This window comes from Blastococcus sp. DSM 46786 (genome assembly GCF_900109665.1).
Taxonomy (GTDB): Bacteria; Actinomycetota; Actinomycetes; order Mycobacteriales; family Geodermatophilaceae; genus Blastococcus; species Blastococcus carthaginiensis.
This window is the reverse complement of sequence record NZ_FOAO01000023.1, coordinates 1-57026: the sequence shown is the minus strand read 5'-3', so window position 1 is coordinate 57026 and position 57026 is coordinate 1. Positions and strand designations below refer to the sequence as shown.

52 protein-coding genes and 1 pseudogene (1 of these 53 running past the window's edge) are annotated in these 57026 nt (G+C 74.6%); 23 read left to right on the top strand and 30 right to left on the bottom strand.

The features are described from left to right. Positions 1-25: the 5' portion of an NAD(P)/FAD-dependent oxidoreductase gene (locus BMW62_RS18780; protein ID WP_091934283.1), read on the bottom strand. It extends 923 nt beyond the left edge of the window; only the first 25 of its 948 coding nucleotides appear in the window; it begins with the start codon at positions 23-25; its stop codon lies beyond the left edge, outside the window. 68 nt (positions 26-93) lie between these two features. On the opposite strand from BMW62_RS18780, the gene BMW62_RS18775 reads away from it, so the two are divergent. Further along, positions 94-669 carry a helix-turn-helix domain-containing protein gene (locus tag BMW62_RS18775; protein ID WP_091934190.1) on the top strand — a complete coding sequence of 192 codons (576 nt, stop codon included), beginning with the start codon at positions 94-96 and terminating at the stop codon, positions 667-669. 178 nt (positions 670-847) lie between these two features. Continuing rightward, positions 848-1474 carry a LysE family translocator gene (locus BMW62_RS18770; protein WP_091934188.1) on the top strand — a complete coding sequence of 209 codons (627 nt, stop codon included), beginning with the start codon at positions 848-850 and terminating at the stop codon, positions 1472-1474. A 295-nt stretch (positions 1475-1769) separates the two neighbouring features. On the opposite strand, the gene BMW62_RS18765 is transcribed toward BMW62_RS18770, so the two are convergent. After that, positions 1770-2204, bottom strand: a complete 435-nt coding sequence (locus tag BMW62_RS18765; RefSeq protein ID WP_139206307.1) for a nuclear transport factor 2 family protein — start codon at positions 2202-2204, stop codon at positions 1770-1772. A 112-nt stretch (positions 2205-2316) separates the two neighbouring features. On the opposite strand from BMW62_RS18765, the gene BMW62_RS18760 reads away from it, so the two are divergent. Further along, on the top strand, positions 2317-2979 hold the full coding sequence (locus tag BMW62_RS18760) for a GNAT family N-acetyltransferase (protein ID WP_091934182.1): 663 nt from the start codon (positions 2317-2319) through the stop codon (positions 2977-2979). A 33-nt stretch (positions 2980-3012) separates the two neighbouring features. Further along, entirely contained in the window at positions 3013-3912 is a 900-nt protein-coding gene (locus BMW62_RS18755) for an alpha/beta hydrolase fold domain-containing protein (RefSeq protein ID WP_091934179.1), read from the top strand. A gap of 16 nt (positions 3913-3928) precedes the next feature. Here BMW62_RS18755 and arfB read toward each other — a convergent pair whose 3' ends face one another. Both arfB and yidD read right to left on the bottom strand, forming a co-directional pair. Further along, complete coding sequence (arfB, locus tag BMW62_RS18750; RefSeq protein ID WP_091934280.1) at positions 3929-4369, bottom strand: alternative ribosome rescue aminoacyl-tRNA hydrolase ArfB; 441 nt, start codon at positions 4367-4369, stop codon at positions 3929-3931. A 62-nt stretch (positions 4370-4431) separates the two neighbouring features. Continuing rightward, positions 4432-4908 (bottom strand): membrane protein insertion efficiency factor YidD, encoded by a 477-nt coding sequence (gene yidD / locus BMW62_RS18745; RefSeq protein WP_091934176.1) that lies wholly within the window; start codon positions 4906-4908, stop codon positions 4432-4434. Positions 4909-4940: 32 nt separating this feature from the next. On the opposite strand from yidD, the gene mmuM reads away from it, so the two are divergent. Continuing rightward, complete coding sequence (gene mmuM / locus BMW62_RS18740) at positions 4941-5837, top strand: homocysteine S-methyltransferase (protein WP_091934277.1); 897 nt, start codon at positions 4941-4943, stop codon at positions 5835-5837. Positions 5838-6248: 411 nt separating this feature from the next. Here the strand turns inward: mmuM and BMW62_RS18730 are convergent, their stop codons facing one another. Next, positions 6249-7106 (bottom strand): glucose 1-dehydrogenase, encoded by an 858-nt coding sequence (locus tag BMW62_RS18730; protein WP_170852464.1) that lies wholly within the window; start codon positions 7104-7106, stop codon positions 6249-6251. A 482-nt stretch (positions 7107-7588) separates the two neighbouring features. On the opposite strand from BMW62_RS18730, the gene BMW62_RS18725 reads away from it, so the two are divergent. Beyond that, the gene (locus tag BMW62_RS18725; RefSeq protein ID WP_091934272.1) at positions 7589-10138 is read left to right on the top strand and encodes a DEAD/DEAH box helicase; all 2550 of its coding nucleotides are present in this window, start codon (positions 7589-7591) and stop codon (positions 10136-10138) included. A 20-nt stretch (positions 10139-10158) separates the two neighbouring features. On the opposite strand, the gene BMW62_RS18720 is transcribed toward BMW62_RS18725, so the two are convergent. The 9 genes from BMW62_RS18720 to BMW62_RS18680 form a co-directional block, all read right to left on the bottom strand. Continuing rightward, entirely contained in the window at positions 10159-10899 is a 741-nt protein-coding gene (locus tag BMW62_RS18720; protein ID WP_170852463.1) for an arginase family protein, read from the bottom strand. A gap of 187 nt (positions 10900-11086) precedes the next feature. After that, the gene (locus BMW62_RS18715) at positions 11087-12505 is read right to left on the bottom strand and encodes an FAD-binding oxidoreductase (protein ID WP_091934170.1); all 1419 of its coding nucleotides are present in this window, start codon (positions 12503-12505) and stop codon (positions 11087-11089) included. Further along, complete coding sequence (gene mqo / locus BMW62_RS18710) at positions 12502-14013, bottom strand: malate dehydrogenase (quinone) (RefSeq protein WP_091934167.1); 1512 nt, start codon at positions 14011-14013, stop codon at positions 12502-12504. Before mqo ends, BMW62_RS18715 begins: the two co-directional genes overlap by 4 nt. Next, positions 14010-14939, bottom strand: a complete 930-nt coding sequence (locus BMW62_RS18705) for an AEC family transporter (protein ID WP_091934164.1) — start codon at positions 14937-14939, stop codon at positions 14010-14012. The genes mqo and BMW62_RS18705 overlap by 4 nt, the downstream gene beginning before the upstream one ends. Before the next feature lie 69 nt (positions 14940-15008). Continuing rightward, positions 15009-16529, bottom strand: coding sequence for an aldehyde dehydrogenase (NADP(+)) (locus BMW62_RS18700; protein ID WP_091934161.1), 1521 nt, complete (start codon positions 16527-16529; stop codon positions 15009-15011). Positions 16530-16551: 22 nt separating this feature from the next. Beyond that, a complete protein-coding gene (locus BMW62_RS18695) occupies positions 16552-17724 on the bottom strand; it encodes an L-talarate/galactarate dehydratase (RefSeq protein WP_091934158.1) in 1173 nt (390 codons plus the stop codon). A 17-nt stretch (positions 17725-17741) separates the two neighbouring features. Next, the gene (locus BMW62_RS18690) at positions 17742-19073 is read right to left on the bottom strand and encodes an enolase C-terminal domain-like protein (RefSeq protein ID WP_091934155.1); all 1332 of its coding nucleotides are present in this window, start codon (positions 19071-19073) and stop codon (positions 17742-17744) included. A gap of 25 nt (positions 19074-19098) precedes the next feature. Then, on the bottom strand, positions 19099-20013 hold the full coding sequence (gene kdgD / locus BMW62_RS18685) for a 5-dehydro-4-deoxyglucarate dehydratase (RefSeq protein WP_091934153.1): 915 nt from the start codon (positions 20011-20013) through the stop codon (positions 19099-19101). A gap of 146 nt (positions 20014-20159) precedes the next feature. After that, complete coding sequence (locus BMW62_RS18680) at positions 20160-21053, bottom strand: LysR substrate-binding domain-containing protein (protein ID WP_091934150.1); 894 nt, start codon at positions 21051-21053, stop codon at positions 20160-20162. A gap of 131 nt (positions 21054-21184) precedes the next feature. On the opposite strand from BMW62_RS18680, the gene BMW62_RS18675 reads away from it, so the two are divergent. The 6 genes from BMW62_RS18675 to BMW62_RS18650 all read left to right on the top strand — a co-directional run bounded on the left by BMW62_RS18675 (position 21185) and on the right by BMW62_RS18650 (position 26329). Next, complete coding sequence (locus tag BMW62_RS18675; RefSeq protein WP_091934147.1) at positions 21185-22195, top strand: Bug family tripartite tricarboxylate transporter substrate binding protein; 1011 nt, start codon at positions 21185-21187, stop codon at positions 22193-22195. Next, positions 22192-22791, top strand: a complete 600-nt coding sequence (locus BMW62_RS18670; protein WP_091934145.1) for a tripartite tricarboxylate transporter TctB family protein — start codon at positions 22192-22194, stop codon at positions 22789-22791. Before BMW62_RS18675 ends, BMW62_RS18670 begins: the two co-directional genes overlap by 4 nt. A 10-nt stretch (positions 22792-22801) precedes the next feature. Further along, the gene (locus tag BMW62_RS18665) at positions 22802-24316 is read left to right on the top strand and encodes a tripartite tricarboxylate transporter permease (protein WP_091934142.1); all 1515 of its coding nucleotides are present in this window, start codon (positions 22802-22804) and stop codon (positions 24314-24316) included. Continuing rightward, positions 24313-24702 carry a universal stress protein gene (locus BMW62_RS18660; RefSeq protein ID WP_091934139.1) on the top strand — a complete coding sequence of 130 codons (390 nt, stop codon included), beginning with the start codon at positions 24313-24315 and terminating at the stop codon, positions 24700-24702. Before BMW62_RS18665 ends, BMW62_RS18660 begins: the two co-directional genes overlap by 4 nt. 83 nt (positions 24703-24785) lie before the next feature. After that, complete coding sequence (locus BMW62_RS18655) at positions 24786-25565, top strand: sulfite exporter TauE/SafE family protein (protein WP_091934136.1); 780 nt, start codon at positions 24786-24788, stop codon at positions 25563-25565. Continuing rightward, positions 25562-26329, top strand: coding sequence for a sulfite exporter TauE/SafE family protein (locus BMW62_RS18650; protein WP_091934133.1), 768 nt, complete (start codon positions 25562-25564; stop codon positions 26327-26329). Before BMW62_RS18655 ends, BMW62_RS18650 begins: the two co-directional genes overlap by 4 nt. Positions 26330-26376: 47 nt before the next feature. Here the strand turns inward: BMW62_RS18650 and BMW62_RS23535 are convergent, their stop codons facing one another. The 4 genes from BMW62_RS23535 to BMW62_RS18630 form a co-directional block, all read right to left on the bottom strand. After that, positions 26377-26955 carry a hypothetical protein gene (locus BMW62_RS23535; protein ID WP_280138675.1) on the bottom strand — a complete coding sequence of 193 codons (579 nt, stop codon included), beginning with the start codon at positions 26953-26955 and terminating at the stop codon, positions 26377-26379. Between the two features lie 152 nt (positions 26956-27107). After that, a complete protein-coding gene (locus tag BMW62_RS18640; RefSeq protein ID WP_091934130.1) occupies positions 27108-28775 on the bottom strand; it encodes an alpha-amylase family protein in 1668 nt (555 codons plus the stop codon). Beyond that, entirely contained in the window at positions 28772-29815 is a 1044-nt protein-coding gene (locus BMW62_RS18635; RefSeq protein WP_091934128.1) for a TIGR03885 family FMN-dependent LLM class oxidoreductase, read from the bottom strand. Before BMW62_RS18635 ends, BMW62_RS18640 begins: the two co-directional genes overlap by 4 nt. Positions 29816-29865: 50 nt before the next feature. After that, positions 29866-32520 carry a putative bifunctional diguanylate cyclase/phosphodiesterase gene (locus BMW62_RS18630; protein WP_139206306.1) on the bottom strand — a complete coding sequence of 885 codons (2655 nt, stop codon included), beginning with the start codon at positions 32518-32520 and terminating at the stop codon, positions 29866-29868. A gap of 169 nt (positions 32521-32689) precedes the next feature. Between BMW62_RS18630 and malQ the strand changes: the two genes are divergently transcribed. Next, positions 32690-34519, top strand: coding sequence for a 4-alpha-glucanotransferase (gene malQ / locus BMW62_RS18625; protein ID WP_091934122.1), 1830 nt, complete (start codon positions 32690-32692; stop codon positions 34517-34519). Positions 34520-34591: 72 nt separating this feature from the next. Here malQ and BMW62_RS18620 read toward each other — a convergent pair whose 3' ends face one another. After that, complete coding sequence (locus BMW62_RS18620; protein WP_091934119.1) at positions 34592-37216, bottom strand: ExeM/NucH family extracellular endonuclease; 2625 nt, start codon at positions 37214-37216, stop codon at positions 34592-34594. A gap of 195 nt (positions 37217-37411) precedes the next feature. Here BMW62_RS18620 and BMW62_RS18615 point away from each other — a divergent pair, with 195 nt between their 5' ends. From BMW62_RS18615 to BMW62_RS18600, 4 genes are all read left to right on the top strand, one after another. Next, positions 37412-39199 carry a bifunctional metallophosphatase/5'-nucleotidase gene (locus BMW62_RS18615; RefSeq protein ID WP_091934116.1) on the top strand — a complete coding sequence of 596 codons (1788 nt, stop codon included), beginning with the start codon at positions 37412-37414 and terminating at the stop codon, positions 39197-39199. Positions 39200-39311: 112 nt separating this feature from the next. Next, positions 39312-39647, top strand: coding sequence for a hypothetical protein (locus BMW62_RS18610; RefSeq protein WP_244524154.1), 336 nt, complete (start codon positions 39312-39314; stop codon positions 39645-39647). A gap of 79 nt (positions 39648-39726) precedes the next feature. Further along, complete coding sequence (locus tag BMW62_RS18605) at positions 39727-39927, top strand: hypothetical protein (RefSeq protein WP_091934113.1); 201 nt, start codon at positions 39727-39729, stop codon at positions 39925-39927. 100 nt (positions 39928-40027) lie between these two features. Further along, positions 40028-40858 carry a DUF998 domain-containing protein gene (locus BMW62_RS18600; RefSeq protein ID WP_244524153.1) on the top strand — a complete coding sequence of 277 codons (831 nt, stop codon included), beginning with the start codon at positions 40028-40030 and terminating at the stop codon, positions 40856-40858. 153 nt (positions 40859-41011) lie between these two features. Here BMW62_RS18600 and BMW62_RS18595 read toward each other — a convergent pair whose 3' ends face one another. Together BMW62_RS18595 and BMW62_RS18590 are read right to left on the bottom strand one after the other, a co-directional pair. Next, complete coding sequence (locus BMW62_RS18595; RefSeq protein ID WP_091934107.1) at positions 41012-41947, bottom strand: DMT family transporter; 936 nt, start codon at positions 41945-41947, stop codon at positions 41012-41014. 118 nt (positions 41948-42065) lie between these two features. Beyond that, a complete protein-coding gene (locus BMW62_RS18590; RefSeq protein ID WP_091934104.1) occupies positions 42066-42812 on the bottom strand; it encodes an SDR family oxidoreductase in 747 nt (248 codons plus the stop codon). Between the two features lie 76 nt (positions 42813-42888). On the opposite strand from BMW62_RS18590, the gene BMW62_RS18585 reads away from it, so the two are divergent. Next, positions 42889-44433 (top strand): UDP-N-acetylglucosamine 1-carboxyvinyltransferase, encoded by a 1545-nt coding sequence (locus BMW62_RS18585; RefSeq protein WP_091934101.1) that lies wholly within the window; start codon positions 42889-42891, stop codon positions 44431-44433. A 163-nt stretch (positions 44434-44596) separates the two neighbouring features. Here BMW62_RS18585 and BMW62_RS18580 read toward each other — a convergent pair whose 3' ends face one another. Then, a complete protein-coding gene (locus BMW62_RS18580; RefSeq protein WP_091934098.1) occupies positions 44597-46402 on the bottom strand; it encodes a PucR family transcriptional regulator in 1806 nt (601 codons plus the stop codon). Between the two features lie 392 nt (positions 46403-46794). Here BMW62_RS18580 and BMW62_RS18575 point away from each other — a divergent pair, with 392 nt between their 5' ends. Next, positions 46795-47802, top strand: coding sequence for an oxamate carbamoyltransferase subunit AllH family protein (locus BMW62_RS18575; RefSeq protein ID WP_091934095.1), 1008 nt, complete (start codon positions 46795-46797; stop codon positions 47800-47802). A 30-nt stretch (positions 47803-47832) separates the two neighbouring features. On the opposite strand, the gene BMW62_RS18570 is transcribed toward BMW62_RS18575, so the two are convergent. The 8 genes from BMW62_RS18570 to rpe form a co-directional block, all read right to left on the bottom strand. Next, positions 47833-48294 (bottom strand): SSI family serine proteinase inhibitor, encoded by a 462-nt coding sequence (locus BMW62_RS18570; RefSeq protein WP_091934093.1) that lies wholly within the window; start codon positions 48292-48294, stop codon positions 47833-47835. Beyond that, complete coding sequence (hisG, locus tag BMW62_RS18565; RefSeq protein ID WP_091934090.1) at positions 48294-49160, bottom strand: ATP phosphoribosyltransferase; 867 nt, start codon at positions 49158-49160, stop codon at positions 48294-48296. Before hisG ends, BMW62_RS18570 begins: the two co-directional genes overlap by 1 nt. An 87-nt stretch (positions 49161-49247) precedes the next feature. Continuing rightward, positions 49248-49511 (bottom strand): phosphoribosyl-ATP diphosphatase, encoded by a 264-nt coding sequence (locus tag BMW62_RS18560; protein ID WP_091934088.1) that lies wholly within the window; start codon positions 49509-49511, stop codon positions 49248-49250. Beyond that, positions 49508-50035 (bottom strand): 6,7-dimethyl-8-ribityllumazine synthase, encoded by a 528-nt coding sequence (gene ribH, locus BMW62_RS18555; protein ID WP_091934085.1) that lies wholly within the window; start codon positions 50033-50035, stop codon positions 49508-49510. The genes BMW62_RS18560 and ribH overlap by 4 nt, the downstream gene beginning before the upstream one ends. Further along, entirely contained in the window at positions 50032-51351 is a 1320-nt protein-coding gene (locus BMW62_RS18550; RefSeq protein WP_091934082.1) for a bifunctional 3,4-dihydroxy-2-butanone-4-phosphate synthase/GTP cyclohydrolase II, read from the bottom strand. The genes ribH and BMW62_RS18550 overlap by 4 nt, the downstream gene beginning before the upstream one ends. Next, positions 51348-51983: a riboflavin synthase gene (locus tag BMW62_RS18545; RefSeq protein WP_091934079.1), complete on the bottom strand. Its 636-nt coding sequence runs from the start codon at positions 51981-51983 to the stop codon at positions 51348-51350. Before BMW62_RS18545 ends, BMW62_RS18550 begins: the two co-directional genes overlap by 4 nt. Beyond that, positions 51984-53141 (bottom strand): bifunctional diaminohydroxyphosphoribosylaminopyrimidine deaminase/5-amino-6-(5-phosphoribosylamino)uracil reductase RibD, encoded by a 1158-nt coding sequence (gene ribD / locus BMW62_RS18540; protein WP_244524152.1) that lies wholly within the window; start codon positions 53139-53141, stop codon positions 51984-51986. It abuts the gene before it with no gap. Next, positions 53138-53809 carry a ribulose-phosphate 3-epimerase gene (gene rpe / locus BMW62_RS18535; protein ID WP_091934077.1) on the bottom strand — a complete coding sequence of 224 codons (672 nt, stop codon included), beginning with the start codon at positions 53807-53809 and terminating at the stop codon, positions 53138-53140. Before rpe ends, ribD begins: the two co-directional genes overlap by 4 nt. A 97-nt stretch (positions 53810-53906) precedes the next feature. Between rpe and BMW62_RS18530 the strand changes: the two genes are divergently transcribed. From BMW62_RS18530 to BMW62_RS18515, 4 genes and pseudogenes are all read left to right on the top strand, one after another. Continuing rightward, positions 53907-55385 (top strand): aldehyde dehydrogenase family protein, encoded by a 1479-nt coding sequence (locus BMW62_RS18530; protein ID WP_091934074.1) that lies wholly within the window; start codon positions 53907-53909, stop codon positions 55383-55385. An 89-nt stretch (positions 55386-55474) separates the two neighbouring features. After that, entirely contained in the window at positions 55475-56008 is a 534-nt protein-coding gene (locus BMW62_RS18525; protein ID WP_139206305.1) for a hypothetical protein, read from the top strand. Next, complete coding sequence (locus BMW62_RS18520) at positions 56005-56649, top strand: hypothetical protein (protein WP_091934069.1); 645 nt, start codon at positions 56005-56007, stop codon at positions 56647-56649. Before BMW62_RS18525 ends, BMW62_RS18520 begins: the two co-directional genes overlap by 4 nt. Before the next feature lie 56 nt (positions 56650-56705). Further along, positions 56706-57026: pseudogene (locus tag BMW62_RS18515) on the top strand (hypothetical protein); the annotation flags it as partial.

The following is a 57026-nucleotide window of genomic DNA, read 5'->3' as shown; positions in this document are numbered from 1 at the left end:
CCACCACGTCGTACCGCTCGTCCATGGCGCCCACTGTCGCCCCGGCGCTCACCCGCTGGCAAACAGCGTTGCCGAAGTGGCAAACTCCTCGACATGACCGACGACGCCGTCCTGCAGAACGTCGGCACCCGCCTGCGGGCGCTGCGCACCGAACGCGGGCGCACCCTCACCGAGATCGCCGAGGACACCGGCATCTCGGTGAGCACGCTGTCGCGGCTGGAGTCCGGTGGCCGCCGGCCGACGCTCGAGCTCCTGCTGCCGCTGGCACGGACATACGGCGTCGCCCTGGACGACCTCGTCGACGCGCAGGCGCCGGCCGACCCGCGGGTGCACGGGCACCCCGTGGAGCGCGACGGCATGACGATGGTTCCGCTGACGCGGCAGCCCGGCACCGGGTTGCAGGCGTACAAGCAGCTGTTCCCGCCGCGGTGGCAGGTCGGCAACACCGACCAGAAGGTGCACGAGGGCTACGAGTGGCTCTACGTGCTGTCCGGGCGGATCCGGCTGCTGCTCGGGTCGCGCGACTTCGTGCTGGGCCCCGGCGAGGTCGTCGAGTTCGACACCCGCGTGCCGCACGCCTTCTCCAACCCGTTCGCCGAGCCGGCGGAGACCCTCATCCTGGTCGGCCCTCAGGGCGAGCGCATGCACGTCCGCGCCCGGCCGGCCTGAGGCGCCGCACCGCGGAACGCTGTGCGCGGATGCGCAGGGCGAGTGCGCTCTTGGAACTGCGCGTCTGCGCACACCGTCCGGGAACGGCGAGCGCTGAGGCCGATCGCGCGCAGGCGGCCGCTGCCCGGACGCCGTGGCCGCCGGGATCGGCACGCCCAGGTCTCCTACAGTCGCGCCCGTGGACTGGCCGGCGTATCTCTCCTTCCTGGGGCTGGCGACGCTCCTGGTGCTCGTGCCCGGCGCGGACTTCGCCGTCGTCGTGCGGAACGCACTGGTCGGCGGCCGGCGACGGGGCTGGTGGGCCGCCGTGGGCGTCACCACGTCCAACCTGGTCCAGGGCGCAGCCGCCGCCGCGGGGCTGGCCGCGGTGATCGTGCGGGTCGAACCGCTGTTCCAGGCGATCCGCTGGGCCGGGATCGCCTACCTGGCCTGGCTCGGGGTCCAGGCGCTGCGCTCCGCACTGCGCGGTGACTATCCCGCGGTCGAGGGCGGGCGGGCTGCGCCGGGGACAGCGGTGCGCGGCTGGCGGCAGGGCTTCCTGTCCAACATCACCAACCCCAAGGTGCTGGTGTTCTACCTGGCCGTGCTCCCCCAGTTCCTCGGGCCCGACGCCGCGACCGCACCGCTCGTGCTGTTCGCCGGCACCCATGCGGTCGTGGGGCTGGTGTGGCTGGTCGTTCTCGTGCTCGTCCTCGGCCGGGCACGGCGGTGGCTCGCGCGGCGCCGGGTGCGCCGCGCGCTGGACACGGCCACCGGCCTGGCCATGCTCGGGTTCTCCGTGCGCCTGGCCACCGAGCGCACCTAGACCTCGACCACCAGGGCGCCGTCCTCCTCGCGCACGGGGAGAGGCGGATCGGTGCCGCGCCGGTGGCCGGGCGGTCACGGCCATCCCGCACTGCGGCGAGCAGTAGGGGCAGTGGGTGCTCGCCGTCCGTGAGGACCGCACACCCGGGACGGCGGCGGGAGGCGAGGCGGGTGCGGACACGGGACGAGAGTGGGTCACCGTCGTTTCCCCGCGTCGACCCCGGCGTCAACGCTGGTTCCGTTCACCTCACGGCGCCCGCCGGGCCGGTGTGCGGCGGCGGGCGGGCGCGCTCCGGTCAGGTGCCGTCGGCGAGACCGGGCATGCGGGCCGGGTCGTCGACCGCGTGCACCTCCACCTGGTCCGGCGGGACGCGGAGCGCACCGGCGGCCGACAGCCCGGCGTCCTCCACCCGGTAGTGGATCGTCTGGGCGGTGACCCAGCCGTCCTCGACGAGGTAGGAGTCGATCCCGCACCGGATGTCGAACTGCGGGTTGCGCCCGGCCCACTCGAGCATCGCCATGCGCTCGTCGGCCAGCACGTAGCCGTAGGAACAGGTGCCCTCGGCGGCGGCCCGCCACAGCCGGTGGGCCGAGGCGCGCACGCCGTCATGGCCGCGGAACACCTCGCGGGCGGAGAGGACCACGACCTCGGGGTGGTAGTTCTCGGCGAGGTCGGCCTCGAGGTCGGCCTCGAGGTCGCCGGTGCGGCGGTGCTCGAGGTGGGAAGCCATGACCTCGCGTGTGGTGCGGCTGCGGAGATCGCGCACGGGTGGAGGCACGGTCCCGATCACGGCCCACCACGGCCGCCGTCGACGGTACGGGCGGCCGTGGTGGGATTCGGGGGTGACTCCCCCAGGCCCGATAGTCCGGCGGATCGACGACCCCGACGAACCCGGCCCCGACGTCCGGGTGGCCGAGCAGCGCGACGTCCCGGCGATCGCCGCTACCCTCACCGTCGCGCTGGCCGACTCCCGCTGGACCCGGTGGGCGCTGCCGGACGACGGCCGCATGCAGCGGCTCACCCGGCTCCACGAGCTCGACGCCGCGCACCGCGGGGTGGCCACCGGCACCGCCTGGGTGACCGAGGACCGCGACGCCGTCGCCGTCTGGGAGCCCCCGGCCGGCGCGCCCGGCACCCGCCCCCTGCCCGACGACGTGCGGGGCGCCCTGGCCCGCGAGCTGCCCTACCTGTCGGCCGGCCGGGCCCGGGTGGTCGCCGAGACCGAGGCGCTGGTCACCGCGGCGCTGCCCGACCGGCCGCACTGGCGGCTGCGGCACCTGGGTGTGCGGCCGTCGTCCCGGCGCAGGGGGCTGGCCGCCGCCGTGCTCGCGCCGGTGGTGGTGCGCTGCGACGCGGAGAGGACGCCGGCCGCAGCGGCGGTGTTCGGCTGGGCCAACGTGCGCTTCTTCCGCGGCTTCGGCTTCCAGGTCACCGAGACCACCCGCACCAGCGACGACGAGCTGCCGCTGTGGGTGCTCGTGCGCGAACCGCTGTCGCTCAGCTGACCGCTTCCCAGACCCCCCGATCCCGGAGGTCCCGTGCCCAGCCCTGCCGGCCGCCTGCTGCCCCCGCTGCTCCGCCTGCTCCGCTTCCGGCGGGAGTTCGAGCGCCCGGAGCTGCTGCTGCAGGGAGTGCAGGACCGCCTGCTGCGCCCGGTGCCGTACGGGCCACCCCGCGGGCTCGGCCCGGTGGAGGTCGAGGTGGACGTCCACCACGCCACCGGCTGGCCGGTCTACCACGTCCTGCCCCGGGACCGGACGCCGGACCGCGCCGCCGTCTACGTGCACGGGGGCGCCTGGGTGAACCAGATCCACCCCCTGCACTGGCGGCTGGTCGCCCGGCTCGCCGCCCGCAGCGGCACCGCGATCACCGTGCCCGTCTACCCGCTGGCGCCCGTGGGGACGGCGGCGACGGTGGTGCCCCAGGTGGCCGACCTGATCGCCGCGCTGGTCGACCGGCACGGCGCCGGGCGGGTCACCGCGATGGGCGACTCGGCCGGCGGCCAGATCGCGCTGTCCGCCGCGCTGCTGCTCCGCGAGCGGGGGGTGCCACCGTTGCACCGGACCGTGCTCGTCTCCCCCGCGCTGGACCTGACCCTGGCCAACCCCGAGATCGACGTCGTCGAGCCGACGGACCCCTGGCTGGCCCGCCCCGGCACCCGGGCGGCGATCGAGCTCTGGCGGGGCGACCTGCCGCTGACCGACCCGCTGGTCAGCCCGCTCTTCGGGGAGCCGGCCGGGCTCGGCCCGCTGACCGTGTTCAGCGGCACCCGCGACATCACCAGCCCGGACACCCGGCTGCTGGTCGAGCGCGCCCGCGCGGCCGGTGTGCCGGTCGACCACCACGAGGAGGAGGGCCTGGTGCACGTGCACCCGCTGCTGCCGGTGCCCGAGGGCCGGCGGGCCCGGCGGGTGATGGCCGAGGTCCTCGCCGGCTGACGCGGCGGGGCTCCCGTCAGTCCCAGTTCCGGCGCTGCTTCTTGAGCTGACCGCGCTGCTTCTTCGCCGAGATCCGGCGCTCCTGGGAGCCCCGCGTGGGCTTGGTGCGCCGCCGCGCCGGCGCCGGCGGGGCCAGCGCGGCCCGCAGCACCGCGGCCAGCCGCTCGCGGGCCGCCTGCCGGTTGCGCAACTGCTGGCGGTGCTCGCTGGCGGCGACGGTGAGGACGCCGTCGACCAGCCGGCTGCCGAGCCGGGACGCCAGCCGCGCCCGCTGCGGGTCTGTCAGCCCCGGCAGGTCGAGCGGGCGCACCGAGAGCTCGACCCGCGAGTCGGCGGTGTTGACGCCCTGCCCGCCCGGCCCCGAGCTGCGGGAGAACCGCCAGGACTGGGCGGCCGCGGGCACGACGAGGGACCCGGTGACCGGCAGGTCACCGGAGGCGTCGTCGGTCCCGGGCACCGGCACAGTCTGGCCGACGCGGTTCACCGGCCGACCGTAGGCGAGGGCGCGGCAGCGCGGGGTCAGGCCGGTACCGGGTCGGCACCACCGGCGGCGCCGGGCCGGCAGCGCACGAGCCGGCGGACCGCCAGCCAGGAGCCGCGCGGGGCGCCGTGGGCCTCCAGCGCCTCGATCGCGTACGCCGAGCAGGTGGGGGTGTACCGGCAGCACGGCCGGCGCCGCGGGCTGATCTCCCACTGGTAGTAGCGGACGCCCGCGACGAGCCGCGCCGCGGCGCCGCTTCCCCGCTGCCCCGCACGGATCGCCGGCAGCGAGCGGGGCGCGACCAGCAGCAGGTCCATCCCGCAGCCGATGGCGTTGGCCAGGCAGCAGCCGGTGTTGAGGAACAGCAGGTCGCGCAGGCACGAGTCGTCGCGCCGGCGGCGGCCGTGGCCGTAGCCGGGGCCGCGCCCGTAGTGCCCGGCGTAGTGCCCGCGGTAGCCGCCGGAACGCGGCCTGCGACGGCGGGGACCCCAGCCACTGCTCCAGATGAAGACCATGGGTGCGCAGGTACCGCGGGAGGATGGTCGCCATGCCCGATCTCGCCGCTGCGCTCGCTGCCGGACCGGTCGTTCTGGACGGCGGCCTGTCCACCGAGCTCGAGGCGCGAGGGCACGACGTCTCCTCCGCGCTGTGGTCCGCCCGGCTGCTGCGCGACGACCCGGCGGCGATCGTGGCCGCGCACGCCGCGTTCGCCGCGGCCGGCGCCCAGGTGGCGACGGCGGCGAGCTACCAGGCGACGGTCGAGGGGTTCGCCGCCGCGGGCGTGGGCGCAGCCGAGGCGCGGCGGCTGATCGCGTCGTCGGTCGCGCTGGCCCGGGAAGGGCAGGGCGAGGGCTGGGTCGCCGGCTCGGTCGGCCCCTACGGCGCGATGCTCGCCGACGGCTCGGAGTACACCGGGGCCTACGCGGCCACGGTCGGCGTCGCCGCGCTGCGCGCCTTCCACCGGCCGCGCATGGAGCTGCTCGCCGAGGCCGGGGCCGACGTGCTCGCCTGCGAGACGGTGCCCGCGGCCGCGGAGGCCGAGGCGCTGCTGCTGGAGGCGCAGGCGCTCGGCGTGCCGGTGTGGCTGTCGCTGACCACGGTGGTGGACGACGACGGCGTGGTCCGCACCCGGCGGGGCGAGCCGGCGTCCGAGGTGTTCGCGATGGCCGCGGACGTCGACGCCGTGATCGCGGTCGGCGTCAACTGCACGGCGCCGTCCGCCGTCGGCCCCGCGGTGACCCAGGCGTCCCGCACCGGGAAGCCGGTCGTCGCCTATCCGAACAGCGGCGAGGGCTGGGACGCCGTCGCGCGGGGGTGGACCGGCAGCCCGGGGATCGCCCCGGACGCCGTCCCCGGGTGGATCGCGGACGGCGCGCGGCTGATCGGTGGCTGCTGCCGGGTCCGGCCGCAGCACCTGGCCGGCCTCACCCGCGCACTGTCCTGATCGACGCGTGCGGTACCGCGGGAGCGGGAGGGACGTCCCCGGCGCGGAGCCGGTGGTAGACGTTGCCACCATGATCCTGCCGGCGGTCCGGGACCCTCGATTCGTGACCATCCGCCGTGGCGGAACCCTCACCGACGCCGATCACCACCTCCTCGCCCGGTGGGCGGCCTCGTGCGCGGAGCACGTCCTCGCGCTCTTCGAGGCGGTGCGTCCCGACGATCACCGGCCCCGCGCGGCGATCGAAGCCGCCCGCGCCTGGACCCGCGGCGAGACCGCGATGATGCGGGCCCGTGCAGCCGGCGGCCACGCACCGCTCCACGATCAGCCCCACCTGATCGTGGAGCGTCCTCCCTCGCGGTGGGCGGTGAGGGAGGACGCAGTTGGATCAGGTCAGCTGATCGTCGCCGGGGGTCACAGGATGGGGCGGCCGCCCGTGACGGCGACGCGGGCCCCGGAGACGTAGGACGCCGCGTCGCTGGCCAGCAGCACGTACACCGGCGCCAGTTCGGCCGGCTGCCCCGCCCGCCCGAGCGGGGTGTTGCCGCCGAAGCTCTCCACCTTCTCCTCGGGCATCGTCGAGGGGATCAGCGGCGTCCAGACCGGTCCGGGCGCGACGCTGTTGGCGCGGATGCCCTTCTCTCCGTACAGCTGCGCCAGCGACGCGGTGAAGTTGGCGATCGCCGCCTTGGTCATGGCGTAGGCGATGAGCTGCGGACTGGGGTTGTCGCTGTTCACCGACGACGAGTTGATGATCGAGGCACCCGACTGCATGTGCGGGATCGCGTCCTTGCAGAGGGTGAACATCGCCGAGAGGTTCGTCGCGAGCGTGTGGTCCCACTCCTCGTCGCTGATCTCCTCGAGCGAGTCGTGGCTCATCTGGAACGCGGCGTTGTTGACCAGGACGTCGATCCGGCCGAACTCCTCGACCGCCTTCGGGATGATCGTCTTGGCGTGCGCCCGGTCGGAGACGTCCCCCGGCACGAGCACGCACCTCCGACCGGCCCGCTCGACGTACTTGGCGGTGTCCTGCGCGTCCTCGTGCTCGTCGAGGTAGGAGATGAGGACGTCGGCGCCCTCGCGGGCGAAGGCGATCGCGACGGCGCGGCCGATCCCGCTGTCGCCACCGGTGATCACGGCGACCTTGCCGGTCAGCTTCCCGGAGCCCTGGTAGCTCTCCTCGCCGTGGTCCGGCTTCGGCGTCATCTCGCCGAGCGTGCCCGGGGTGCTCTGCTGCTGGGCGGGCTGGGAGTCGGGACGGGGTTCGGACACGGGGTCCACCTTCCTGGTCGGGATCGGCTCGCGGCGGGGGCGGCCTACCCGCCCTCCCACACCCGGAACCGCGACGGACCCGGACGCCGGACCCGCACAGCACACGACCCGGGCGGGAGGGGAGGCGCACGTCGGTGTGCACCTCTCCTCCCGCCCGGGTCGGGAGACCGTGGCCCTTCTCAGGCGGCGCGCGCCACCGGGCTGTGGGCCGCCGCGGCGCCGAGCGGCACCCAGCGCATCTCGAGCCGGCGACGGCCCGCGGGGTCGGTCACAACGGTCCACCGGCATTCCGGGCAGAAACGCTCACGCATGGTCTCAGCCACCTTCCGTTCACCTGTTGTTCACCTTCCTCTCCGGTTACGGCGCATGTCACACACATCCGGAGCTCTCGTTACCGGATCGTTATCGTCCGCCGGACACGGAAGGGACCCCGGCCCTGGGTCCGGGGAAGCGGGAGCCCGTCGGGCACGCTGGTGCACCTGATGACCACGACCGCCGCCCCTCCCCTGCTCGAGGACCCCGCCGACCTCTCCGCGCTGCGCGCGACCGGTGGCGATCCCGACGCGCTGTTCGCCGCCTTCGCCGCCTGGGCCGAGGCCCGCGGCACCGTGCTCTACCCGGCCCAGGAGGAGGCGCTGATCGAGCTGGTCAGCGGCGCCAACGTCGTCCTGGCCACGCCGACCGGTTCCGGCAAGTCGCTGGTCGCCACCGGCGCCCAGTACGCGGCCCTGGCCGCCGGCCGGCGCAGCTACTACACGGCGCCGATCAAGGCCCTGGTGAGCGAGAAGTTCTTCGCGCTCTGCGGGGTGTTCGGCGCGCAGAACGTCGGCATGCTGACCGGCGACGCCGCGGTCAACCGGGACGCCCCGATCATCGCCTGCACCGCCGAGGTGCTCGCCAACATCGCGCTGCGCGAGGGGCCGGAGGCCGACATCGGGCTCGTGGTCATGGACGAGTTCCACTTCTACGGCGACCCGGACCGCGGCTGGGCCTGGCAGGTGCCGCTGCTGGAGCTGCCGAGGGCGCAGTTCCTGCTGATGAGCGCCACGCTCGGCGACGTCACCTCCCTGCGGGAGGACCTGACCCGCCGCACCGGCCGGCCGACGGCGCTGGTCGCCAACGCCGTCCGCCCGGTGCCGCTGCACCACTACTACGCGACGACGCCGATGCACGAGACCATCCAGGAGCTGCTGGACACCAAGCAGGCGCCGGTCTACGTCGTCCACTTCACCCAGGCCTCCGCACTCGAACGCGCCCAGGCGCTGATGAGCGTGAACGTGTGCAGCAAGGAGGAGAAGGCCGCGATCGCGGACATGATCGGCGGGTTCCGCTTCTCGTCCGCCTTCGGGACGACGCTGTCGCGGCTGGTCCGCCACGGCATCGGCGTGCACCACGCCGGCATGCTGCCCAAGTACCGGCGGCTGGTGGAGCAGCTGGCGCAGGCCGGGCTGCTCAAGGTCATCTGCGGCACCGACACCCTGGGCGTGGGCATCAACGTGCCGATCCGGACCGTCGTCTTCTCCGCGCTCTCCAAGTACGACGGCACCCGCACCCGGCTGCTCCAGGTGCGCGAGTTCCACCAGATCGCCGGGCGGGCGGGCCGGGCCGGCTACGACACCGCCGGCACCGTCGTCATCCAGGCGCCGGAGCACGAGGTGGAGAACCTCAAGCAGTTCGCCAAGGTGGCCGACGACCCGAAGAAGCGCCGCAAGCTGGTGCGCAAGAAGGTGCCCGAGGGCATGGTGCCCTGGAGCGAGTCGTCGATGAACCGGCTGGTCGAGGGCGAGCCCGAGAAGCTGACCAGCCACATGCGGGTGACGACGGCGATGGTGCTCGACGTCGTCGACCGGCCGGGCGACCCGTTCGTGGCCATGCGCAGGCTGCTCACCGAGAACCACGAGCCGCGCACGAAGCAGCTGCGGCTGATCCGCGACGCCATCGGCATCGCCCGCTCGCTGCTGCAGGCCGGCGTCCTGGAGCGGCTGCCCGAGCCCGAGCCGGACGGCCGCCGCTACGACCTGACCCTCGACCTGCCGCCGGACTTCGCGCTGAACCAGCCGCTGTCCACCTTCGCGCTGGCCGCCATCGACCTGCTCGACCCGGCATCCGACACGTACGCCCTGGACGTCGTCAGCGTCATCGAGGCGACCCTCGACGACCCGCGCCAGATCCTGGCCGCCCAGCTGAACAAGGCCAAGGGCGAGGCCGTCGCCCAGATGAAGGCCGAGGGCATCGAGTACGACGAGCGGATGGAGCTGCTCGAGGAGATCAGCTACCCCAAACCGCTGGAGGAGCTCCTCGGGCACGCCTACGAGGTCTACCGGCAGAGCAACCCGTGGGCCGCGGACGCGCACCTGTCGCCGAAGTCGGTCGTGCGCGAGATGTGGGAGCGGGCGTTCACCTTCCGCGAGCTGGTCAACACCTACGGCCTCACCCGGGCCGAGGGCGCGGTGCTGCGCTACCTCTCCGACGCCTTCAAGGCGCTGCGCTCGGGCGTGCCCGCGGCGGCGCGCACGGAGGAGGTCACCGACCTGGTCGAGTGGCTCGGCGAGCTGGTGCGCCAGGTGGACTCCAGCCTGCTCGACGAGTGGGAGCAGCTCACGAACCCGGACGACGGCCCGGTGGCCGAGGTCGCCGTCCCCGCCCGGCCGCGGCCGCTGACGGGCAACGAGCGGGCCTTCACCGCGATGGTGCGCAACGCGCTGTTCCGCCGCGTCGAGCTCTGGGCCCGCCGCCGCTGGTACGACCTCGGCGAGCTCGACCAGGGCTCCGGCTGGGACGCCGACCGGTGGGGCGAGGTGGTGCAGGCCTACTTCGCCGAGCACGACGAGGTGCGCACCGGCGGCGACGCCCGCGGCCCGGCGCTGCTCATCTGGGACAAGACCGAGCCGGGGATCTGGCGGGTGCGGCAGATCGTCGACGACCCCGCGGGCGACCACGACTGGGGCTTCGACGTCGAGGTCGACCTCGAGGCCTCGGACGAGGAAGGTGCCGCGGTGATCCGCCTGGTCGACGCCGGCCGCAAGGACTGATCAGGCGTCGCTCGTGGCCGTCAGCGCAACGGCACCGCCGCCCCGGCGATCGCCTCGAGCAGGTCCAGCGCCGTGCCGAGCATCCGGCCCTCGACGTCGCAGCCCGGGTCCCAGGAGGCCAGCGCGCCGGAGACCACGGGGACGCGGGCTGCGGTGGCGGCCAGCACCGCGTGCACCTGGTCGGCGCTGAGCCCGTCGTCCGCGGCGTAGGTGTTCGCCGGGGCGACCGAGGGGTCGTGCACGTCCAGGTCGACGTGGAAGTGGACGGCGTCCACGCGGTCGCCCAGCGCGGCCACGGCGTCGGCCACGGCCCCGGCGTCGCGGGCGCGCCCGGGCGGCAGCCAGGTGAGCCCGGCGTCGCGCAGCACCGCCTGCTGGGCCTCGGTCAGGTCCCGGTCGCCGATCAGCAGCACGTCGGGCTCCGCGAGCGGGCGGAAGCCCGGGATGCCCGCCGCCAGCGCGCTCCAGCAGCGCCCCACGGCGAGCGCCAGGCCCTGGCCGTCGAGGAAGCCGGAAGTGTCGGTCTCGGAGGTGTTGAAGTCGCCGTGCGCGTCGAGCCACACGAGGCCGATCCGGCGGGAGGTGCCGGTCAGGGCCGCCAGCACGCCGAGGGTGGTGTTGCAGTTGCCGGCCAGCAAGAGGGGCACCTGCCCGGCGGCGAGGGCCTCGGCGGCCGCGGTGGCCACCAGCCGGTCCAGCTCGAAGGCGGTGCGCAGCTCGACATGCCACGACGAGGTGGGCTCGACGACCTGCTCGGTCACCTCGTGGCCGCCGCCGGCGCAGCCGTTCGGCCGCGCCGGCGGCGGCCAGGGCGGTGGGCCCGGCTCCCATGCGGCGGTCGCGCTGCCCGGAGTCGTACGGCACCCCGAGCAACCGGACCGGGGGCCGCACCGACGCCACCGAGCCAGTCTCCCGGGGGGCTCGGCACCCGTGCTGCCCGAACCCCCGTCAGCCGGGCAGCACCTTGCCCGGGTTCATCAGCCCGCGTGGGTCGAGCAGCTGCTTGACGCCGCGCATCAACTCCAGCTCGAGGTCGTCCTTGTAGTCGGCGATGACGTCGCGCTTGGACTGCCCGAGGCCGTGCTCGGCGCTGATGCTGCCCCCGAAGCTGCTCGTCGAGTCGTAGACGACGCGGGCGAGCTCGTCGGCCCGCTGCCGGAAGGCGTCGTCGTCGGAGTGCACCGGCTTGCTCAGGTTGTAGTGCAGGTTGCCGTCACCGACGTGGCCGTAGGCGACGATCCGGATGCCCGGCACGGCCGCCCGCAACGCCGCGTCGGTCCGCTCGACGAACGCCGGGATGCTGCTGACCGGCACCGTCACGTCGTGCTTGAGGCTGGGGCCCTCGAAGTTCTGGGCCTCCGAGATGCCCTCCCGCAGGGCCCTCAGCGCGGCGACCTGCGCCGAGCCGGACGCCACGACCGCGTCGTCCGCCACCCCCCGCTCGAACGCCCCGCCGAGGACGAATTCGAGCAGCCCGTCCAGGCCGGCGTCGGGCAGCGTGTCGCTCAGCTCCACGAGCACGTACCAGGGGTGGACGGCCCCGAAGAGGTCGCGCGCACCCGAGCCGTGCCGCAGCACGAACTCCACGCTCTGGCGGGACATGATCTCGAAGCCGGTCAGCCGGTCGCTGCAGAGCCCGCGCACGATGCCGAACAGGTCCACGGCCGCCTGCGCCGAGCCCACGGCCACCCACGCCGTCGCCCGGCTGCGGACGGCCGGGAACAGCTTGAGCACCGCCGCCGTCACCAGGCCGAGCGTGCCCTCGGCGCCGATGAACAGCTGCTTGAGGTCGTAGCCGGTGTTGTCCTTGCGCAGCCCGCGCAGGCCGTTCCAGACGCGGCCGTCGGGCAGCACCACCTCGAGTCCGAGCGTGAGGTCGCGCATGGTCCCGTACCGCAGCACCGCGGTGCCTCCGGCGTTCGTGGACAGGTTGCCGCCGATGGTGCAGCTGCCCTCCGACCCCAGGGAGAGCGGGAACAGGCAGCCCTCGGCAGCGGCCGCCTCCTGCACGGCCTGCAGCACGACGCCGGCCTCCACCGTGATCGTCTGGTCGACCGGGTCGACGGCGCGCACCCGCCGCATGCGGTCCAGCGAGACGACCACCTGCCGGCCGGACGCGTCGGGCACCGCGCCGCCGCACAGACCCGTGTTACCGCCCTGCGGGACGACGGCGACCCCCTCCTCGGCGCAGGCGCGCACGACCTCGGCCACCTCCTCGGTCGTCCCCGGTCGGACGACGGCCGCGGCGCTGCCCGAGTACGCGCCGCGCCAGTCGCTGAGGTAGCCGGCCAGCTGCCCCGGATCGGTGACCAGGCCGGCGTCCCCGACCAGCGCGCGGAGCCGTTCGAGGAGTGCGGAGGTGGTCATGCGGGGTCCTTCCGTCGGTCGTGGGCGGCTGGGTCCAGGTCCAGCACCCGGCGGGCCGCCTCGGCCCGCCCCAGCAGCTCGGCCGCGTCCGGCCGTCCCGGACCCGCGGCGGCGACCTCCTGCAGCCGCGGGGCCCACCGCGCCATGCGCCCGGGAAAGCTCGCCGCGAGCACGTCGACCATCGTCGCGGCCGCGGTGGAGGCCCCCGGGGACGCGCCGAGCAGGGCGGCGAGCGATCCCCCGGCCGAGGTGACGACCTCGGTGCCGAACCCCACCATCGCGCCACGTCCGCCGGACATCTTCAGCAGCTGCACCCGCTGCCCGGCGGGCACCAGCTCCCAGTCGCCGGCCTCCGCCGAGGGGACGAAGGCCCGCAGGGCGTCGAGCCGGCCGCGGGGCGTCTGGGCGAGCTGCCGCACCAGGTAGGCCATGAGCGACCGGTTGTCCCGGGCCGACGCGGCGAGCACCGGCAGGTTGCCCGGCCGGACCGAGCGGAGGAGGTCGCTGCGCCGTCCGGTGCGGAGGAACCGCGGGGAGAAGGCCGCGAAGGGACCGAACAGCAGGTGCTCGCGGCCGTCGACGGTGCGGTGGTCCAGGTGCGGGACCGAGATGCTCGGCGCCCCCGGCGCCGCGTGCCCGTAGACCTTGGCGCGGTGGGCTGCCACCAGGTCGGGGCGCGCGGTCCGCAGGAACAGCCCGCTGATCGGGAAGGCGCCGTACCGGCGCACCTCGGGGACGCGGGCGCGCTGCAGCAGCGGCAGCGTCGCACCGCCCGCCCCGACGAAGACCCAGGGGGCTCGCAGCCGGCGCGGCTCTCGCGTCGCCACCTCCCGGACGTCCACCGACCAGGCGCCGCCGGCCCGTGCCAGGCCGGTCACCTCGTGCCCCAGCGCGACGACGCCGCCGCGCGCCCGCAGCGCCGCGAGCAGCTGCCGGGTGAGGACGCCGAAATCGACGTCGGTGCCCTGTGCCGAGCGGGTGACGGCGACGGGGCCGTCGTCGGGGCGGTCCCCGAACACCAGCGGCAGCCAGTCCGCGAGCACCGCGCGGTCGTCGCTCCACTCCGTGCCGGCGAACAGCGGGTGCCCGCGCAGCGCCTCCCAGCGCGCCCGCAGGTGCGCCACGCCGTCCGGCCCGCGGCCGAGCCCGAGGTGGGGCAGAGGGCGGACGAAGTCCCGCGGCGGGCCGATCCGGCCGGCGGCGACCAGGTGCGCCCAGAACACCAGCGAGGCGGTGAACTGCTCCCCGATCTCCACGGCGCGCGTGACGTCGACCGAGCCGTCGGCCCGGCGCGGCGTGTAGTTGAACTCGCAGAGCCCGGCATGGCCCGTGCCGGCGTTGTTCCAGGCGCCGGAGCTCTCCAGCCCGGCCTCCGCCAGCCGTTCGACGACGGCGATCCGCCACCCCGGCTCCAGTTCGCCGAGCAGCGCCGCGAGGGTCGCGCTCATGACGCCCCCGCCGACGAGCACGGCGTCGAACTTCTCGCTCTCCACGGTGGCTCCCTTCATGCCAGCAGCACGGCGATGCCGACGAGGACGGGCACCGACAGCACGGTGCTGAGCAGGATCACGTCGCGGACCAGCAGCGTGCCGCGGTCGTAGGCGGCGGCGTAGACGAAGACGTTCTGCGCGGTGGGCAGCGCGGAGGTCACCGTGACCGCGAGCAGCGCCAGGCCCTCGAGCCCGGCGACCCAGCGGCCCAGGGCGTAGGCGACGGCCGGCATGACCAGGGTCTTCAGGGCGACGGCCAGCCAGACCTGACCGGCGAGCGCACCGACGGCCGGCCGGGGTGCACCGTGCAGCGTCATCCCGTAGGCCAGCAGCGCGGCGGGCACCGCCAGCGCCGCGATCAGCTCGACCGGTTGCATCACCACCGGGGGCAGGTCGAGACCGCTCACCGCGAGCAGCAGGCCGAGCGCGCACCCGATGACGACCGGCGTCTGCAGCGGGGCGAGGACCAGCTGCCACCAGGCCGGGGCCTGCTGCCGGTCGGACCGGGAGGCGGCCAGCACGGCGAGCCCCACGGGGGCCATGACCAGCACCTGGAAGAGCAGGACGGGCGCCACGTAGGAGGCATTCCCGACGACGTACACCGCCACCGGGACGCCGAGGTTGCCGGCGTTGACGTAGGAGGACGACAACGCGCCGGCGGTGAGCTGGGCGGCGGGCAGCCGCCACCGCCACCAGGCCAGGCCGGCGTACAGCAGCGCGGTCGCGACGGCGCCGCCCGCCGTGGCGACGAGCGCCAGCGAGGCGACCGTCCCCGTGTCGGCGCGGCCCAGGGTGAGGAAGAGCAGCGCCGGGGTGGCCACGAAGAACGACAGCCGGGACAGGATGCCCGGCGCGTCCCCGCCCAGGATCCCGGAACGCCCCACGGCCCAGCCCACGGCGATCACCGCGGCCAGGGCCGCGAAACCGCCCAGCACCCCGCTCACCGGTGCAGTTCCGCCTCCACCGCGCGGGCCAGGGCCGTGGCGCACCCGGAGGCGACGAGGGCGACCCGGTCAGCCACGGGGCAGCTGCAGCTGCCCGTCGACCCGCCGCGGGATGCGGTCGTAGCCGTCGGTGAGCTCCTCGGGCAGCACCTCCGCCGGGGCACCCTGCCAGGTCACCGGGCGCAGGAAGCGGCGGATGGCCGTCGTCCCCACCGAGGTGTGCTGTGAGTTCGTCGACGGCCACGGGCCGCCGTGGTGCTGGGCCCAGGAGACGGCGACGCCGGTCGGGTAGGCGTCGTAGATGATGCGGCCGGCCCGGGTGCGCAGCTGCTGGGAGACCGCCAGCGGCAGGTCGGTCTCCCCCTCGCCGCGCAGGACCGTGGCGGTGAGCGAGGAGGGCAGCGCGTCGAAGGCGGCGAACAGCTCCGCCTCGCCGTCGTAGCGGGCCACCACGCTCACCGGGCCGAAGCACTCCTCGGTGACCTCGGCCGGCAGCTCGCGCGCCGACGTGGTGAGCAGCATCGGGGTGGCCGCGAAGCCGGCACCCGACGGCTGCTCACCGCGGGCGACCTCCTCGACGCCCGGCGCGGCCGCCAGGCCGTCGGAGATGCGGCCGTAGGAGCCGGCGATGCCCTCGTTGAGCAGCACCGGCGCCGCCGCGGTCCGCACCGCATCGGCCATCGCCTCGACCACGCGGTCGCCCTCGGGGCCGGCGGGCACGAAGGCGAGCCCCGGCTTGGTGCAGAACTGGCCGCCGCCCAGGGTGAAGGAGCCGACCAGCTCGCGGCCGATCGTCTCGCCGCGCTCGCCGGCGGCCTGCGGGGTGACGACCAGCGGGTTGAGGCTGGACAGCTCCCCGAAGAACGGCACCGGGTCGGGACGCCGCTCGATGATCTCCAGCAGCGCGCGCCCGCCGTTGACCGAGCCGGTGAAGCCGACGGCGCGGATCGCGGGGTGGGCGACGAGGTCGGCGCCGGCCTGCAGGCCGTGCACGATGCCGAGGGTGCCGTCGGGGGCGCCGGCCGTGCCCGCGGCCTCCGCCAGCACCTCGAACACCAGCTGCGACGTCGCCGGGTGCGAGCCGTGCGCCTTGATGACGACGGGACAGCCCGCGGCCAGCGCCGACGCCGTGTCGCCACCGGGCACGGAGAAGGCGAGCGGGAAGTTGCTGGCACCGAAGACGGCGACCGGGCCGATCGGCACGAGCATCCGCCGGAGGTCCGGCCGCGGGCCCATCGGGCTGTCACCGGCGTGGTCGACGGCGGCCTCCAGGTAGCTGCCCTCCTCCAGCACCTCGGCGAACAGCCGCAGCTGGTAGCAAGTGCGGGTGAGCTCGCCGTTCAGCCGGGTGGTGCCGAGGGCGGTCTCCCGGTCGGCGACGGCGACGACGTCGTCCCGCCGGGCCTCCAGCGCGTCGGCCAGCTCACGCAGCAGGGCGGCGCGGCCGACCCGGCCGAGCTCGTCGAGGGCCGGCGCGGCGTCCAGCGCCGCCGCGCAGAGGCGGTCCACCTCGGCCGGGGTGGTCTCCTGCGCGACCACCTCGACGGCCTCGCCGGTGCGGGGGTCGGTGCTGACGACGTCAACGGGCATGGGTTCCTCCACGGGGTGCGGGTCAGCGGGCCGCGTCGACGACGACGCGGTCGACGGTCCAGGCGCGGGCCTGCTCGGTCAGCGTGATGCCGAGGCCCGGCCGGTCGGAGATGTGCATCCGGCCGTCGCGGGTCTCCAGCCGCTCGTTGAACAGCGGGTGCAGCCAGTCGAAGTGCTCCACCCACGGCTCGCGCGGGTAGGCGGCGGCCAGGTGGGCGTGGATCTCCATGGCGAAGTGCGGCGCGAGCTGCAGGTTCGCCTGGTCGGCGAGGGTGGCGAGCTTCAGGAACTGCGTGATGCCGCCGATCCGCGGCGCGTCGGGCTGGAGGATGTCCACCGCCCCGGCCCGGATCAGCTCGGCGTGCTCGGCCACGCTGGTGAGCATCTCCCCGGTGGCAATCGCGGTGTCCAGCGAACGGGCCAGCTCCGCGTGGCCCTCGGCATCGTAGGCGTCCAGCGGCTCCTCGATCCAGACGAGGTCGAACTCCTCGAGCCGGCGGCTCACCCGCATCGCCGTCGGCCGATCCCACTGCTGGTTGGCGTCCACCATGAAGGGCACGCCGTCGCCGAGGTGCTCGCGCACGGCACGCACCCGACGCAGGTCCTCGGCCGAGTCCGGCAGCCCGACCTTGATCTTGATCCCGCCGACGCCGCTCTCCAGCGTCCGCGTGGCGTTGTCCTTGACCTGCTCGACCGACTCGTGCAGGAAGCCGCCGGAGGTGTTGTAGCAGCGGACCGAGTCGCGGTGGGCGCCCAGCAGCTTGGCCAGCGGCAGGCCGGCGCGCTTGGCCTTGAGGTCCCACAGGGCGACGTCGATCGCGGCGATCGCCTGGGTGGAGGCGCCGCTGCGGCCCACCGAGGCGCCGGCCCACACGAGCTTGGTCCACAGCCGGCCGATGTCGCTGGGGTCCTCACCGATCAGGTCGGGGGCGACCTCGCGGGCGTGGGCGAACTGGGCCGGGCCACCGGCGCGCTTGGAGTAGCTGAAGCCCACCCCCTCGAACCCGGCCTCGGTGCGGATCTCGGCGAACAGGAACGCGACCTCGGTCATCGGACGCTGTCGGCCGGTGAAGACCTTCGCGTCGCTGATCGGGTCGGCCAGCGGCAGCGTCACCGAGGAGAGCGCGACCGACTCGATGCGGTCGAGGACCGCCGGTGCGCTGCTGGGTCGCAGGACGGGCACGGTGGTGGTCACGGGTTCCTCCGGAGCGGTCAGCGGACGAGGCAGGGGCGCTTGGGGTCGAACGCCCAGCCGGGGACGAGGTACTGCATGGCGACGGCGTCATCGCGGGCCCCGAGGCCGTGCTCGAGGTAGAGCTGGTGCGCCGCCGCGAGCGCGTCGCGGTCGAGCTCGACGCCGAGGCCCGGGGCCGCGGGCACCCGGATGGCTCCGTCGCGGATCTGCAGCGGCTGCCGGGTGAGCGCCTGGCCGTCCTGCCAGATCCAGTGCGTGTCCAGCGCGGTGATCTCCCCCGGCGCCGCGGCCCCGACGTGGGTGAACATCGCCAGCGACACGTCGAAGTGGTTGTTCGAGTGCGAGCCCCAGGTGAGCCCGAACTCGTGGCACAGCTGGGCGACCCGGACCGAGCCGCGCATGGTCCAGAAGTGCGGGTCGGCCAGCGGGATGTCGACGGCGTTCGACCGGATCGCATGGGCCATCTGCCGCCAGTCGGTGGCGATCATGTTGGTCGCCGTGGGCAGCCCGGTGGCGCGGCGGAACTCGGCCATGGTCTCCCGGCCGGAGTAGACGCCCTCGGCGCCGACCGGGTCTTCGGCGTACGCCAGCACCCCGTGCAGGTCGCGGCACAGCTCGATCGCCTCGGCGAGCAGCCAGCCGCCGTTCGGGTCCAGGGTGACCCGGGCCTCGGGGAAACGCTCGGCCAGCGCCCGCACGGCGGCGACCTCCTCGCTCCCGGCCAGCACGCCGCCCTTGAGCTTGAAGTCGGTGAACCCGTACCGGGCCTGGGCCGCCTCGGCCAGGGCGACGACTGCCTCGGGCGTCAGGGCCGGCTCCCGGCGCAGCTTCTCCCAGTCGTCGGCCGGATCGGCCTCGGCCAGGTAGGGCAGGTCGGTCGCCGTGCGGTCCCCGACGTAGAAGAGGTAGCCGAGCATCGGCACGGCGTCGCGCTGCTGCCCCTCCCCCAGCAGCTCGGCGACGGGCACCCCGAGGTGCTGGCCCAGCAGGTCCAGCAGCGCCGACTCGAGCGCGGTCACGGCGTGGATCGTCGTCCGCAGGTCGAAGGTCTGCAGCCCCCGGCCGCCGGCGTCCCGGTCGGCGAACGTGGCCGCCAACTGGCGCAGCAGCCGGCCGTGGTGGGCCACCGGCCGGCCGGTGAGGAGCCTGCCTGCGTCCTCGATCGTCCGCCGGATGGCCTCGCCGCCGGGCACCTCGCCGACACCGGTCCGGCCCTCGCTGTCGGTGACGATCGCGATGTTGCGGGTGAAGAACGGGCCGTGCGCGCCGCTGAGGTTGAGCAGCATGCTGTCGTGCCCCGCGACGGGGACCACCTCGACGGCGGCGACCGTGGGCGTGCGACCGGTCATCGGTCCTCCTCCTCCGTCCGTGGTCTCAGGAGACCTTGGAGACGAGAGTCGTCAGCTCGGCGAGCTCGGTCTCGGACAGGTCGGTGAGCGGCGGGCGGACCCGTCCGCCGTCGCGGCCGACGGCGGTCAGCCCCGCCTTGACGATCGACACCGCGTACCCCTTCGAGCGGTCGCGGATGTCGATGTAGGGGAGCACGAAGTCGTTGAGCATGCCGTACACGGCGGCCCGGTCCTGGGCGCGCACGGCGGCGTAGAACTTCAGGGCGAACTCCGGCAGGAAGTTGTACAGCGCCGAGGAGTACGTGGTCACGCCCAGCTCCAGCAGCGGCAGGGCGAAGGTCTCGGCGGTGGGCAGGCCGCCGACGTAGATGAGCCGGTCGCCGACGCGGGCGTAGGTGCGGGTCATCTGCTCGATGTCGCCGATGCCGTCCTTGAGCCCGATCAGGTTGGGGTTGCGCTCGGCCACCTCGGCGACCGTGACGTCGCTGAGCACGGCGTTGGCCCGGCTGTACACGATGACGCCCAGCTCGGTGGCCCGGCAGACGGCGCTGATGTGCTCGACGAGCCCGCGCTGGCTGGCCTCGGTCAGGTACGGGGGGAAGAGCAGCAGGCCCGAGGCGCCGGCGGCCTCCGCCGCGCGGGCCTGGGCCACCGACACGGCGGTCCCGCCGGTGGCCGGCGCGATGACCGGGACCGCACCGGCGACCTCGTCGACCGCGGCGCGCACGACCCGGTCCATCTCCTCGGATGTGAGCGAGAACCCCTCGCCGGTGCCGCCGGCGGCGAACAGCCCGGCCACGTCGAAGCTCGACTGCCAGGCGAGGTGCGCGCGGTACCGCGTCTCGTCGAACTGCAGGTCGGCGTCGAAGTGGGTCACCGGGAAGGAGAGCAGGCCGGACTTCAACCGGTCAGCGAGAGCGTCCGGGGGCAGCAGCGTCACGGTGGTTCCTCGGGTCCGACGGGTCCGCATCTCGACGCTCGGTGGCGCACACTGCGGTGGTCGACGTCACGGTAGGAACGAATGACGATGCATGTCCAAGAGCGGTTTCGCATCGCGCGATGCCTCCAGGGCATCGACTGTGACCGTCACGCGCTGACGGTGTGCCGCTCCAGGACCTCCAGGACGCGGCGCAGCGCGGGGTTCCTCGACTGCCGCGCCCACAGCAGGTGCAGCTCCACCGGCTCGGGCACCGGCGTCGCCAGGCGCACGAAGCCGACCCCCTCGATCGGCAGCCGCGCCGCCGATGCCGGCACGAAGGCGATGCCGCGGCCGGCGGCCACCAGCCAGAGCATCGTCAGCACCTGGCTGACGACGTGCACGGCGTTCTCCGAGGCCACCGGCACGACGCCGACCACGAGGTCGTAGAAGTACCGGGCCCGCGTGGGCGAGTGCATGACCACCGGCTCCGCGCCGATGTCCGCGGCCGTCACCGGGCGCCCCAGCTCCAGCAGCCGGTGACCGGTGCGGGCGGCCACGAGCATCGGCTCCCGGTGCAGCAGCCGGGACCCGAAGCTCTCCGCGTCGAAGGGCGGGCGGGCCAGCCCGAGGTCGATCTCCTCGTCCAGCAGCCCGGCCACCTGCTCGCGGGTCACCATCTCCGCGAGGTCGACGTCGACGTCGGGCAGCTCGCGCGCCAGGTCGTTGAGCAGCCCGCCGAGGATGCCGTAGGTGGAGGCGGCGGTGAACCCGATCCGCACGATGCCACTGGACCCCGACGAGACGCGGCGGGCGACCTCGGGCGCCGTGTCGGCCAGCGCCAGCAGCCGCCGCGCCTCGGTCAGGAACACCTCGCCCGCGGCCGTCAGGGTGACCCGGCGGTTGTCCCGCTCGAGCAGCTGGGCACCGACGGCCCGCTCCAGCTTCTGGATCTGCCGGCTCAGCGGCGGCTGGGTCATCTTCAGCCGAGCCGCCGCGCGACCGAAGTGCAGTTCGTCGGCGACGGCGACGAAACCGCGGAGCTGTTCCAGGGTGAACGCCATACCGGCAAGGTATCAATCAATGCAGCATCGGTTTTGGACAGGCATGAAAAGCCGCCCATACAGTCGCCGCACCAGTGACCGCCCTCACAGCGTCGGAACCCTCCGACCGGGCTCTCGACGAGGAGACACAGATGACCCAGACGAACCGGGTTCGCCGCGGGACCGCGGCAGGTCTCGGCGTGGCTGCAGCCCTCGCCCTGACCGCCTGCGGCGGCAACCTCGGCGGCGACGACACCGCCGACGCGGAGTCCTTCCCCGACGGTCCGATCACGATCCTGGTGGGCCAGGACCCCGGCGGCAGCACCGACCTGATCGGGCGCGCCGTCGCCGAGGGCATGTCCGACGAGCTCGGCGTCGCGGTCACCGTGGAGAACCGCCCCGGCGCCAACGGCGCGCTCGCCGCCCAGCAGCTCGCCGGGGAGGCCGCCGACGGCCAGACGCTGATGATCTTCAACGGCAGCCTGGGGTACATCACCCCGCTCGCCGTCCCCGAGGACGAGGCCGTCGACGTCAACGACTACGAGGTCGTCACGGGCATCTCGCTCGACGACTACGTGCTCGTCACCGCGGCGGGCTCCGGCTTCAGCACCGTCGAGGACCTCGCCGCCGCCGGCCGCCCGGTCACCTTCGGCACCACCGGGGTCGGCACCGGCAGCCAGCTGTCGCAGGAGCTGCTGTTCAACCAGGCCGGCATCGAGGCCACCGCCGTCCCGTTCGACGGCGGCTCGCCGACGCTCACCGCCGTCCTGGGCGGGCAGGTCGACGTCGGCTCCATCCAGCTCGGTGAGGCCATCGAGCGGATCGAGGGCGGCGAGCTGACCCCGATCGTGACCTTCGCCGAGGAGCGCCCGTCCTTCCTGCCGGACACCCCGACCGCGATCGAGGCCGGCTACGACGTCCCGGTGCAGCAGTCCCGGGCCCTGGTCGCCCCGGAGGGCACGCCCGACGAGATCATCGAGCAGCTGCGCGACGCAGCGCGGGCGGCGTTCGAGACCGACTCCTACCAGGAGTTCAACGAGAACAACCTGCTGACGCCGAACGAGATCGACGGCGAGGAGCTGCAGCAGCGGTGGACCGAGAACCTGGAGCAGTACCGCAGCGTGGTCGAGGAGTACGGCATCGACCTCGGCGGAGCGCAGTGAGCTCTGCCCCCGGCGGGGCGCAGCGCCCCACCGGTCCCGGCGGCCCCCCGGCCGCCGGGACCGGCCCGGCGGACCTCGTCGAACGGCTGCACGACGACCCGACCGTCGCCGACGCCGACGACCTCGCTGCGGAGCTCTCCGCCGAGGAGCGACCGGAGCCGGCCGGCCCGGTGGCGAACGTGGTCATCGCCCTCGTGGTGGTCTGCCTCGGCGTCGCGACGGTCGTCGGGTCGTTCGGCCAGAACGTCGGCAGCGCATCGGCCCCCGCCGGGGGCACCTGGCCCTTCCTCATCGGTGTCGTGCTGACCGGCCTGGGCCTGGCCCTGCTGCCGCTGGCCCGCCGGACGGCAGACGCCGAGAAGTTCACCCGGGCCAGCCTGCTCGTGGTGGCCGGCGTGGCCACGATGGTCGGCTTCGTCGCGACGATCGGCGTGATCGGCTTCGAGATCCCGGCCACCGCGCTGGTGTTCGTCTGGCTGCGCTTCCTCGGCCGCGAGAGCTGGCGGCTGTCGATCGCCCTCAGCCTGGCCGTGGTCGTGGCCTTCTACCTGATCTTCGTCGTGGCCCTCTCGGTCCCGATCCCGCACCTGTTCTAGGGAGTTCCCGGTGGACCTCGCCCCGGTGCTGGACGGCTTCACCGTCGTCCTCGAGCCCACGAACCTGCTCTACTGCCTGATCGGCGTGGTCATCGGCATGCTGGTCGGCGTCCTCCCCGGGCTCGGGCCCGCGGCGACGATCGCCATCCTCCTGCCGCTCACCATCGGCATCGACACGGTGACGGCGATCATCATGCTGGCCGGCATCTTCTACGGAGCGCAGTACGGCGGGACGATCACCTCGGTGCTCCTGCGCCTGCCCGGCGAGGCCTCGACGGTGGTGACCGTCTTCGACGGGTACGCGCTCGCCCGGCAGGGCAAGGCGGGGACCGCGCTGGGCATCGCCGCCATCGGCTCGTTCGTCGGCGGCACCATCTCGATCGTGGCGCTGTCCTTCGTCGCGCCGCTCGTGGCCGGTTTCGCCCTGGACTTCGGTCCGCCCGAGTACACCGCCCTGGCGCTGCTCGGCATCCTGCTCGTCTCCACCATCAGCAGCGGCGACCGGATCAAGGCGCTGGTCGCCGCCGCCGCCGGCCTCCTGCTCGCGACCGTCGGCCGGGACAGCTTCACCGGCGCGGAGCGCTTCACGTTCGACAACCTGAACCTCGCCGACGGGCTGGACTTCGTGCCGATCGCGATGGGCCTGTTCGGCCTCGGCGAGATCCTCCACGCCCTGGAGGAACGGCACCACGCGGTGCGGGCGCCCGCCACCGTGTCCAACGTGTGGCCCTCCCGGAAGGACCTGCGCCAGTCCTCCGGCGCGATCGGCCGCGGTTCGGTGCTCGGGTTCTTCCTGGGCATCCTCCCCGGTGGTGGGGCGACGCTCTCCTCCCTGGCCGCCTACTCGATGGAGAAGCGCCGCTCCAAGACCCCCGAGCGCTTCGGCAAGGGCGCGGTGGAGGGCGTCGCCGCCCCGGAGTCGGCCAACAACGCCGCGGCGACGTCGTCGTTCATCCCGCTGCTCACCCTGGGCATCCCGGCGAACGCGACGATGGCGGTCATCTTCGGCGCGCTGCTGATCCAGGGCGTGACGCCCGGGCCGCGACTGGTCGAGGACGACCCCGAGCTGTTCTGGGGCGTCGTCAACTCGATGTACATCGGCAACATCCTGCTGCTGATCATGAGCATCCCGCTGGTGGGCCTGTTCGTCCGCATCCTGCGGGTCCGCGCGACGGTGCTCGCGCCGATCACGGTGATGATCACGCTCATCGGCGTCTACACGGTGCGCAACAGCGTCTTCGACATCGGCCTGGTCATCGTGTTCGGCGCCCTGGGCTACCTGATGAAGAAGCTGGGCTTCGACCCGGGGCCGCTGGTGCTGGCCTTCGTCCTCGGGTCGCTGCTGGAGAGCAACCTGCGCCGGTCGCTGCTGATCTTCGAGGGCGACCCCACCGGTTTCCTCACCCGGCCGATCTCGGGGACACTGCTCGCGGTATTCCTCCTCGTCGTCCTAGGTCCCCTGCTCTCCCGGCTGCTCGCCCGTCGACGGGCGACCTCCGACCGTCCCGCCAAGGAGCCCGTATGACCGTCCTCGTCGGTTTCGTCCCCACCCCGGAGGCCCGCGCGGCCCTCGACGCCGGCATCGCCGAGGCTGCCCGCCGCGGCGAGGGGGTCCTGGTGCTCAACTCCTCGCGCGGGGGCGCCCCGGTCAGCGTCGAGGTCGCCGACGAGGACACCCTCCGCGACATCACCGCCCGGGCCGAGCGGGCGGGTGTCGCGGTCGAGGTCCGGCAGGTCACGCGCGAGGGCGAGGTGGCCGACGAGGTGCTGCGCGTGGCGCGGGAGGTCGACGCCTCGGTGATCGTGATCGGGCTGCGCAAGCGTTCCCCGGTCGGCAAGCTGCTCATGGGCAGCAGCGCCCAGCGGATCCTGCTCGACGCCGACCGCCCGGTCCTCGCCGTCAAGCCCTGAGCCGGGCTCCGGTGTGATCGGATCGACGGCCCGCGCGCGAGCGGGGGCCGTCCCCGGCGTGCCAATCTCGTCGGGATGGACGCATGACGGGCGTGGAGATGGTGGCGGTGGCCGCCGCCGGGTTCGCCGCCGGCGGGATCAACGCCGTCGTCGGCTCGGGCACGCTGGTCTCCTTCCCGGTGCTGCTCGCCGTCGGCCTCCCACCGGTGCCGGCGACGATCAGCAACTCGCTGGGGCTGGTCGGCGGGAACCTGACCGGCGCGATCGGCTACCGGCGCGAGCTGCGCGGGCAGGGGCGGCTGCTGCTCGGCTTGATCCCGGCGTCCGTCCTCGGGGGCCTGACCGGCGCCTTCCTGCTGCTGCACCTGCCCGCGGCGGCCTTCGAGGCGGTGGTGCCGGTGCTGATCGCCGTGGCCGTCGTCCTGGTCGCGGTGCACCCGCTGGTCAAGCGCCGGATCGCCCGGCGGCACCCTGAAGGCGCTCCCGAGCTGCGCATCGGACCGGGACGGCGGGCCGCCCTGTTCGGCACCGCGTACCTGACCGGCACCTACGGCGGCTACTTCGCGGCCAGCCAGGGCGTCATCCAGATCGGGCTCTTCGGGCTCCTGTTGCGCGAGCCGCTGCAACGGCTGAACGCGCTCAAGAACGTGCTGACCCTGACGGTGAACGGCGTGGCGGCGGGCGCCTACGTCGTCGTCGCGACCGACCGGGTGGCGTGGTCGGCGGCGGGGCTGCTGGCCGCGGGGTCGCTCGTCGGCGGGTACGTCAGCTCCCGCTACGGCCGGCGGCTGCCCGAGCCGCTGCTGCGGACGGCGATCGTCGTCCTCGGCGTGGTCGCGATCGCGGTGCTCCTCAGCCGGTGAGCGTGCCCGAGTTCCTCTTCCTCGTCGCCGCCGGCGTGGGCGCCGGGCTCACCGGCAGCATCGCCGGGCTGGCCTCGCTGGTGAGCTACCCCGCGCTGCTGGCCACCGGGCTGCCGCCGGTCACCGCCAACGTCACCAACACCGTGGCTTTGGTGCTCAACGCGGTCGGGTCGGTGAGCGCGTCGCGCCCGGAGCTGCGCGGCCAGGGGCGCCGCACGGTGCGCCTGGCCGCGGGCGCGGTCCTGGGCGGCGCCGCCGGTGCCGCGCTGCTGCTGTCCACCCCGTCCGAGGCGTTCGAGCGGATCGTCCCCGGGCTCGTCGCCGGGGCCTCCCTCGTCCTCCTGCTGCAGCGCCCACCGCGGGCCCTCGCCGCCGAGGGGATGGCGGCGAGAGGTGCCGCCCCGGACCCGCGGTGGCTCCCGCTGGGCACCTTCGCCGTCGCCGTGTACGGCGGGTACTTCGGCGCGGCCGCCGGCGTGATGATGCTCGCGCTGTTCCTGCTGACGACCGGCGAGGGGCTGGCCCGGAGCAACGCGCTGCGGAACGTCGTGCTCGGCCTGGCCAACACGGTGGCCGCCGTCGCGTTCGTGCTGCTCGCGCCCGTCGTCTGGTCCGCCGCGCTGCCGCTCGCCCTCGGGCTCTTCGCCGGCGGCCGGCTGGGGCCGCGCGTGGTGCGCCGCGCCCCGCAGACGCTGCTGCGCCGGCTCATCGCCGTCGCCGGGCTGGGGCTCGCCGTCCACCTGGGCGTCCAGGCCTACTCCTGAGCCGCCCCGCCGTGCGCCGGTCCCGACCCCGACCGGCGCACGGCCGCTCAGCGGGCGACGTAGGCGGACAGGAAGAGCACGAAGGCGCTGGTCAGCAGCAGCAGCCGGGCGGGGGTCAGCCCGTTCACCAGCCCCGCCGTCGCCTCCACCCACTGCGGGCGCACGCCGGCCTCCCGGGACCGCTGGCGCACGATGCGCACCTCGTCGGCGAGCAGCACGCCGGCGGCGCCGAGCAACCCGAGGCCGAGGACGGCGAACGTCAGCGACAACCGGTCGGCGAAGGTCTCCGCCGACCCCGCCAGCAGCAGGACGGCGACGAGCCCGAGGAACAGGCCGAGGAGTCCACCGGCCACCGGCGCCCAGGGGCCCATCACCGTCATGGGGCCGCGCCGCGGCTTGCGGGGGGCCGGGCGCACACCCACCGGGGCGGTGGCGTGCCCGGCGGGTGGCGCGTTCCCCCCCGCCACCGGGGTCGGCTCGGGCAGGGGCGGCGCCGGCGCGGCCCCCGGCGCCCCGGAGGACGTGGCACCACCGGACGTGCCGCTCGGCGTGGCACCGCCGGACGCGGGTCCGGCGTCGTCGGGCCCGGGCGCGGGCAGGGACATGGTCTGGTCGCGTTCGCTCATCGCACTCACCTCACCGGCCACGCTAGGCACAGCCGCCCCCCGCACGGCGCAGGACACCCCGCGCGGCCGACGTGGGTCATCCCTCACGCCCCCGGGATGCCGGATCGCAGGGCAGCGGGTAACCGGCCGCGCGCAGCCGGCCACCGCCGCGCCTACAGCAACCGCCGACTCCCCGGGCGCACCACCCGCAGCCAGCGGTGGCCGTAGCCGTCCAGCGCCAGCTCCACCGAGCCGTCGTCGGGAACCGTCGCGGCGCCCTCCTCGAGCAGGTCGTGCAGCCCGGCCCCGGCGCAGTCGGGCAGCTGCAGGGGCACCGTGCAGGGTTCGGCCCCGAGGTTGTGGAGGGCGACCAGCGCGCCGTCGTCCCAGGTGCAGCGGTGCGCCAGCACGGCCGCGTGCGGCTGCTCGAGCACCTCGAAGCTGCCCCAGCCGAGCTCCGGCGACTCGCGGTACCGGCGGACCAGCAGCTTGACGTAGGACAGCAGCGAGTCCGGGTCGCGCCGCTGGTCGGCGACGTTGACGAACTCCGGCGAGAAGCCGCCGCTGACCACCGGCCCTGGCAGCCGGTCGGGGTCCGCGGTGGAGAAGCCGCCGTTGACCGAGTCGTCCCACTGCATCGGCGTCCGCACCGCCAGCCGCCCGTCGGCCGAGAGCTCCTCCCCCATGCCGATCTCCTCCCCGTAGAACAGCACCGGGGTGCCGGGGAGGGAGAACATGAGGCTGTAGACGAGCCGGACGCGCCTGGGGTCACCGGCCAGCATCGGCGGCAGGCGCCGGCGCAGCCCCCGGCCGTAGACCTGCATCCGCTCCTCCGGCCCGAAGGCGGCGAAGACCTCCTGGCGCTCGTCCTCGGAGAGCTTGTCGAGGGTCAGCTCGTCGTGGTTGCGCACGAACGTCGCCCACTGCGAGTCGGGGTTGACCTGCGGCCGGGCCTGCAGCGCGGTGGTCAGGGCGCCGGCGTCGCAGCGCGCCAGCGACAGGTACATCGCCTGCATGCCGACGAAGTCGAACTGCATGGTCAGCTCGTCGCCGTCCGGGCCGCCGAAGAACTGCACCTGCTGCTCGTAGGGCAGGTTCACCTCGCCCAGCAGGACCGCCGGCCCCGTGCGCCGGGTGAGGAACTGGCGCAGCGAGCGCATGTACTGGTGTGGCTCGGGCAGCCGCTCGTCGTCGCCGCGCCGGGTCTCGAGGAAGAAGGGCACCGCGTCCACCCGGAAGCCCGACAGCCCCAGCTGGAGCCAGAAGCCCATGATCTTGGCGACCTCGTCGCGGACCGCGGGATTGGTGACGTCGAGGTCGGGCTGCTCCTTGTAGAAGCGGTGCAGGTACCACTCCCCCGTCTCCTCGGTGCGCGTCCAGATGCTGTCCTCCTGGTCGGGGAAGACGACCTGGTCGCTGGTGTCCGGCGGCTCGTCCGCGCGCCAGACGTAGAAGTCGCGGTACGGGGCGTCCGTGGCGGTGCGCGCCGACTCGAACCACGGGTGGTGGACCGACGTGTGGTTCACCACGAGGTCGGCGATCACCCGGATGCCCCGGTCGTTCGCCGTCCGGATCACCTCCACCAGGTCACCGAGGCTGCCCAGCCGCGGGTCCACGGCGTAGAAGTCGGTGATGTCGTAGCCGTCGTCGCGCTCGCAGGTCGGGTAGAAGGGCATCAGCCACAGGCAGGTGACGCCGAGATCGGCCAGGTGGTCGACGCGCTGCGCCAGGCCCGCGAAGTCGCCGACGCCGTCGCCGTTCCAGTCCAGGTAGGTCTCGACGTCGAGGCAGTAGACGACGGCGGTCTTCCACCAGAGGTCGCTGGTGTCGCTGATCCTCACGGCGCCGGCACCGGCTCGACGTGCGGACGGCGGTTCTCCGCCGGCCCCGGTGGGTCGATGGCGGCGACCGGGCCGGGTCGCTCCACGTCGAACTGGGTCAGCACCCGCTCGCCGAACGCGTCCAGGAACGGCCGCTGCTCCTTGCCCACGTGGTGCAGGTAGACCTGGTCGAAGCCCAGCTCCAGGTACTCGGCGATCCAGGCTGCGTGCTGCCCGAGGTCGGCGGAGATCCGGACGGGGCCGTGCATGTCCTCGGGTGCCACGTGCGCGCTGGCCTGCTCGAACGCCTCCGGGCTGTCGAGGTCCCAGCACAGCGGCGGCGGGAAGACGTTGCTGCGCCACTGGTCGTGGGCGATCGCCAGTGCCCGGTCGGGGGCGGGATCCCAGGCCACGTGCACCTGGACGGCGAGCGGCCCCTGCCCGCCGGCGTCCCGGTAGGCGGCGATCATCTCGCGCAGCTTGTCGTGCGGCTGGTTGATCGTGACCAGCCCGTCGGCCCAGTCGGCGCCGTTGCGGGCGGTGGCCACGCTGACGGCGGGGCAGACCAGGGCCGGCTGGGGGTCGGGCAGCGTGTAGATGGCCGCCCGGTCGACGGTGACCAGCCCGTCGTGGCTGACCAGCTCCCCGGCCAGCAGCCGGCGGATCACGTCGACGCACTCCCGCAGCCGCGCGTCCCGGACCTCCTTGCGCGGCCAGGTGCCGCCGGTGACGTGCTCGTTCATGGCCTCGCCGCTGCCGAGCGCCACCCAGAACCGCCCGGGGAACATCGCGCCGAGGGTGGCGATGGCCTGGGCGATGACCACCGGGTGGTACCGCTGGCCGGGCGCGTTCACCGCGCCGAACGGCAGCGACGTCGTCGCCATCGCCGCGCCCAGCCACGACCAGGCGAACCCCGACTCCCCCTGCCGCGGGTTCCAGGGAGTGAGGTGGTCGGAGCACATGGCGGCGGTGAAGCCGGCCTCCTCGGCGTGCCGGACGGCGTCCAGCAGCGCGGCGGGGTGGACCTGTTCGTGGGAGTTGTGGAACCCGATCACCGGCATGGCCGATGCCTACCGCAGGACCGGCGGGTCGGCCATGCGGAAGGGACGGGTCAGGCCCCGTCGGCCACGGCGGCGTGGTCGGTCGGCGCGAGCAGGAGCAGCTCGGCGTCCTCGGCGGACAGCGGCGCGGCGAAGAGGTACCCCTGGGCCAGGTCGCACCGGGCCGCGCGCAGCTGCTCGCGCTGGAGGTCGAGCTCGACGCCCTCGGCGACGATCTCCAGGTCCAGCGTGCGGCCGAGGTCGATCAGGCCCCGGACGATCGGGGGCAGCGACGCGCCGTCGATCGTGGCGATGAACGAGCGGTCGATCTTCAGGACGTCGACGGTGAACTGGCGCAGGTAGCTGAGCGAGGAGTACCCGGTGCCGAAGTCGTCGAGCGCCAGACGCACGCCCAGGGCGCGCAGCGCGGCGAGCTGCCGGGCGGCGACCTCGGGATCGCGCACCAGCGCCGTCTCCGTCACCTCGAGCACGAGCGCCCCGGCCGGGAGCCCGCTGGCGGCGAGCGCCGCGGTGATCTGCTCCACCAGGTCGGGCGAGGCCAGCTGCACCGCCGAGACGTTCACCGCCATCGTCAGGTCCCGGGCGCCGGGGTGCCGGCGGCGCCAGCCGGCGGCGGCCGCGCACGCCTCCCCGAGCACCCACGCGCCGATCTCCTCGATCAGCCCCAGGTCCTCGGCGACCGGCACGAAGCGGTCGGGCGGGATGCTCCCGAGCACCGGGGAGTGCCAGCGCAGCAGCGCCTCGAAGCCCACGACCCGGCCGTCGGCCAGGTCGACGACCGGCTGGTGCACCAGCGACAGCTTCCCGTTCGCCAGGGCTCCCTGCACCTGCGCCTCCAGCGTCCGCTGCTCGACCACCGCGGCGCGCATCGCCGGGTCGAACACGACCACGCGGGCACGGCCGCCCGTCTTCGCCGCGTACATGGCGATGTCGGCGTCCCGCACGAGCGCGTCGCTGGTCGCCCCCGCGTCGGCCAGGGCGATCCCGATGCTGCCGGAGACCGACACGGGCTGCCGCTCGACGAGCACCGGCTGCGCGAGCGCGGCGAGCACCCGCTGCCCGGCCGCGAGCGCCTCCTCCAGGCCGGCGGTCTCCTCCAGCAGGAGGGCGAACTCGTCGCCCCCGAGGCGGGCGAGCGTGTCGCCCTCCCGCACCGTCGCGGCCAGCCGGTCGGCCACCCGGCGCAGCAGCACGTCGCCCGCCTGGTGGCCCAGGCTGTCGTTGACCGCCTTGAACCCGTCCAGGTCCAGGTAGAGCACCGCCGCGGTACCGCCGTGCCGTGCGTCGTGCCGCAGTGCCTGCTCGACCCGCTCGGTGAACAGGGTCCGGTTCGCCAGCCCGGTGAGCGCGTCGTGGAAGGCCTGGTGGGCCATCGTCTGCTCGGCGCGCTTGCGCTCGGTGATGTCGGTGGCGTGGACCACGACCCCACCGACGTCGGGATCGGCGGAGAGGTCGACCAGCCGCACGCCGAGCCAGCGCTCATCTCCCCCGCACCGGCGGGCCAGCTCGGCGCTGACGACCGCGCCCTCGGCGGCCACGGCCCGGGCGAACACCGCCCGCGCGGCGGCGAGGTCGATCCCGGCGTCGCGGGCGAGGTCGGCGACGGCGGATCCCGGGGGCAGCGCGACGTCGAGCAGGCCGGCCAGCTGCACCGGGGTGGTCAGCAACCGGCCGGTCCGCTCGACGACGACCACGGCGTCGGACGAGTGGGCGGCCAGCGCGGCGTTGCGCCGGGCCTGCGCCCGGACGAGCGCGCGCGCCTCGGTCTCGGCCCGGAGCAGCCGCGCCGTGCGGACGAAGACCAGCACGACCAGCACCAGGGAGGCACCGAACACGGACTTCGGCGTGTGCTCGGTACCGCGCAGGTCGTGCACCAGCTCGATGCCGGCGGGGACGAGCAGCGCCGCCAGGCAGACCGCCAGCCGGCCGAGCCCCGCGCGCTCGGGCTCCGAGGCCGCGGCCCCGGGGCGGCGGACGGTGCGGCTCCGGGCCGCCACGGCGAGCAGCACCGCACCCACCATCCACCCCGAGTTGAGCAGGGCCGGTGGCGCCTCGTGGTCGGCGGTGAGCAGGTAGCCGACGTCGGCGGCCAGCCAGCAGCCGGCCCCGGCGGCGACCGCGAGCGCGCCACGGTTCCGGCCGTTGCCCGCGACGAGCCGGAACACCAGCCCGATCAGCGCCGCGTCCAGCGCGGGGTAGAGCCCCCACACCAGCCGCGCGAGCATCGGCTGGGAGGTGTCGGTGAGCGTCTCGGCCAGCGTCAGGTCCCACATGACGAGGAGGACGGCGACGAACACCACCACCGCGTCCACCCAGCCGTCGAAGCGGTCGCGGGCGCTCTGCCCGGCGACGCCGGCCATGCTGGTGAGCGCCGCCGCGAGCGCCACGTAGGAGCCCAGGTAGGCGACGTCGGCCACCGAGACGTCGACGGGCATCCCGTTGCGCTGCAGGACCTCCCACAGGAGGTCGCCCACCACCGACAGCGTGATGCCCAGGGCGATGAGCACCCGGGCCGCACGGCCGGGCCCCCGGCCGGTCCCGGCCCATGCGACGGCGGCGGCCAGGAGGACGACCGCCAGGTACAGGACCAGGGCCCACTGCGTGCCCTCGAGCCCGAGGTGCACGCGGACGAGCGCGCCCACGGCGACCAGCCCGCCACCCCAGCGGACGAGTGGGCCGGAGACCCGCCGGGCCACGTCGCCCATCGCCACCGCCTCCCGATGTCCTGGACGTCCTCGGCGCACGGGCGGCCCCGCTGAAGCCGCGCCACCGGCGCCCCGCCCCCGACGGGTGACACCGGCGACGGCCCGCGACGAGACCGGGACCACGTCCCTCCCGGCTGCGCACCGGGGCCCGCGCGGCGAGGATCGCGGGGTGACGACGAAGCCGACGACCGACGGATGGGGCATCGATGCCAGCTGGCTGGACGCGCTGGACGAGGAGCACCAGGTAGCCCACGAGACGATCGAGAAGCTGCGCGCCGTCATCGGCGAGCCGCCGGCCGACCTGGAGGAGCGGGCGCCGATCGTCGCCCGCCCCGGTGACGCCCTGGAGGTAGACGAGGCCGACGTCGTCTGCGAGGACGGCGAGGTGCGGCACATCGACGGCGAGCTGCCGCAGGACTTCCCGCTCGGCTACCACTGGCTGCAGGCGCCCGAGGGTCCGCGTCGCCGGCTGATCGTCTCCCCGGGGCGGTGCTGGCTGCCCGAGGACCGCGCCTGGGGCTGGGCGGTGCAGCTGTACGCCACCCGCAGCCGGGAGAGCTGGGGCATCGGGGACCTCGGCGACCTGCGCACCCTCCGGCAGATGGCCGCCGACCAGGGCGCCGGGTTCCTGCTGATCAACCCGCTGCACGCGGTCGCGCCCCTGGCCACCCAGGAGGCGAGCCCCTACCTGCCGGCCACCCGGCGCTTCCGCAACCCGCTCTACCTGCGGGTCGACGAGGTCCCCGGCGCCGACACCGTCGACCTCGAGGCCGACGCCGGGCGGGCGCTGTCCGAGGGAGCGCTGATCGACCGGGACGCGGTCTGGGCCCGCAAGCGCGAGGTGCTCATGCGGATCTTCTTCGCCCACGGCGGCGGGGAGGCCTTCACCCGCTGGCGGGAGGAGCAGGGCCGCACGCTGCAGGAGTGGGCGACGTGGGCGGCGATCACCGAGGAGCACGGCGCCGACTGGCACACCTGGCCCGAGGAGCTGCGCCGCCCCGACGCGCCGGCCGTCGCCGCCTACGCCGAGCGGCACGGTGCGGTGGTGGCGTTCCACGCCTGGCTGCAGTGGGCGCTGGAGCTGCAGCTCACCGCCGCGGCCGCCGGGATGACCGTCATCCAGGACCTGCCGATCGGCTTCGCCGGCGGCGGCGCCGACGCCTGGACCTGGCAGGAGGTGCTGGCCGACGGCGTGAGCGTCGGCGCGCCCCCGGACGCGTTCAACTCGGCCGGCCAGGACTGGGGCTCCCCGCCGCTGATCCCCTGGCGGCTGCGCGATGCCGACTACGGGCCCTTCGTGCAGTCCATCCGGGCCACCATGGCCGGTGCCGGGGGGCTGCGGATCGACCACGTCATGGGGCTGTTCCGGCTGTGGTGGGTCCCCGCCGGCGGCAGCGCGGCCGACGGCGCCTACGTCCGCTATCCGGCGGAGGACCTGCTGAACATCGTCGCGCTGGAGAGCCACCGCGCCGGCGCCCTGGTCGTCGGGGAGGACCTCGGCACGGTGGAGGACGGCGTCCGGGAGGCGATGGCCGAGCACGGCCTGCTCTCCTACCGGCTGCTGTGGTTCGAGGACGACGAGCCCGCGGCGTGGCCGGCCGAGGCGATGGCCGCGATCACCACGCACGACCTGCCGACCGTGGCGGGCCTCTGGACCGAGGCCGACGTCGACGAGCAGCGGGAGCACGGCACCGGCACCGAGGAGGAGCTCGAGCGCGGCCGCAGCTCGCTGCTGGCCCACCTGCCGGGGCTCTCCGACGACGCGACGGTCGAGCAGGCGGTGGAGCAGGCGCACGCCCTGCTGGCCACGGCGCCGTCGATGCTGCTCTCGGCGACGCTGGACGACGCGGTCGGCGAGCAGCGCCGGCCGAACATGCCCGGCGCCGGGGACCGGCCCAACTGGTCGCTGCCGCTGCCCGTCCTCGTGGAGGACCTGCCGGGGCACCCGCTGCTCCAGACCGTGGCCCGCACCCTCGCCGAGGGCGTCGGCAGCGACTGACCGCCCGGGACGCACGCGGCGCGGCACCTCCTCGGAGGTGCCGCGCCGGTGCGCGCTCAGGTGCCGGTCAGGTCAGGACTCGGCGCCGTCCTGCTCCGCGGTGCCCTGCCCGCGGCCCTGGTCGAGCCGGTCGGTGCCCGGGCCGCCGACGAGCACGTCGCTGCCGTTCCCGCCGTCCAGCCGGTCGTCGCCGAAGCCGCCGGACAGCACGTCCGCGCCGTTCTCACCGGCGATGCGGTCGTTCCCGGCCCCACCGCAGACGACGTCGTCACCGTTGCGCCCGCGGATCTCGTCGTCGCCGCCGAGGCCCATGATCACGTCCCGGCCGTTCGTGCCGCTGAGGAGGTCCTTCCCCTCGGTGCCCCGGACGGTGGGCAGCAGGCCCTGGCAGCGCTCCTCCAGGTCGATGCCGAGCACCAGCGGGTCGTGGTCGCTGGACCGGTACGGGTCCGCCGCGTACAGCGCCGGGTCCCCGTAGTACTGGTAGGCGAAGGACTCGACCGCGTTGATGTTCCAGTGCGTGACGTCGGTGATCTTCGCCGTCAGCTCCGCCGTGGCCAGCGCGTGGTCCAGGGAGCCCGACATGTCGTCGAACACGTAGCTGTACGAGCCCTCGTCGAAGCGCAGCCCCAGGTCGGTCCACCCGGCGTCCTCGAGGAGCTGGATCGGGTCCTCCTGGGTGTAGGCGTTGAGGTCGCCCATGAGCACGACGTCCTGGTCGCCGGTGGACTCCCGCAGCTCCGCGGCGAACTGCGCCAGCGACGCCGCCTGCCGGACACGGTCGCCGTTCCAGGCACCCTGGCCGTCGCCGGAGTCCACGTTGTCGCCGGTCGGCTCACCGGGGCTCTTGGACTTGAAGTGGTTGGCCACGACGGTGAACGCGTCGCCGTCCTTCACGAAGGTCTGGGCGATCGGCTCGCGGGCGTTGTCCCACACCGTCTCGTCCACCAGGCCCACCGGGTCGCCGACCGGGAGGACGACGTCGTCCTGGTAGATGATCCCGTTGCGGATGACGTCGCGGTCGACGCCGTAGAGCTCGTCGGGCAGCGGGACGTGGTCCCACTTGTCGTAGCCTGCGGCCGCGTTCAGGCGGCGCACCAGGTCGGCCAGCGCCCGGTCGGCGTCGCCGGGCGAGTAGCCGGTCGAGTCGGTGTCCTCGATCTCCATGAGGGTGACGACCTCGGCACCGAGGGCCTCGATGGCCGGCACGATCTTGTCCGCCTGCAGCTCGAGCTGCTCGGCGCTGCGCGCACCGCGACCGGGCTCCTCGAAGGTCAGGAAGTAGTTCAGCACGTTGAACGCAGCGACCTGGATGTCGCCGCCCACCGCCTCGGGGGCCTTCGGGCGGGTGTTCTGCGGCGCGAAGACGCCGTCGGCGGTGCCGTCGGCCGGCTGCAGCCGCCACTGGTCGAAGCCGTAGCCGAGGACGAGCGGCTCGATCAGCTCGAGCTCGTCACCGACCCGGACGGGCGTCTCCGGCGAGAGGTAGGGCGCGGTCCTGACGGTGACCCGCTCGCTCACGCCGTCGTCCAGCACGATCCGGCGCAGCGTGTTCCCCGCCGCGACCGCCTCGGCCTCGGCGGTGCCGGGCCGGGCGAGCTCGGTCGGCTGCACCAGCAGGCCGCCCTCGGACAGGGTCAGCTCGCCGAACCTGGTCAGGTCGAAGACCTCGCTGACGGTCAGCGTGTCGACCGGCGCGACGAGCATGCCCTCGAGCCGTTCCCGGTCCTCGTCACCGGCCGGCAGGTCGAGAGGGGTCGCCGCCGGCAGATCCGCGACCGCGCCCTCGGCGCAGACCGCGGCGTCCTCGCGCGCCGCGATCTGGGTCTGGCCGAAGCGCTCCTGTGCCTGGCCGGTGACGGCGACCGTGTCACCGAGGTCGACCGCGACGTCGCTGAACACGAAGACGCCGTCGGAGGTCGCGGCGTCGCCGTCGCCGTCGGCGTCCTGCAGGTGGAACCCGCCGAAGCCCTCCAGATCACCGACGACGATGCCGCGGACGGTGACCTGCTGGCCGGCGAGCGGGGACTCCGCGCCCGCGCCCTGGACAGACCCGATCTCGTGCGTCGGCGTGGTCGCGCAGACGTCGACCGGCTCCTCGGGCTCCGGGTCGGTGGTGCCTGCGGGGTTGACGGTGCCCTTGCTGGCGGGCGCCGGCCCGCTCCACACGAGGGCGTCGGCCGCCGCGTCGTAGGTCCGGGACAGGGACTGCCCCACCGGCGTCGACCCGCCCTCGGAGACGCCGATGTCCGTGCTGGTCAGGCCGGCCGCCGGGCCGCCCGCGGCGGTGAGGGACCCCTCGTAGGAGAGGAACTCCAGCACCTCGGTGCCGCGCACCAGCGCGACGCCGTCCGGTGCGCCGTTCTGGACGCCCTCCGATTCGACGACGACCACTGCGGGCCCGCCGGCCGGTGCATCGACCACCGGGAGGGGCAGCGTCGCGTAGACCGCGCCGTTGCTGCCGTTGTAGAGGACGACGGACAGCCCCTCGGACGTGGTGCCGGCGGGCAGGTGGACCTCGACGAACTCGCCGGTGTCGGTGCCGTCGTTGTCGTAGTGGATCTCGGAGAGGAACGGCGTGGTGGGTGGCGCCGCCGAGGCGACGGCGGGCAGGCCCACCACGGCCACGGAGGCGGCGAGGGTGCCGAGGGCGGTACGGCGCGCGAGGAGGCGCCTACCGCCGGTGCGAACGAGCACGGAGAAGTCCTTCCGGACGGAGGGGAGACGCCGTGACCGTAGGTCGATCGGGTGACGGGGCCAACCACGCAAGGTGACATCCCGGTGACCAGACGCCCAGTATGTGTTTCTTGTCACACTTTTCCACGATGGCTACGCGCCGTTCACCCTTCGATGTGAGGCTCCCCTGGCCGAACCCACCGACCCCGGAGCGACATGTCTCTGACCCACCTGCGCCGCGGCACCGTCGTGGCGACCGTGGCCGTGGCCACCCTGGCCGGCGGCACCCTGGCGGGGACCGCCACCGCCGCGCCCGCCCAGGAACCCCGTCCCGACTTCACCCTCACGCTGCTGCACGCCAACGACCTCGAGTCCGCGCTGCTGCCCGTCACCACCGAGGACGGCGCCACCTACGGCGGGGCCGACCGCTTCGTCGAGCTGATCCGGCAGCAGCAGATCCTGGCTCTGACCGGCCCGCGGGCCGAGGGGACGGCGAAGAAGCGGGGCGTCGTCACCGTCTCGGCCGGTGACAACTTCCTCCCCGGGCCCCAGCTGGCCGCCAGCGAGGAGTCCCGGCGCCCGATCTACGACGCCACCGCGTTCAACGCGGCACGCTTCGACGTGTCCATCCCGGGCAACCACGACTTCGACCTCGGCCCGGACTTCTTCGCCGAGTGGATCGGTGACATCCGCCCGCAGACGACGATCGTCTCCAGCAACCTCGGCTTCCAGGACGAGCCGGCGCTGCTGGCCCGGGTGGCCGACGGCACCATCGTCACCTCGCACGTCGTCCAGGAGCGCGGGGAGAAGATCGGTTTCATCGGGCTCACCACGCCCGACCTCGCCCGTCTCACCAGCTCCGAAGACGTGACGATCGACCCCGCGCTCGCCGAGATCGCCAACACCCAGGCCGCCGCGTTCGCGGCCGCCGGCGTCGACAAGGTCGTGCTGGTCTCCCACCTGCAGGACATCGACAACGAGCTGACCCTGGCCGCCGAGCTCAGCGGCGTCGACGTCATCATCGGCGGCGGCGGGCACGAGCTGCTCGCCGACGAGGGCGACCCGCTGGTGCCCAACGGCACGGACGTCTACGGCTCCTACCCCCTGACCCCGACCGACGCCGACGGCGAGGTCGTCCCCGTCGTCACGACGGCGGCGCTCTACAGCTACGTGGGCCGCCTCGTCGTGTCCTTCGACGCGGCCGGCGAGCTCGTGACGGTGCACGACGACGTCTCGCGCGTCATCCCGGTCGCGGCCCAGGGCCCGGATGCCGTCGCGCCGAACTACGCGGTGAACCGCCAGGTCGTCCGGCCGGTGGAGCAGTACGTCGCGGACCTCGCCGAGCAGGTGGTGGCCACCTCGGCGGTCGACCTCAACGGCATCCGCGACGACGTCCGCAGCCGGGAGACCAACCTCGGCAACCTCGCGACCGACTCCCTGCTCGCCGCCGGCCAGCGGGAGGCGGCCGCCGCCGGCGTCACGCCTCCGGTCGTCGCGCTGCAGAACGGCGGCGGCATCCGCAACGCCGCGGTGATCCCGGCCGGTGAGATCACCGCGCTGGACACCTACACGGTGCTGCCGTTCTCCAACTTCGTCGGTGTCGCCCCGGCCATGCCGGTCGAGACCTTCATCGCCGGCGTCGAGCGCGGCCTCTCTGGTCTGCCGGGTGCGGCCGGTCAGTTCGCCCAGGCCGCCGGTTACCGGGTGACCTACGACGTGACCCAGCCGGTCGGGTCGCGGGTCGTCGACCTGGTCCTGGACGACGGGACCGTGCTGGTGGACGGCGGGGAGCCGACCGGCGCCCTGACGACCATCTCGGTCGCCACGATCGACTTCCTGCTCCGCGGCGGCGACGGCTACCCCTTCGACGGGGTCGCCTTCACCGTCCTGCCGGTGACCTACCAGGAGGCGCTCGAGACCTACCTGGTCGAGGACCTCGGCGGCGTCGTCAGCGCTGCTGACTACCCCCTCGGCGGCGAGGGACGCATCACGCCCGTCTCCTGACGCAGCACCCCGGACGGGCGCTCTCCGCGATCACCGCGGAGGGCGCCCGTTCGGCGTCCGGTGGCCGGTGCGCCGTCGAACGGTTGTTCGACCGGCGTGCGAGACTGCTCGCGTGGCGGGCGGGATGAACCGGGGGCGCGGCGGCCGCTCCCTGGGTGAGCGGGCGGCGGACTCGGGGGTCGTCCCCCAGCTCTCCTCCCCGCTGCCCGGCCCGCCGTCCCGCCCCGCCGCCGCGGGCCGCCCAGGGGTCCCCGGGGAGCCCGGCGAGGGGCGGCACTGCTGGGTGCACGACCCCCCGGAGGCACCCGGCACCTGGCCCGGCCTCCTCGTGGAGTGGCGCCAGCGCGACGGCGCCTGGCAGGGGCGGGTCACCTATGCGTTGAGCGGCCCGCACGGTTCGGCGCTCGTCGAGGCGTGGTTGCCGGCCGCCCGCCTCGAGCCCCGGTGACCACCGCGCCCGGTTAGCGGCGTGCGGTCGCGGCTATGGCTCTCCCCGACCGCATACCGATCGACCGGAGGACGCCACGATGACCGGCCCCCAGGACACCCCGAACCTCGACGACGTCATGGATCCGCAGGAGCACCCCACCCGCGACCGCACCCAGCACGCCAAGGACCCGCACCCCGCCGACGAGGTGCTCGAGCACCGCACCGAGCAGGAACGGCAGGCCGTCGGCTCCGACGACGCCGACCCGGCGGGTGCAGACCTGCACTCGGCCACCGACTGACCCCGCGGGTGCCCCGGCCGGCGGCGCCGGGGCGGCCGCGCGCCGCCGACGTCGCCGGCCGGCCGCCCGCCGTCCGTGCGCACCGCGGGCGGCTGGGACGATGGCTGCCGTGACGTCCAACCGCCTCCGCTGGGGCGCGCTCCTGTGGGTGCTGACGCTGCAGTTCTTCGTCGTCGAGGCCGTGGCCCAGGCCCGGTACACCGGCCCGTACACCCGGGCCGACGACGTGATCAGCGCCCTGGGGGCCGCCGACTCCCCGGCCCGGCAGCTCATGAACGCCTCGTTCGTCGTCCAGGCGGCGCTGATCCTGGGCGGGGCGCTGCTGCTGCTGCCCGTGCTGCGCGGTGGTGCGGCGCGGGTGGTGCCGGCGCTGCTCGGCGCGGCCGCCCTGGGCGTGCTGCTGGTGGGGGTCTTCCCCACCGACGGCAACAGCACCGCGCACGCCGTCGGCGCCGTCCTGTACCTGGCGGGCGGCGCGCTCGGGCTGATCGCCCTCGCCTACGCCGTCCGGCCGCCGTCCGAGGTCCTGGGCACCGTCGTGGTGCTGCTGGGCATCGTGGCGACGGCCGGGACGATCTTCTTCCTGACCGGCGTCACGCGGTACCTCGGCGAGGGCGGCATGGAGCGCGCCGCCGCCTACCCGTTGCCGATCGCCCTGGCCCTGAGCGGCGCCGCCCTGTGGTGGCTGGGGCGCGGCGGCGACCTCGCGACAGCGGAGTCGTCCCGCCGCGCCGAGCGCGAGCGCGAGCAGGCGCGGCTGGCCGAGCAGGCCCGGGCGCGCGATGCCGCCCTGGAGTCCGCCGCGGGCGGCGACCGCCGCACCGGCGCGACCGCCGCAGGGCGCTCCGGCACCGACGCCGACGGGTCGCCCGCCGACGACGCGGACACCGATCCCGAGGACCCGTGGGCCCCTCCGCGCCCGCGCGGCTGAGCCGTCAGCCCGTCGGCTCGAACCGCAGGACGTCGCGCACCGGACGCAGGCCGCTGACCGCCGGGTCCGCCGGGTCCGCCGGGTCCGCCGGGTCCGCCGGGTCCGCCGGGTCCGCCGGGTCCGCCGGGTCCGCCGGGTCCGCCGGCGGCGGGCCTACCGCCGGCCGACCGTCCCCGCGTGGGCGGCGGGTAGACCGGCCGCCGGCACCAGCGCCGGCCGGGACCGACGGCGGGACACCGCCACACCGGCCAGGCAGACCACGCCCCCGACCACGGCGAGCATCGGCGGCGTCTCGCCGAGCAGCAGCCAGCCGAGCAGGATGACCAGCGGCGGCACCAGGTAGGTCGTGACCCCGAGGCGCCCGGCGTCCATGCGCGAGAGGGCGTAGGCCCACGTGCTGAACGCCAGCGCGGTGGGGACCACGCCCAGGTACACCAGACCGGCGACCGACCCCGCGGGCGCGGTGCCCAGGTCTGCCACCAGCGCCCCGGCCCAGGGCAGGCAGGCCGCCGCGCCGATGGCGCACGCGGTGAAGGTGACCTGCAGCCCCGGCAGCCGCCGCAGCAGCGGCTTCTGGGCCACCACGCCCACCGCGTAGGTGACCGCGGCGACCACGCAGAACACGACGCCGACCACGTCGGCCTCCGCGCCGCGGGTCGCCAGCCCGATCAGCAGCACGCCGCCGAAGGCCACGGCCAGGCCGACGACCAGCCACCGGGGGAAGCCCTCGCCGAGCAGCAACCCGGCGAGCACGGCGATGAGGACCGGCCCGATGTTGACCAGCATCGCCGTCGTCCCGGCGTCGAGGTGCTGCTCCGCGGCGTTCAGGGCGAGGTTGTAGACGGCGAACCAGCCGAGGCCGCAGACGGCCAGCAGCCGCCACTCGCCGGCCGTCGGGCGCACCCAGCCCCGGCGGGTGAGGAGCAGCCCCAGCACCAGCGTGCCGACCAGCAACCGGCCGAGCGCCAGTGCGCCGGGTGAGAGGTCCTCACCGACCGCGCGGATGCCCACGAAGGCCGATGCCCACGCGAGCACGGTGACGACGACGGCGAGCAGCGTGCGGCCGTCCGGGGGCGCGGTGGTGGTCACGCCCGGGACCCTAGGGGCGCCCACCGACAGGGCTCCGGCGGTTTCCGGCCGTGGCACGCGGCTGGCACCCGTGCAGCGGAAGCGGGCAGGAACGCTGCGGTCCCGCGGCCGCCAGACCTCAGCCGTGCAGGTGCTCGGCCCAGGTGCGGCGGCCGCGCGCCCCGCGCGCGGGAACAGCCGCTCCCTCGCGCAGCGCGGCGCCGAGCCGGCCCGGCACGGGGGTGGCGATCACCCGGACGCCCGGCGCGCGCACCGCCGCCCAGGCCCGTGCGAGGTCGGCCACCGAGTGCTCCTCGGGGCCGCCGAGCTCCACCACCCCGCCCGAGGGCGCGGCGCCCGCGACCTCGACCAGGTGGGCGGCGGCGTCCGCGACGTCGACCGGCTGCACCCGCCAGCCCATGGGCACCGGCAGCAGGGGCCCGCGGCGCGCCGTGCCGAGCAGTTCGTCGACGAACCCGTGGAACTGGGTGATCCGCACCAGCGTGACCGGCAGCCCCGACGCCAGCAGCACCTGCTCGGCGGCGTACTTCGCGCGGTAGTAGGACAGGGGCACCCGGTCCACCCCGACGATCGAGACGAACACCAGGTGCGGCGGACGGGACCGGTCGACCGCCTCGACCAGCCGCCGGGTGCCGGCGACGTCGACCTCCCACGAGTCCCCCCGGGGGTCGCTGGCCGCGTGCACCACGACCTCCGCGCCCGCCACCGCCTGCGCCAGGTCGCGCCCGGTGGCGAGGTCGCCCCGCACCCCACCCGGACCGGCGCCCCGGCGGGACATCGACCGCACCTGGTGCCCGGCGTCGCGCAGCTGCGGGACCAGTTCCTGCCCGAGACGGCCGGTGCCGCCGGTGACGAGTACCTCCACGGGTGCAGTGTGCCGGTGCAGCCGACCGTCCCGGCGTGGTGCCGCTCTCATCTCAGATACGAGATAACGTGTGCCGGTGACGCTCATCGACCAGCCCGCCGACGAGGCCGTCCGGCGGATCGGGGCACTCGTCCGCGACGCCCGCCGCCACCGCGGCCTCACCCAGCAGCAGCTCGCCGAGCGGCTGGGCACCAGCCAGAGCGCTGTCGCGCGCATCGAGCAGGGCAGCCAGAACCTCACGCTGGAGTTCCTCGGGCGGCTCTCCGCCGCGCTCGACAGCGAGCTGATCCGGCTCGGCCCGGCCGGCCCGGCGCACCTCCGGGTCACCGGCGGGCACCCGCTGCGCGGCCGGGTGGCGGTGAAGTCGTCCAAGAACGCCGCCGTCGCCCTGCTCTGCGCGTCGTTGCTCAACCGGGGCCGCACCAGGCTGCGCAACGTCTCCCGGATCGTCGAGGTCGAGCGCATCCTCGACGTGCTCCGCTCCATCGGCGTCGCCGCCACGTGGGACGAGCACGGGCACGACCTCACCCTCGTCGTCCCCGAGGAGCTCGACCTCGACGGCATCGACGCCGACGCCGCGCGGCGCACCCGCAGCATCATCATGTTCCTGGGGCCGCTGCTGCACCGGGCCCGCTCGTTCCGGCTGCCGTACGCGGGCGGGTGCGACCTGGGCACCCGCACGGTGCAGCCGCACATGATCGCGCTGCGTCCGTTCGGTCTCGCCGTCGAGGCGCACGCCGGCGAGTACCAGGTCGGGGTGGACGGCCCGGCGGCCGCCGACCGCACCATCGTGCTGACCGAGCGCGGGGACACCGTCACCGAGAACGCGCTGCTGGCCGCGGCCCGGACCGACGGCACCACGACCATCCGCAACGCGAGCTCGAACTACATGGTCCAGGACCTCTGCCTCTACCTGCAGCTGCTGGGTGTCGGCATCGAGGGCATGGGCTCGACGACGCTCGTCGTCCGTGGGCGGCCGGTGCTCGACGCCGACGTCGACTACACGATCAGCGAGGACCCGGTCGAGGCGATGAGCCTGCTCACCGCCGGGATCGTCACCGGCTCGGAGCTGACGGTGGCCCGGGCGCCGGTGGACTTCCTCGAGGTGGAGCTCGCGGTGCTGGCCGAGATGGGGCTGCGCTACGAGCTCTCCGCCGAGTACCTGGCCGACAACGGGCACACCCGGCTGGCCGACATCACCATCCACCCGTCGGAGCTCAAGGCGCCGCTGGACAAGGTGCACCCGATGCCCTTCCCGGGGCTGAACATCGACAACCTGCCGTTCTTCGCGGTCATCGCCGCGCAGGCGCAGGGGTCGACGCTCATCCACGACTGGGTCTACGACAACCGGGCGATCCACCTCTCCGACCTCACCCGGCTCGGCGCCGACGTCCGCCTGCTCGACCCGCACCGGGTCCTCGCCACCGGCCCCACCCGCTGGCGGGCCGCCGAGGTGGTCTGCCCGCCCGCGCTGCGCCCGGCCGTCTGCATCCTGCTGGCCATGCTGGCGGCGAAGGGCACGTCGGTGCTGCGCAACGTCGACATCATCGCCCGGGGGTACGAGCAGCTGTACGAGCGCCTGGTGGAGATGGGCGCCGACATCGAGGTCTTCCGCGACTGAGCCCCGCGACGATCAGGTGACCCGATCGTTCCGGGTCCTGGCTCACCGTCGGCCGTGAGCCAGGACCCCGCCAGGTGAGCCAGGACGGCGCCCGGCGGCGATCAGCACTCCCGGCGACGGTGACCTCAGCGCTCCTGGTCGGTGGGGCGGACCGGCACCTCGGTCAGAGCAGTGCGTCGAAGCCGTCGTCCGGCAGGCCGATGCCGCCGTCCAGCGGCGGGCGGGCAGGCTGGTCCAAGCCCCGCATGCGCGCCGCGTGCAGGGCCAGCAGGAGGTTCAGCCGCAGCGTCGGGTCGGTGGTGAACGGCCCCAGGATGCGTTCGAGCTTCCCGATCCGGTACCGCATCGTGTTGTAGTGGAAGTGCAGCCGCCGGGCCGACTCCGCGACGTTGAGGTTGGTCTCCAGCAGCACCCGCAGGGTCTCCCGGAGATCGGCGGAGTCGGCGTCGACGGCGTCGGCCAGCGGGCCGAGCACCTCGTCGACGTAGGAGCGCAGCTCGGTGCTGTCGGGGATCAGCGACAGCAACCGGAAGACGCCGAGCTGGTCGAAGTGGGTGACCGCCGAAGCCCCGTGGATCTCCAGCCCCACGCCGAGGGCGCGCTGGGCCTGCCGGTGGGCCTCGGCGAGCTCGGACAGCGATCCGGCGGGCCGGCCGATGCCCGTGCCCAGGACGCGGCCGACCCGGCGCAACCGCCCGTTGACCCGGGAGCTCACCGCGGAGACGAGGGCCGACAGCTCCTCGAGGGTGCGCCCGTCCAGGGGCAGCAGCGTCACGATCTCGGTGGCCAGCCCGGCGACCGCCGCGCCCGCGACCTCCGACTCCAGGGCGGCGCGCCAGCCGTCGGCGAGCCGGTCGAGGACGTCGAGGGCACGGGTGGGGTCCGCCGCGGCGTCGGCCATGGTCTCGGTCGCCGTCACCAGCACCGCCACCGGACCGTCGAGGCGCCACCCGAAGGAGCGGGTGTAGGCCAGCGTCCGCTCCGTGTGGCCCACCGCGCCGCCGACCAGCCGGCGGACCAGGTCGCCCTGGAAGCGCAGCTCCACCGAGTGCACGGCCTGCAGGCGGATCACCGAGAGGGCGGCGATGACGGCGGCCCGCTCGAGCACGCCACCGGCGCCCAGCATCATCGCGCCGGTGCGGTGGACGGCGACCAGCCAGCCGTGCCGCTGCTCGCCCGCCATGATCGGCGCCACCGCGTACTCGCCGATGCCGCCGGGGAGCTCGTGGTGGCCCGGGACGAGCAGGATGCCGTCGGCGGGCGAGAGGTCGGCGTCCAGGTCGGCGGGCGTGACCACCGTCTGGTCGGCGCGGACCCCCGACAACCGCAGCGACGGCGCCATCGCGGCCAGCTCGTCGTCTGCGGCGGCGTCGAGGAGCCAGAGCCAGTCACTGATCTCGGCGACGTCGTCGGCCGGGCCGGCGCTGGTGACGACCTCGCGATCCGGGCCGAGGCCGAGCACCGCGGCGCCCTCGAGCATCACGGCCAGCCGCTGGGTCACCTCGGCCAGGCCACCGCCGGTGAGCGCGACCTCGGTGAACTCGTCGTCCATCCGGGAGGAGAGCGCGAGGGCCTGGCCCTGCTTGGCGACGACGGCGCCCAGCACACCCGAGACGATCTCGTCGAGGCGGGCCGCCGGCGGCAGCGCGAGCACCGGGAGCCCCCGGCGCTCGGCCTCGGCCAGCACCTCGGCGGGAAGCGGCGGCGGCCCGTCGACCCGGCGGAAGGCGAGCGCGGCGGTACCCGTGGCGTCCAGCCGCTCGACCAGCGCCCGGCAGCTCGCCGGGTCGGCGGGCGGCAGCCGGGCGCCCAGGACGACGAGGACGTCGGGACCGGCGGCGGCCAGCGGATCGGCGGGGTCGTCCACCACCATGTGGCGGATGACCCGGCCCAGCCCGGCCGCCCCGCTGCTCACCGTGCTGCCGGCGAGGACCGGGAGACCGAGGGCCTCCTCGACGGTCAGACCCATGCGCTGCTGCCAGCTGGCGCGCTCGCCGCGCCGGTCGGAGCGGGGCGACTCGGCGACCGCCCAGTTGCGACGGAACGGGGTGGTTCCATTACCGTGGGTAGACGACATGAGCGACGCATCACTCTGTGTCACGAGGCATCCCCTTCCAGTCGTCGTCCAGGGTGCCACACGGCAGATGCCTGTCAGGTGTCCCCGGACGCCGACCCCCATTCTTGGCGATATCCGCCATAAGAGGGCGTGCGACGCGCCGCTTAGGTTCGACCTCGTTCCACCTGCTCGCTGGATGGTAGGCGCTCCGTGAGGAGCCCGTGCACCCTCCTCGGGAGCGGGTGGGCGAGGGTGGAGCGCCGACCCACCGGCCTCCGCCGTCCCGACGGGGTGGAGGGCGTCCCATGCGCGCGATCGACGACACCGAGGTCCGGACCGGCTCGAACGAGCACCTCGCCCAGCGCGGCCGCGCCGCGCGGGCCGGGGTTCCCACCATCCCCCTGCCCCGGGAATCGGCGCGCGCCGCCGCCCGTCCGGCGCCGGTGGCCCCCACGCCCGCCGCCGTCCCCGCCGCCGCGAGCACCGCCGTGGCCGACGTGCTGCGCGGCCCGGTCCGTCCCGCGCGCGTGCTGCTCAGCGTGCCGGCCGCGGTGTACGTGCAGGTGCTCGGCGAGCGCGGCGGCGGCGAGGTCGTCGGAGTCCTCACCAGCGACGCCGCCCGCCTGCCGCTGGGCTGCGTCCTCTTCCGCCCCGGCAACGGGCGCCCGCTGGTCGCGGTCCCCGCGGGGGCACCCGCGGAGGTGGGCGGCGGGCGGATCGTCGTCGGCGACCTCGCCGTCAGCGCCTCCGCCTGGTGGGACCCCCGCCCCCGGCTGCCCGGTGGCCGCCCCGCGCTGCTGCCCGAGGGCGTCCGCCAGCTGCGCAACGCCCTCTACGGCGAGGGCCTCCCGCACAGCTCCTTCACGCTGCCCGGCCTGCCCACCGGTCCCGGCGGCCCCCTGGCGGCCCTCCGCGGCGCGGTGCGCCGGGCGGACCTGGAGGCGGCCCTGCGCACCGCCACCCGGCTGATCGGCCTGGGCCCGGGGCTCACGCCGGCCGGTGACGACGTCGTGGCCGGCACGATCGCCGGCCTGGTGCTCCTGGGCCACCCCGCGGCGCAGCGCTTCGCCTCCGGCGTGTGCTCCCTGGCCGGGGGCCGCACCACCGAGCTGTCCCGGGCCCTCCTGCGGCACGCCGCCGCCGGGCAGGTCAGCGGCGAGTACGCCGCTGTGCTCCGCGGGCTGGTCGGCGAGCGCCCGCTGGCCCCGGCGATCGCGCGGCTGCTGGCCACCGGGGCCACCAGCGGGCGGGCCATGGCCCTGGGCCTGTGCACGGCCATCGACCTGGTGGACCGCACCGCCCGCGTCCGCTGAGCCGGGCGCCGGCGGAGGAGGTGGGCGCGCTCAGCCGAGCGGAACCGGCCGCTCCCCCACCGGCACGGGCAGGAGCGGGCCGAGCGAGTCCCACTGGGAGATCCGGCAGCCGTCGACGCGGGACAGCTGCAGGTCCACCGGTTCCCCGTTCCAGCGACCGGTGACGTGCGCGGTCTGCGGTCCGCCGTACTGCTCGGTGCACACCAGATCCTCGGGCAGCGGCGCGAACGGCTCCGACATGCCGGCCAGGTGCGTGCACGCCGCCTCGGCCTGCGGGTGGGTGCCGCCGACGCGGGCGCCGCAGGTCAGGGTCCACGTCTCCGGCGGCGTCCCGTCCCCGCGGTCCAGCTCGATCCGCAGGTCGTCCTCGGCCTGCGCGACGCCCGACGCCGTCGAGCCGTCGGTCCCGACGTCGCCGCCGGTGCCCGCACCGCCGGCGCAGGCACCGAGGAGGACGCCGGCCAGGAGCAGCACGGCAGCGACCACCTTCATCAGATGCGGGAGGCGTGGATGCTCGTCACCAGGATCGCCCGGGCGCCGAGTTCCCACAGCTCGTCCATCACCCGGTTGGTCTCGGTGCGGGCGATCATCGCGCGCACGGCCGACCAGCCCGGCGTCTGCAGGGGGCTGACCGTCGGCCCCTCGATGCCCGGCGTGACCGCGGTGGCCCGCTCCAGCAGCTCGTTGGGGCAGTCGTAGTCGAGCATCACGTACTGCCGGGCGACCAGCACGCCGCGCAGCCGCCGGCGCAGCTGCGCCACCGCGGGGATCTCCTCGGAGCCCTGGCGCCGCACCAGGATCGCCTCGCTGCTGAGCACCGGCTCCCCGATGATGTGCAGCCCGGCGGCGCGCAGCGTCGTCCCGGTCTCCACCACGTCGCAGACCGCGTCGGCGACGCCCAGCCGGCAGGCGGTCTCCACCGCGCCGTCGAGCTTCACGACGTCGGCCTTGAGCCCCTGCTCGTCCAGGTAGCGCCGCAGGAGCACCGGGTAGGCGGTGGCGATCCGCCTGCCGGCGAGCTGCTCCACCTCCTGGATCTCCGACTCCACCGGGGTGGCGAACCGGAACGAGGAGCGGCCGAAGCCCAGCGGCATGACCTCCACCGCGCTCGGGCCCTCCCCGTCGGCGGGGGCGGTCTCCAGCAGCATGTCGCGGCCGGTGATGCCGACGTCCAGTGTGCCGGCGGCGACGTAGACGGCGATGTCCCGGGGGCGCAGGTAGAAGAACTCGGTGTCGTTGTCCGGGTCGTAGACGGCGAGGTCCTTGGCGCTGCGCCGCTGGCGGTAACCGCTCTCGGCGAGCATCTCCGCCGCCGGCTCGCTCAGCACACCCTTGTTCGGCACAGCGACGCGCAGCACTCGAGGTCTCCTAGCGAGGGAATGGAACGGCCTCGTCCCAGGGGCCCGCGGCGCGCGAAGCGTGTCGTGGGGAGGGACGAGGTCCTTTCAGAGGTGAGAGTAGACGTCGTCGAGCGTGAGACCCCGGGCCAGCATGAGGACCTGCACCCGGTAGAGGAGCTGGCTGATCTCCTCGGCGGTGCGCTCCTCCCCCTCGTGCTCGGCGGCCATCCACGACTCGGCGGCCTCCTCCACGACCTTCTTGCCGGCCGCGTGCACGCCGTCCCGCACGGCCGCGACGGTGCCCGAGTCGGCGTCGCCGGCGACCACCTTCGCGGTGAGCTCGGCGAACAGGCTGTCGAAGGTCTTCACGGACGGGCCTCCTGGCCGACGGGGGTGGCGGAGAACCCGGTCTGCCGCTGCGGGCTGCGCAGCTCGCGGAGCACGAGCGCGGTCTGCAGCGCGGCGAGGGTGGCCTCCCAGCCCTTGTCCTCGGCCGAGCCCGGCAGCCCGGCCCGGTCGCGTGCCTGCTGCTCGTCGTTCGTCGTCAGCACGCCGTTGCCGACCGGCCGTCCGGCGTCGAGCGCCACGCGGGTCAGCCCCGCGGTGACCGAGTCGCACACGTACTCGAAGTGCGGCGTCCCGCCGCGCACCACCACGCCGAGCGCGACGACCGCGTCGTGCCGCTCGGCGAGGGCCTGCGCCACGACCGGCAGCTCCACCGCGCCCGGCACGCGGACGACGGTCGGGGCCGCGATCCCGCACGCGCGCGCGCCCGCGACCGCGCGGTCCAGCAGCGCCCCGGAGATCTCCCCGTGCCAGGTGGTGGCGACGATGCCGAGGGTCAGCCCGGTGGCGTCGACCGGCACCGCCTGCGGTGCTCCGGTCCCGCTCATGCCGGCTGCTCGTCCTGGCCGAGGGGCACGCCGGTGCCCGGCACCGTCGTGGCGCCCGGGGCGTCGGCCGGACCGGACTCCGTCTCCGGCTCGATGATGTCGAGCAGGTGGCCCATGCGGTCGCGCTTGGTGCGCAGGTAGCCAAGATTCTCCGCGGTGACGTGGCTGGGCAGCGAGACCCGGCCCAGCACCCGCAGCCCGTAGCCCTCCAGGCCGGCGCGCTTGGCCGGGTTGTTGGTGAGCAGCCGCATGGTGCGGATACCCAGGTCCACGAGGATCTGCGCGCCCGTGCCGTAGTCGCGGGCGTCCGCGGGGAGGCCTAGGTCGAGGTTGGCGTCGACGGTGTCGGCGCCCATGTCCTGCAGCTGGTAGGCCTGCAGCTTGTGCAGCAGGCCGATGCCCCGGCCCTCGTGCCCGCGGACGTAGAGCACGACGCCGCGGCCCTCCCGGGCGACGGCGGCCAGCGCCGCCTGCAGCTGCGGGCCGCAATCGCAGCGCAGCGAGCCGAACACGTCGCCGGTGAGGCACTCGGAGTGCACGCGGACGAGCACGTCCTCGCCGTCGCCGATCTCGCCGTAGACGAAGGCGACGTGCTCGCGCTCGTCGTAGGAGCTGCGGTAACCGACGGCGGTGAAGGTGCCGGGGGCCAGGGGGACGATCGCCTCGGCCACCCGCTCGACCAGCTTGTCGAACCGCTTGCGGTAGGCGATCAGGTCGGCGATCGAGATCATCACCAGGTCGTGCTCGTCGGCGAAGACCCGCAGCTCCTCGCCGCGCGCCATGCCGACGGGGTCCTTCTCGCTGACGATCTCGCAGAGCACCCCCGACGGGCGCAGGCCCGCGAGCAGCGCGAGGTCGACGGCGGCCTCGGTGTGGCCCGGGCGGCGGAGCACACCACCGTCGCGGGCGCGCAGCGGCACGACGTGGCCGGGCCGGGCGAGGTCCGCCGAGGTGGTGTCGGCGGCGGCCAGGGTGCGGATGGTGTGCGCGCGGTCCGCGGCGGAGATGCCCGTGGTGACGCCCTCGCGGGCGTCGACGGTGACCGTGTAGGCGGTGCCGAGGCGGTCCTGGTTCACCCGGTGCATGGGCGGCAGGTCCAGCCGGTCGGCGTCGGCCTCGGTGACGGCCACGCAGACGTAGCCGGAGGTGTACCGGACCATGAACGCGACGAGCTCCGGGGTGGCGAGCTCGGCGGCGAAGATGAGGTCGCCCTCGTTCTCGCGGTCCTCGTCGTCGACGACGACGACCGGGCGACCGTCCTTGATCGCGGCGATGGCGCTCTCGATGGAGTCCAGCCGGGTGCGTGGCTCGCTCATGCTCGTGCTCCCAGCAGACGTTCCACGTACTTGGCGATCACGTCGACCTCCAGGTTGACGGGCTCCCCCGGGGCGCGCGCGCCGAGCGTGGTCTCGCGGAGGGTGGTGGGGATGAGGCTGACCTCGAACCAGGGGTCGGGGTCGGCCGCGGCGCTGACTGCGCTCACGGTCAGCGAGACGCCGTCGACGGCGATGGAGCCCTTCTCGACGACGTAGCGGGACAGGTCGGCCGGGAGCGCGATCCGCACGACCTCCCAGTGCTCGCCGGGGGTGCGCGAGAGGATGCGGCCGACGCCGTCGACGTGGCCCTGGACGATGTGCCCGCCCAGGCGGGTGTGCGGGGCGACCGCGCGCTCGAGGTTGACCGGCTGGCCCTCGGCGACCGCACCGAGGCTGCTGCGGCGCAGCGTCTCGGCCATGACGTCGGTGGTCCAGACGCCACTGCCGTCGTCGCCGGGCTGCACGCCGGTGACGGTGAGGCAGACGCCGTTGACCGCGATCGAGTCACCGAGGGAGACGTCGGTCAGGACGGTGCGGGCGCGGATGCTCAGGACGGCTGCTTCGTCCCCGGCTCGCCCGTGGTCCTCCCGGGCGGCCAGGGTGCCCACCTCTTCGACGATGCCGGTGAACACTCAGCTCCCTCCGTCCGTGCCGTCCCCGCCGGTGCGGGTGACCCCACCAGTGTGCCGGGTGGGGTGCAGCCGGATCTGCACGTCCCCACCCAACGGGAGGACGTCGGCGACCGAGAAGGTCAGCGCCGAGCCGATCCCGGGAATTCCCAGGTCCCCCACCAGGGAGGGCCCGGCGCCCAGCAGCTTGGGCGCGAGGTGGACGACGGCCTCGTCGACGAGCCCCGCGCGCAGGAACGCGCCGGCGAGGGTCGGGCCACCCTCGAGCAGCACCCGGCGGACGTCACGGTCGAACAGCTCGGCCAGCAGCTCCGCCGGGGTCGCGGCGTGGCTGACCAGCGTGGGCGCGGCGTCGTCCAGCACCCGGGCGGTGGCCGGCAGCCGGTCCCGGCGGTCGACGACGACGCGCAGCGGCTGCCGGTCGGCGTCCCGGCCGTCGGCGTCGCGGACGGTGAGCTGCGGGTCGTCGGTGAGCGCGGTGCCCGAACCGACCACGACGGCGTCGCAGCCGGCCCGGAGCCGGTGCACCTCGGCGCGCGCCTCGGGCCCGGTGACCCAGCGGCTGCTGCCGTCGGCCGCGGCGACCCGCCCGTCGAGGGTCGCGGCGACCTTCCAGATCACGTACGGCCGCTGCTCCCGCACACCGGTGAGCCAGCCGGCCAGCGCGCCGCGCTCGGCGGCCTCCTGCTCCACGCCCAGGACGATGTCGACCCCGGCCGCCCGCAGGCGGTCCGCTCCCCCGCCCGCCAGCTCGGTGGGTTCGGGCACGGCGACGACGACGCGGCCGATGCCGGCGGCCAGCAGCGCGTCGGCGCACGGACCGGTGCGCCCCGTGTGCGCGCACGGCTCCAGGGTGACGACGGCGGTGCCGCCCCGGGCCCGCGCCCCGGCCTGCGCCAGGGCGACGACCTCGGCGTGCGGGCCGCCGGGCGGGTGCGTGGCCCCCTCGCCGACCACGTCACCGTCGGCGGCGAGGACCACGGCGCCCACCGCGGGGTTGGGGCTCGTCGTCCCCAGGACGGTGGCGCCGAGCTCCCGCGCCCGGGCCATGGCGCTGGACTCGTGCGCCGGGATCGTGGCGCTGGACTCGTGCGCCGGGATCGTGGCGCTGGACTCGTGCGCCGGGATGCTCGCGGAACGCTCCGCCGGGGAGAGGCTCACCCGCGCATCGCGGCGGCGGCCTGCGCGCGCAGCGCGGCGATCGCCTTCGCGGGGTCGTCGGCGCCGTAGACGGCCGAGCCCGCGACGAACATGTCGACGCCGGCCTCGGCGGCCTGCTCGATCGTGCCGGCGTTGATGCCGCCGTCGATCTCGACCAGCAGCCGGAGCTCCCCGGCGTCCACCAGTTCCCGGGCCCGGCGCACCTTGGGCAGCACGTCGGCGATGAACGACTGGCCGCCGAACCCGGGCTCGACGCTCATCACCAGAAAGGTGTCGAAGTCGCCCAGGACGTCGAGGTAGTCCTCCAGCGGCGTACCGGGCTTGATCGCCAGCCCGGCCAGGGCACCGGCGGCGCGCAGGTCCCGGGCCACCTTCCGCGGATCGGTGCAGGCCTCGGCGTGCACCGTGACGTTGCGCGCTCCTGCCTCGGCGTAGCCCGGCGCCCAGCGCTCGGGGTCCTCGATCATGAGGTGGCAGTCCAGGGGCACGGGGCTGACCCGCTGGATCGCCTCGACCACCGGCAGGCCCAGGGTCAGGTTCGGGACGAAGTGGGCGTCCATGACGTCGACGTGCAGCCAGTCGGCGTCGGCGACGCGCGCCACCTCGTCGGCCAGGCGGGCGAAGTCCGCGGACAGCAGGCTGGGCGCGATCAGCGGTTCCCGGGACACGTCCGCCGAGTCTAGGGGCGCCGCGATCACGGCCGTGCCGCCTCCCGCCCGCGCCCGACCGGGTGTCCGTTGCGGACGACCGGGTAGGGCCGGACCCATGGCTTCCGACACCACCGCACCCGCGCGCTACGACGGCTTCGACCGGATGCCCATCGGCGGCACCTGGCGGGCCGGCCGAGCCGGGAAGACCGGCACCGACACCGACCCCTACACCGGCGAGACGCTGACCGAGATCCCGCTCGCGAACGCCGAGGACCTCGACGAGGCCTACGCGACGGCGAAGGAGGCGCAGCGGGAGTGGGCCGCCCGGCTGCCCAGCGACCGCGCCGACGTCATGCGCCGCGCCGCCCGGATCATGGAGGCACGCAAGGACGAGATCGTCGACTGGCACATCCGCGAGAGCGGCGCCGCGGCACCGGCCGCCGAGTTCGAGTTCGCCATCACCCTGCGGGACTTCCACGAATCCTCGTCCTACCCCTACCGCATGGAGGGCCGGATCCTGCCGGCCGACGTCGAGGGCAAGGAGAGCCGCGTCTACCGCCGCCCCGTCGGCGTGGTCGCGGTGATCAGCCCGTGGAACGTGCCGATGCACCTGGCCAACCGCTCGGTCGCCCCCGCCCTGGCGCTGGGCAACGCCGTCGTCCTCAAGCCGGCGAGCGACACCCCGGTGACCGGCGGGCTGCTGCTCGCCAAGGTCTACGAGGAGGCGGGCCTCCCGCCGGGCCTGCTGTCGGTGGTGATCGGCTCCGGCAGCGACATCGGTGACGCGATCGTCAGCCACCCGACGCCTCGCGTGGTGTCCTTCACCGGCTCCACTCCGGTGGGCAAGGGCATCGCCGAGAAGGCGGGGCTCAAGAAGCTCTCGCTGGAGCTGGGCGGGAACGGCCCGCTGGTGGTGCTCGACGATGCCGACCTGGACTACGCCGTGGACGCCGCCGTCTTCGGGAAGTTCTTCCACCAGGGCCAGGTCTGCATGATCACCAACCGGATCGTGGTGGACGGCGCGGTGCACGACGAGTTCGTCGACCGGTACGTGGAGCGGGTGCGCGGGCTCAAGGCCGGCGACCCGCGCGAGGGCGACACCGTGATCGGCCCGATCATCAACAGCAAGCAGCTGGAGGGCATCCAGGAGAAGGTCGCCCAGGCCCGGGAGGACGGCGCCGAGCAGCTGCTGGGCGGCGATCCCACCGGCCCGATCGGCTCGGTGCTGCCGGCGCACGTGCTGCTGGGCGGCAACGAGGTCGCCACCGCGCGCCAGGAGGTGTTCGGCCCGGTCGCGACGATCATCCGGGCGCGCGACGAGGCCGATGCGCTCGCGATCGCCAACGACACCGAGTACGGGCTCTCCAGCGCCGTCTTCACCCGGGACACGTTGCGCGGCGTGAACTTCGCCCTGCAGGTGGAGGCCGGCATGACGCACGTCAACGACTCCCCGCTCAACGACGAGAACAACACCGCGTTCGGCGGCGAGAAGGACTCGGGGCTCGGCCGCTTCGGCGGCGAGTGGGCGATCGAGGAGTTCACCACCGACCACTGGATCAGCGTCCAGCACACCCGGCGGCAGTACCCCTTCTGAGGGCTCACCCAGGTGAGCTCCCGGAAGCGGCGCACACGATGAGGTGATGGCGGTGCCACGGCGCAGTCCGGTTCCCTAGGTTGGCTGCGATGGTCCCCGAGGTGGAAGTGCCGGACTGGCTCCGCCGGCACGTCCGCCGTCAGGCCCGCGAGCACTACGCCCTGCTGGTCGGCTCCCTGCTCGTGATCGCCACCGCGCTGTGGGCGCTGGCCGGACCTGGCGGCGTGTACCCGCTGCTCGGCGGCCTGGTCGGTTCGGCGCTGGCCGAACGGTGGCGGTGGTGGCGCCGGCGGGAGCAGTACCTCGCCGCCGTCGAGATCAGCGCTGCGCTGCGCACCGGCACCTCCCCGCGTCCTGGCCTGCGGACGGCGGCGCTGCGGGTGGCCCGACGGGAACTCCGGGAGCTGCCGGTCGCCGGCGGGGCCGTCGGTGCGGTCTTCGGGATCCTGGCACTGGCGTGCGCGGTCACCGCGGGGCTCCGCGACGACGTCCGACCGGTGCTCGCAGCCGCGCTCTGCGTCACGTTCGCGGCCGGGTTGCTGGTGGGCCTGCGGGCGAAGCGGGGCCGGACCGAGCAGTGGCTCGCCGACCACCCGCCACCGCGCCCGGAGGATCCGTCGTGAGCACCGGTCCGGACGTCGACTGGTCCTCTGTCGAACGCCGCGGGCGCCGTGATGACTGGCTGGCCCTGCCCGGGGTGGCACTGCTCTTCACCTGCCTTGTCACCCTCCAGGGACGGTGGGCGGTGTGGGAAGGCGCCGCGGCCTGGGTCGCCATCGGCGTCCTGACGGCGATCGTCCTGATCGGCCAACTGGTGGTGCTGCTGAACCCACGGTTGCGTGCCCGGTCGGCCGAGGCGCACCGGATCGGCCACGCCCTCCGTCACCGGCTGGACCCCGGCCCGGGATTGCGCGAGCGCGCCGACGTCCGAGCGCGTTACCAGATGGGCGTCGGCTGGCTGGTCTGGATCGTCCCGCTGGGACCGGCCGGCCTGCTGCTGGGTGCCCGCTGGGACCGGCCCGGCTCCACCGTGCCCGCTGCGCTCCTCGTCGCCGGCGGGGCCGTGGGCTTCCTCGTGTGGTGGCGGCGCCGGGTCGAGGAGGCCCGGCGGTGGCTCGCCGCCCCGCCCGGGCCGCCCCGCGAGGTGTCGCCGCCCGGTCTCGCCGAGCGCTGGTCCACCCGGCCCCGCACGGCACTGCTCGCGATGACAGCCGTGCTGGTGATCGGTCTGCTGGCCGGTCTGGTCGCGGGGCTGACCGGCTGACTCTCGCGCGGCGTCGACCTGCGGGAATTGTCGTAGGCCCTGTCTAGCCTGCGGTCATGTCGGTGGTGGTCGGGTTCGCGGTCGGGGTGACGGTGTCCCCGGTCGACCCGTTGCCCTCGCCGTGGGAGCTGGCCGACCCGGATCCGCAGCGGTGGGACGAGCCGTTGTCCGCGTGGCTGCCGGCCCGGCGCGGCGCGGTGGAGGCCGCCGACCTGCTCGGCCAGATCGTGGTTGCCGAGGCGAAGCTGGCCGCGTTGCGGGTGGAGCTGGTGATGGACCTCGCGGCCGCCCGGCCGGCGCCTTCCGATCCGCCACCTGGGGGTGAGCGGGCCGGGGACCGCGGCCCGGCGGGGGCGAGTGAGTTCGTGCCCGACGAG

Bases quoted from the DNA above. Each gene is read 5' to 3' on its own strand.
- BMW62_RS18675 (WP_091934147.1), top strand. From the start codon at position 21,185: ATGACCCAGACGAACCGGGTTCGCCGCGGGACCGCGGCAGGTCTCGGC.
- BMW62_RS18525 (WP_139206305.1), top strand. From the start codon at position 55,475: ATGGTCCCCGAGGTGGAAGTGCCGGACTGGCTCCGCCGGCACGTCCGC.
- BMW62_RS18600 (WP_244524153.1), top strand. From the start codon at position 40,028: ATGGCTGCCGTGACGTCCAACCGCCTCCGCTGGGGCGCGCTCCTGTGG.
- BMW62_RS18530 (WP_091934074.1), top strand. From the start codon at position 53,907: ATGGCTTCCGACACCACCGCACCCGCGCGCTACGACGGCTTCGACCGG.
- BMW62_RS18635 (WP_091934128.1), bottom strand. From the start codon at position 29,815: ATGCCGGTGATCGGGTTCCACAACTCCCACGAACAGGTCCACCCCGCC.
- BMW62_RS18690 (WP_091934155.1), bottom strand. From the start codon at position 19,073: ATGACCGGTCGCACGCCCACGGTCGCCGCCGTCGAGGTGGTCCCCGTC.
- BMW62_RS18550 (WP_091934082.1), bottom strand. From the start codon at position 51,351: ATGAGCGAGCCACGCACCCGGCTGGACTCCATCGAGAGCGCCATCGCC.
- yidD (WP_091934176.1), bottom strand. From the start codon at position 4,908: ATGGTCTTCATCTGGAGCAGTGGCTGGGGTCCCCGCCGTCGCAGGCCG.
- BMW62_RS18765 (WP_139206307.1), bottom strand. From the start codon at position 2,204: ATGGCTTCCCACCTCGAGCACCGCCGCACCGGCGACCTCGAGGCCGAC.
- BMW62_RS18680 (WP_091934150.1), bottom strand. From the start codon at position 21,053: ATGGCGTTCACCCTGGAACAGCTCCGCGGTTTCGTCGCCGTCGCCGAC.
- BMW62_RS18660 (WP_091934139.1), top strand. From the start codon at position 24,313: ATGACCGTCCTCGTCGGTTTCGTCCCCACCCCGGAGGCCCGCGCGGCC.
- BMW62_RS18580 (WP_091934098.1), bottom strand. From the start codon at position 46,402: ATGGGTCTGACCGTCGAGGAGGCCCTCGGTCTCCCGGTCCTCGCCGGC.
- BMW62_RS23535 (WP_280138675.1), bottom strand. From the start codon at position 26,955: ATGAGCGAACGCGACCAGACCATGTCCCTGCCCGCGCCCGGGCCCGAC.
- BMW62_RS18715 (WP_091934170.1), bottom strand. From the start codon at position 12,505: ATGACCACCTCCGCACTCCTCGAACGGCTCCGCGCGCTGGTCGGGGAC.
- BMW62_RS18615 (WP_091934116.1), top strand. From the start codon at position 37,412: ATGTCTCTGACCCACCTGCGCCGCGGCACCGTCGTGGCGACCGTGGCC.
- BMW62_RS18725 (WP_091934272.1), top strand. From the start codon at position 7,589: ATGACCACGACCGCCGCCCCTCCCCTGCTCGAGGACCCCGCCGACCTC.
- BMW62_RS18630 (WP_139206306.1), bottom strand. From the start codon at position 32,520: ATGGGCGACGTGGCCCGGCGGGTCTCCGGCCCACTCGTCCGCTGGGGT.
- BMW62_RS18605 (WP_091934113.1), top strand. From the start codon at position 39,727: ATGACCGGCCCCCAGGACACCCCGAACCTCGACGACGTCATGGATCCG.
- BMW62_RS18575 (WP_091934095.1), top strand. From the start codon at position 46,795: ATGCGCGCGATCGACGACACCGAGGTCCGGACCGGCTCGAACGAGCAC.
- BMW62_RS18775 (WP_091934190.1), top strand. From the start codon at position 94: ATGACCGACGACGCCGTCCTGCAGAACGTCGGCACCCGCCTGCGGGCG.
- BMW62_RS18700 (WP_091934161.1), bottom strand. From the start codon at position 16,529: ATGCCCGTTGACGTCGTCAGCACCGACCCCCGCACCGGCGAGGCCGTC.
- mqo (WP_091934167.1), bottom strand. From the start codon at position 14,013: ATGAAGGGAGCCACCGTGGAGAGCGAGAAGTTCGACGCCGTGCTCGTC.
- mmuM (WP_091934277.1), top strand. From the start codon at position 4,941: ATGCCCGATCTCGCCGCTGCGCTCGCTGCCGGACCGGTCGTTCTGGAC.
- BMW62_RS18570 (WP_091934093.1), bottom strand. From the start codon at position 48,294: ATGAAGGTGGTCGCTGCCGTGCTGCTCCTGGCCGGCGTCCTCCTCGGT.
- ribH (WP_091934085.1), bottom strand. From the start codon at position 50,035: ATGAGCGGGACCGGAGCACCGCAGGCGGTGCCGGTCGACGCCACCGGG.
- BMW62_RS18655 (WP_091934136.1), top strand. From the start codon at position 24,786: ATGACGGGCGTGGAGATGGTGGCGGTGGCCGCCGCCGGGTTCGCCGCC.